Origin of the sequence: Acinetobacter sp. YH12152, assembly GCF_013418285.1 — a bacterium.
In the GTDB taxonomy this organism is placed as follows: domain Bacteria; phylum Pseudomonadota; class Gammaproteobacteria; order Pseudomonadales; family Moraxellaceae; genus Acinetobacter; species Acinetobacter amyesii.
In genome coordinates this window covers 1-57,671 of record NZ_VPCH01000005.1, presented here as the reverse complement: position 1 = coordinate 57,671, position 57,671 = coordinate 1, and the positions used below count along the sequence as shown (strand labels likewise).

The following is a 57,671-nucleotide window of genomic DNA, read 5'->3' as shown; positions in this document are numbered from 1 at the left end:
CGTATTCCAACCCCAGTCCAAATTCCAGAAACACTCAGTTTTTTACACGGATATCGTGATGATTTAATAGCTCAAACCGTCAGTCCACACACTCGAAATGCATATTTATCTGATTTAATTCAATGCAGTGAGTGTCATACGCATGTCATGACTGATTGGAGCAGTGACGACATTTCAGATGTCTTACTTAGCCTGACTAAACAAGGAAAAAGCCCTCGCTCGATCGCCCGCTCACTTTCTGCACTGCGTTCATTTTTCAAGTTCTTGCGTGAACAAAAAATACGCAGTGACAATCCTGTTGCAATCCATAAAACACCCAAATTGGGTCGTGCCCTACCAAAGGATTTATCTGAAGCAGATGTTGAAGCCCTGATTAATGCCCCAGACCTCAACACCGCATTGGGTCTACGTGATCGTGCCATGCTCGAAGTGCTGTATGCCTGTGGTTTACGTGTCTCTGAGTTATTAAATTTAAGATTAGAACTGATCAATCTTAAACAAGGCTATTTACGAATTACCGGTAAAGGCAATAAAGAACGCTTAGTCCCTTTAGGACAAATGGCGGTGGAATGGATCGAGAAGTATTTAGCTGAAGCACGTCCCGTCTTATACAAAAGCGCAACCGATGCTTTATTTCTCACTCAACTCGGTGGAATGATGAGTCGCCAAAACTTTTGGTACGCGATTAAACGCTATGCGCTCATTGCAGGCATTCAAGCCGAATTATCACCACATACCTTACGCCACGCCTTTGCCACGCATTTGCTCAACCACGGTGCCGACTTACGTGTCGTGCAGATGCTGCTCGGTCACAGTGACTTGTCTACCACTCAAATTTATACCCATGTCGCGCAGGTTCGTATGCAAAAATTACATGCAGACTATCATCCGAGAGCTTAACGGCAGGAAATATCAGACCAAGAAGTTCTATCGTGGCCGATATTTTTTGCTATGCTTACTCACCTGTTTGATAAAGCTAAAAGAAAAGGGTTGTTTATGTTATTTACCCGTTCAAAATTTTTTCTCGCATCGACACTTGTTGCCAGTATGGCGTTAGTGGCTTGTTCTAATTCAAATAATGATGAAAAGAAAGACGCGACATTAACGGCAAGTACGCCTGCAACTGGTGAAGCTTCGAATTTATCTGAACGTAATGCTCAGCAGCGTTTAATTGATACTTTGCAATCCAATCTGCAAAAAGCCAATATCAATGCCAAAGTCACTGGGGTGAAAGCGACTGAAGTTCCTAATTTGTTTTGGGTGAGTTTTGAAGGCATGCCTGCAGTCTATGCTACAGCTGATGGTAAATACATTTTCCAAGGCGACGTGGTTCGTTTGGGTGAAAAACAACTCTTTAATGTAGGCGATACGCTACAAGCAGACGCCAACAAAAAACTATTTGATCAATTAAAAACCGAAGACTTACTAATCTATAAAGCCAAAGGTAAAACCAAACACGTGGTTTATGTGTTTACCGATGTCAGCTGTCCTTATTGCCATAAGTTACATGAACAAATGGATGATATTAATGCCCGTGGCATTGAAGTCCGTTACATCGCTTGGCCACGTGGTGAACAACACATGCCAATGATGGAAACTATCTGGTGTAGCAAAGACCGTCGTGCCGCATTTGATAAAGCCATTGCCGGTGAGCAAATCGAGCCAGCATCATGTAAAAACCCAGTGCGCAGCATGTATGAAATGGGTCTAAATATTGGTGTGAATGGTACGCCAGCGATCTATAACGCAGAAGGCAAACACATCGGTGCTTACATGTCGGCTTCCGAACTTGAAAGTGCGCTTAAATAACTAATTTTTATAGGCTAAATGAATGTTTTTTATGGGTGGGAATAAAGTGATTTCTACCCTAGAGTCCGAACGTTTTTTTAGCTATGATCTAAACTCACTTAAAGCAATGATGAAATAAATGGAGTGTGACGTGAAACCAGTTCGTCTGGCAATCCTCGGTCTTGGTACTGTGGGTGGTGGTGCCCTTAAACTACTAAAAGAAAATGCTGCTGAGATTAAACGTCGCACCGGTCGTGAAATTGAAATTACCCATGTGGGTACGCGTCGCCCTCGTCCTGATTTAGAACTACCTGCTTCAGTGAAGCAAAGTGCTGATTTATTAGATATCGTCCGTCAACCCGATGTAGACGTTGTGGTTGAAGTTATGGGCGGCATTCACCCTGCGTATGAAGTAATTCGTGAAGCAATCGTTCATGGCAAACAAGTGGTTACAGCCAACAAAGCTTTATTAGCTGAACACGGCAATGAATTATTTAAATTGGCCGATGATCATCACGTTCAGATTGCTTATGAAGCAGCTGTCGCAGGCGGTATCCCAATTATTAAAGTCCTCCGTGAAGGTTTGGCAGCCAATAAAATTGACTGGCTTGCAGGTATTATTAACGGTACAGGTAACTTTATCCTGACTGAAATGCGTGAAAAAGGTCGTGCCTTTGCAGACGTTCTCAAAGAAGCGCAAGAACTCGGTTATGCCGAAGCAGATCCAACTTTCGACGTCGAAGGAATCGATGCAGCGCACAAGTTAACATTGCTGGCTTCTATTGCTTTTGGTATCCCACTCCAGTTTAACAAAGTCTTCACTGAAGGCATCAGCAAAGTCACTGCGCAAGATGTCAAATATGCAGAAGACCTTGGTTTCCGTATTAAACATTTAGGTATTGCACGTCGTGCTGCAACGGGTATTGAGCTTCGTGTTCATCCAACGCTGATCCCTGAAGACCAACTGATTGCCAATGTAAATGGCGTTAAAAATGCTGTATTGGTTCAAGCCAATGCTGTTGGTCCAACGCTTTACTATGGCGCAGGCGCAGGTGCAGGCCCGACAGCATCAGCGGTGGTTGCTGACGTTGTCGATATTGTCCGTGACATCTCATATACCGAAGATGGCGCTGGTACAATTCCACAGCTTGCTTTTGAAGCACTGACCGATTTACCAATTCTTCCACGTGAAGAAATGACCACAGGATACTACATCCGTATTAATGCCGAAGATCAAACTGGCGTTCTTGCTGATGTCACTACGATTTTAAGCCGTGCAGGAATCAGCATCGATGCGATCATGCAACAGCCGCGCTTAAAAGACCTTATTCCTATCGTGATTCTGACTGATCCAGTCAAAGAATCTAAAATGGATGAAGCCCTTCAACAAATTCAAGCATTGCCTGTCATTCATGGCGAAATTGTACGAATTCGTTTAGAATCGCTTGATAATTAATCGGGTCGAGGGGAATATTTCAGTTCCTCTCGCCAAGCTCTACACACAATTGGAACATCATCATGTCTAATGCCAATCGTTATACTGGTTTAGTTGACCGCTATCGCGACCGTTTACCCGTATCTGCAACTACTCGCGCAATTTCTTTGGGCGAAGGTAATACGCCACTGATTAAGCTTGAGAACATTCCACGCATTATTGGCAAAAATGTTGAAATTTATGTGAAGTACGAGGGCTTAAACCCGACTGGTTCATTTAAAGACCGTGGTATGACCATGGCCGTAACAAAAGCAGTGGAAGCAGGCTCAAAAGCGATTATTTGTGCCTCTACAGGTAATACATCTGCTGCCGCAGCGGCGTATGCTGCACGTGCGGGTATTAAAGCATTCGTGTTAATCCCAGAAGGCAAAATTGCCATGGGTAAAATGGCACAAGCGATGATGTATGGCGCGGTAACGATGCAAATCCACGGTAACTTCGATGACGGTATGCGTCTTGTAAAAGAAGTTGCGGATCAAGCACCAGTTACGATTGTAAACTCAATCAACCCATACCGTCTGCAAGGTCAAAAAACCATTGCTTACGAAATCGTGGATGAGTTAGGTCGTGCACCAGACTACCACTGCCTACCTGTAGGTAATGCGGGTAACATCACAGCACATTGGATGGGTTATACCGAAGCTGTGGCGAATCAGCCTAAAGAAGAATTTGTACAAGTAGTTTATGATCCTGAAACTGATCAATTCACAGGTCCAAAACCTGCGGGTCTACCAACAATGGTGGGTTACCAAGCTGCTGGCGCGGCACCATTCCTACGCGGCGCACCTGTAGAAAACCCTGAAACTGTAGCAACTGCGATCCGTATTGGTAATCCACAAAGCTGGAACCATGCTAAAGCCGTAGTCCGCGACTCAGAAGGTTGGTTTGACGAACTGCAAGATGCTGAAATCTTAGAAGCACAGCGTCTACTATCTATGTACGAAGGTGTATTCGTAGAACCTGCTTCTGCAGCTTCTATCGGTGGCGCGATTCGTGACATCAAAGCAGGTAAAATTGCTGAAGGTTCTGTGATCGTATGTACTGTAACAGGTAACGGTTTAAAAGATCCTGACACTGCCATCAAGCAATGCCAAGATGCCGTAATGTTGTCGATTGATGCAACTATGGATCAAGTTCGTGATTCAATTCTGTCAAATATGTAATTTATATGCTGACTGAATAAAAAAAGCCCTGCTCTTGCAGGGCTTTTTTTATATCTTGCATTCACTTCAGCATTTAAACGTTGAGTAAATCTAAATACTGAAAGAATGAAAAATCTGAAATCTTGTTAAATACGTTTTGGTAACTGGCTCGCCCAGTTCATTAAACGAGTCGCATCATTGGTTCGTGCCACTGAAGAATCCGCACCCAATAACACCACCACCGCTGGACGGTTATTCAGTGTGGTATGCATCACAACACAGCGCCCTGCTTCATTAATAAATCCTGTTTTTGAAATATTAATATTCCAACCACCATTACGCACTAAAGCATTAGTATTGTTTGATTTCAACACGCGGTAGCCCAAATTAAAGTCATAACTTGGTGTGGTTGAAAATTGACGAATCAAACCATACTGCGAAGCGGTATTCACCAAAATCCCCAAGTCACGTGCCGAAGCGACATTGCCTGGGTGCAAGCCAGTCGATTCCATATAATGAGTCGAGTTCATCCCTAATGAGCGTGCTTTCGCATTCATCGCTGAAATAAATGCAGAACGACCACCTGGATAAGTACGTGCTAATGCCGAAGCCGCTGGGTTTTCAGATTTCATCAAAGCAAATAGCAAAGCTTCTGCGCGGTTCATACTGTCGCCAGCACGCAGCGTTGAACTTGAGCTTTTACAGCCTGAACATGAGAAATCAGACTGTTGTAAGGTAATCTTTTCAGACATGTTTAATCGGGCATCTGAAATCACTACTGCTGTCATGAGTTTGGTAATTGATGCAATCGGTAAAGCGGTATTGCTATTTTTGCTATATAGCACTTCACCAGTTTGACCATCCATAACCAGTGCTGCACGCGCATTTACAGAGGGCTGTCCTGCGTATTGATTGGTATCAATAATACGGACCGTTTTCGATGGTGCTGTCTGTACCACACCGCCTGTACTACGTACAGAAGTAGTCACTTTCGTTGACCCTTGAGGAGATGGTTCTTCAGCGCTATAAGACACGTCACCGTTGAGTAACTGGTTTGCATCTTCAGATGACCAGCTAATATTTGACTGCTGATTTGCAGCACTATTCATCACAATTTCAGCAGAACTGAAACTGCTCATACTGAATAAAATTGACATGCCCAAAACGTGCATGAAGGATTTATTTAATTTTTTCACCATTGCTCACTCAACTCAGGATACTAAACATTTGCGCAAGACCAGCAATATGCCGTACATTGGTCACAACTACGAACATTTTTTGCTCACACATTGTGTATGAAGTTTTTCATTTCATATAAGAATAGGATTGCTAATTTTGTCGTTTCATTGCAAGCTTATTTTGCTTTATGTAACAAAAAAAACAGATTTTGATTTGAGGGAGAGTGTAGGTGATCACAGTTTTGGTGGTAGATGACCATGAATTAGTCCGTACTGGTATTTGCCGTATGCTCGAAGACCATGCAGATGTCCAAGTCATTGGACAAGCCGAATCGGGTGAAGATGCGATTACACTTGTTCGCCAACACCATCCAAATGTCGTTCTATTAGATGTCAATATGCCGGGGATCGGAGGTGTAGAAACCACACGTCGCCTACTTCAAACAGCGCCAGATACAAAAGTCCTCGCAGTCAGTGGACTTGCTGAAGAACCCTACCCGTCTTTATTGTTAAAAGCAGGTGCCAAAGGCTATATCACCAAAGGTGCACCAGTTACTGAAATGGTCCGTGCGATTAATAAAGTGATGCAAGGTGGCAAATATTTCAGTGCAGACATTGCGGAACAACTGGCTAGCTCATATTTGTCTGATACACAACAATCACCTTTTGACGCCCTGTCTGAGCGTGAAATGCAAGTTGCCATGATGGTGGTCAATTGTATTAGTGCACAAGAAATTTCCGATAAATTATTTGTTAGCGTTAAAACGGTGAATACCTACCGTTACCGCATTTTTGAAAAACTGAATATTGATAGTGATGTCAAACTAACTCACTTGGCGATTCGCTACGGGTTAATCAAACCTTAACACAACGTACATCCTGTTACTTATGACACAGCGTTCAATTCATAGTGAATTGAACCAGTATCATTTGGGCCTTTGGTACAGTGCTTATCGCTTTATCATCAGTGCCTGTCTGTTACTGGTCTTTTTACTGACCTACACTCAATTCAGTTCAGATTATGAATACCCACGTTTATACCTATATGTATTGACGATTTATTTGCTGTTTACCAGCATTCAATTCATGTCACTTGGACGTTTCAAAGTCCGGATCCCAAACCAGTTACTACTGTTATTCATTGTAGATGTCATTTCGCTGAGCTTACTGACCTTAGCCATCGATGGACCCAATTTACATTTGAGTTTGCTGTTTGTGATTACGATTTTTGCAGCATCCCTGTTATTAGATGCCCAAAAAGCTTTGGTCATCACCCTCATCGCTGTGATTTGCGTGGTGTATCAACTGTTTTTAGGTTCAATTCTTGAATTTACCTCACTCAAAAATTTAACCAACAGTGCGATTTTGGCTTTTTTATTTTGTGTGGTGTATGGCAGTGCGCAAATTGCCGTGAAACGTTTCCAATTACTAGAAAATCTGAATTTTTCGCAATCCTTAGAGCTCCATCGACTACAAAACATTAACCGCTATATCTTGGAGCAGATTGATACGGGCTATTTGGTGTTGGATGAAAACTGTCATGTGGTGCTGAGTAATCCTGCTGCTTGCCATTTACTCGGCATGCCAAATTCTTATCATCATGACCAATATCCGCTGTATACCACGCAGCCAGATTTATTTGAATTACTCAAATTTGAAGATTTAAAAAGCGGTGAAAAATTCCAATTTGAATCCCAACAAAGCCAATACCACATTCAGGTACTCGTACAAAAACTCGTTGTGCCGCATCAAATGCTGACCTTGCTGATTTTACAAGATGCACAAAAACTCAATCAGCAAGTGCAACAACTAAAATTAGCCGCTTTAGGGCAACTCTCCGCCAGTATTGCTCACGAAATTCGTAATCCTTTAGCGGCAATTGTGCATGCCAATGATTTATATCCGCAAAGTGATACCGAACAACAGCACATGTTGAATCATATGATTTCACGTCAAGCGGTGCGGATTGACCGGATTATTCAAGACACCCTAAATATGGTGCGCAATAAGGAAACCCATCCGACTCGTCTGAATCTAGAAAAATTTTTACCGTTGTTCCTGCAAGAAGATCTGGCAGATATTCAACAGAACATTCGGCTCAATGTACAAGCCAAAACTTTGATCGATTTTGATGAGGCACAGTTCAGACAAATTTTAATCAACCTAACTCGTAATGCGATTCGCCATAACAATCCGGACATGTCGTATATCGAAGTGGTGGCGCGTACGGATCAGAAAAAAGTCCAGATCGATGTCCGAGATTTCGGTCATGGGGTTGCTTTACAAAACCGCGCACAGTTATTTCAGCCATTTTTTAGTACCGAAATCACTGGAACTGGTTTAGGATTATATCTTGCTCATAGCTTCTGTGAAGCGAATCAAGCACAGCTTTCCTATGTAGAACAAAAACAGGGAGCTTGCTTTAGGATTGAGTGCTTACAAGCTGTTATTTAATTGTTTTTAGGGGGAAACTGTGGATTCACAACCACTGGTATTATTAGTTGATGACGAAGAAGACTTATGTATGCTAATGCAAATGTCTTTATCAAGGATGGGGGTTAAAACGCATGTTGCACATCGCCTCGACGAAGCTAAAAAAGCCTTGTCTACCTATAGCTACGATGCCTGCCTAACCGATCTCAACTTACCCGATGGTAATGGTCTACAGCTCTTAGATTGGATGAATGAACACTGTCCTACCCTGCCCGTTGCTGTGCTAACAGCCTATGGCAACATGGACATTGCCATTGCCGCATTAAAGGCGGGAGCATTCGATTTTGTCAGCAAACCGATCAATCCCAAACATCTTGAACAACTGCTACAAAAAGCCCTGAATAAGCCTTTGGCCGAAGACATTACTTCGCAAGATGCTTTAGAACATAAAATGTTGATTGGTGAATCACTCCCAATCCAGCAATTGCGTCGAACTCTAAAGAAAATTGCACGTTCACAAGCACCTGTTTTTATTACGGGTGAATCTGGTACGGGTAAAGAGGTCGTAGCCAATCTGGTTCACCGTTTAAGCAACCGTAATGAAGGGCCCTTTATTGCTATTAACTGTGGGGCAATTCCCACAGAGTTAATGGAAAGTGAACTTTTTGGCCATAAAAAAGGCAGCTTTAGTGGTGCCACCCAAGACAAACAAGGTTTGATTCAATCTGCACATGGTGGTAGCTTATTTCTGGACGAAATTGCCGAACTACCTTTAGCCATGCAAGTTAAACTGCTACGCGCAGTACAGGAAAAACGTATTCGTCCTGTAGGTTCAGACTGTGAAATTGATGTCGACTTCCGTGTGATCAGTGCCAGTCATCAGGACTTAGAAGCTCTCGTCCAACAAGGTCGCTTCCGCCAAGATTTATTCTTCCGCATCCATGTGATGGATTTAGTGTTGCCTGCCTTACGTGAACGTGGCGACGATATCCTCTTATTGGCTCAACATTTTATTCAAAAAATTAGCCATGAATGGGAAATTGCTACTAAGCCTCTAACTGAACGTGCGAAGAGTTTCCTGCTCAGCCAATATTATCCAGGTAATGTGCGTGAACTCCGCAATATTATCGAACGTGCCATGACCCTCTGCGATGATGAGCAAATTGATCTTCAACATCTGCAAAGTGCGCCATTAAGACAACCGAGTGCTCAGTTCAATTCCGCTCCAACAACGAATGAATCCGCTCAGCTTGCTGCAAACAGCAACGAACAGAGTGTGGTTCCTCGTAAACTACCTGAAGAAGGTTTAGAACTCTTTTTAGAAAATATCGAAAAAGAAGTGCTCATGAATGCGTTGAATCTCACCCATTGGAACCGAACCCTTGCCGCAAAAAAATTAGGCATGTCATTCCGTTCATTGCGCTATCGTTTGAAAAAATTCGGTTTAGATACCGAAGACGAAGAGTAAAAGCTTTCCAGCGTATTGCTGTTTATTTTTGATTCAGCAATAACTCTGCAACATGATCGACATAGTGATCTTCACGTGCATCATGTTGCAGCGGATAGTTATAGTCTGGCTGCACCCCAATTCCTTCAATCATTTTGCCATTCGGTGTCAGATATTGCGACACAGTCATTTGTAAAGCCGCACCATTACTCAATGGAAATAGTTTTTGAACCACACCTTTACCATAACTTTTCTCACCCGCTACCCATGCACGTTTATGCTCTTTTAATGCTGCGGTAAAGACCTCTGCGGCAGAAGCAGAACGATTATTGATTAAGATGCCGACTTTCATATTTTGAAATTCAAAACTTGGTAAAGCCTGAAATTGTTGGTCACCCTCAGATCGACTTCGAGTCGACACAATAATGCCCTGATTCAAAAATAAATCGGCAGACTCTACTGCTGCGGACAGTAACCCCCCAGGGTTATTTCTTAAATCAAACAATACCGCTTTGACACGCGAACCATGACTTTCAATCAAACGCTTTATTTCATTGGCTGTATCTTGTTGAAAAACTCTAACGTGTAAAACTAAAACCTGATTATTTAATAATTTAGATTCTATATCTGTTTCAACTTTAGTGTTTCTGACCAAATTGATCGGTTGACTTGCAGTTATCAACTGTAGATTCAGCGTCGAGCCGATACTGCCGGTAAGCAGGTGTCGTACTTGATCTTGATTGAGTTTTTTGAGTTCTTGATCATCAATTTTAAACACCGCAGCGCCATTTTTCAGACCTAGCTTTGCTGAATCGGCATCAGGCTTTAAATTGGTGATGACCCATTGCTGTAAACCTGCATCAAAACGCAAATTGAAATCGACACTCGCAATATCCCCTTCGGTGTATTGCAAAAGCTGCTTATAGTCTTCTGGTGAAAGATATCGTGAATAGCGGTCTAAACCACTGACCATACCTTTGATGGCTTGTTGGAATAATGCATCGTCATTTTTTTCAACTACATAGTTTTCTTTGACAATGCCATAGATTTGAACAAATTGTTGGATCGATTCGACAGGTACTTCGGCATAACTTTGTTCATAGCTGCCATCAAACTCATCGAAAGCCGACTTTGCTTTGTCGGCTCCCCATGTCGAATGACTAGAACACAGCAGCAAGGCTGTAAGGCTTACAACTGACGTCCAGTGTGCTTTAGTCATTCATGCTTCCTTACATTTTAAGATTCAAGAGTAATCAAGTTACGACCTTGCATTTCTGTTGGTACAGGAATGTGCATAAGAGTTAACAGTGTCGGCGCTACGTCAGCCAAAACACCACCTTCTGCAATTGTTGCATGGGTCGGACCAACATAGATAAACGGCACAAGTTCAGTGGTATGTTGAGTATGCACCTGACCACTTTGGTAATCCTGCATTTGCTCTACGTTACCATGATCGGCGGTCACTAACATGTGACCTTTATTTGCCATCACAGCTTCATACACACGACCTAGGCACGTGTCTACGGCTTCAACTGCTTTGACTGCTGCATCAAACACACCAGTATGGCCAACCATATCACCATTGGCATAGTTCACCACCAGTAAGTCGTACTCACCTGAATTAATTGCGGCAACCAACTCATCAGTGACTTCATAAGCACTCATTTCTGGTTTTAAGTCATAGGTCGCAACGTTTGGCGATGGAATCAAAATACGTTTTTCACCCGGATATTCATCTTCACGACCACCACTGAAGAAGAAGGTCACGTGTGCATATTTTTCAGTTTCAGCAATACGAAGTTGTGTTTTACCCAAATTAGACAGGTATTCACCAATCGAGTTATGCAACGCTTCTGGCATATAAGCCACAGGTGCATCAATTGTTGCTTGGTAACGTGTCAACATGACAAATTTTGATAAAGCGGGAACCACTTTACGTTCAAAACCTGCAAAATCTTTTTCCACAAAAGCTTTGGTAATTTCACGCGCACGGTCAGCACGGAAGTTCATAAAGACAACGCTATCACCATCTTGGATCGGTGCTAAATCACCAATACGCGTCGCTTTCACAAATTCATCTGATTCTTCAGCAGCATAAGCCTGCTCTAGACCTTCAACAGCAGTCGCTGCAGTGCGCACTGCTTCACCTTCAGTTAATAGGCGATAGGCTTGCTCAACACGATCCCAACGGTTGTCACGGTCCATCGCAAAGTAACGACCAATCATGGTAGCAATACGACCTTGACCCGGATACTGAGCAAACAGCGCATCTAATTTTTCAAGCGAAGGTTGTGCGCTTTTTGGTGGCGTATCACGACCATCAAGGAATGCATGAAGATACACTTTTGCACCACGTTTTAATGCCAATTCAGCCATCGCCACAATGTGATCTTCATGTGAATGCACACCACCTTCAGACAACAAGCCCATGATATGTACAGCACGGTTTGCAGCTTTGGCTTTTTCAACCGCATCGACTAATACGTCATGTTCAAAGAAGGCACCGGTACGAATATCTTTGGTAATACGAGTAAAGTCTTGATACAGCACACGTCCTGCACCAAGGTTCATGTGACCCACTTCAGAGTTACCCATTTGACCATCAGGTAAACCAACGTCTTCGCCAGAGCCTGAAATCAATCCATGCGGATGCTTTTCCTGCATTGCAGTCAAGTTAGGTCGTTTTGCTGCTAAAAAGGCATTGTCCTCGACCGCTTCGCGATGACCCACACCATCCATAATTACCAATACGTGTGGGATTTTGCCAGCAGTTGCATCCGTCATAATGAACACTCTTTCGTTTATAAATTAATCATACTATCTTACCGAATTTTCGGTGAAGACTCTATGTGACAACCATGGTTTATCTAGGTCATCAACATTGTTTTACTCAATCTTGCATGCACTTAACGTGCGCGGTGCAGCAGATAGCCACCCGCTACAAACATCAAAATAATTGGTATAAAGACGAACCATGCAGGCGATGGAGCGTACACCAAACTTGCATAACCCAAGAAATCTTGTAAGTAGTAAAAGCCCAGTCCAGCAAATAAGGCAATCACCAAGCGGAAACCCATCGACTGTTGACGTAAAGGTCCAAAAATAAATGAACACGCAATTACCACCAAGGCAATTAAAGCAAAGGGCGAACCAAACTTTTGCCAAAACGCCAATTGGTAAGTTTTCGGGACTTGGCTATATTCATGCATATAGCTCATAAAGCTCACCAATTGACTCGGTGATAAATCTTCAGGGTCAATGGTAACCATATGCACATATTTAGGTTGCAACGCCAATGAAAGCGGCTGTTCAGCATTTTGCTTCGCCACGGCATCACCCGTCGCTAATAGATCCACTTGGGTTGAATTTTGTAGCGACCAAGAACCATTTTTGACAAAATTCCCTTGCTCAGCATCCAAAGTGCCTCGCAAACGATATTTTTGATCAAAATCAATAACCTGAACATCTTTAATTTGACCTTGTGAATTGGCATAGTCAATATAAATAAAGCGTTGGCCTTCACGTGACCAATAGCCTTTGACTTCGCCCAGTTCAGCCGCAGTGCGGTGACTTTTGACGCTTTTGGCTTGTTCATTGGTATAGGGAATGACCCATTCGCTTAATGCAAAGGATAAAACCACCAAAATGAGTGCCGAACGAATCACCCAGCCCACAATCCGCCAAAGGCTGATACCGACCGAACGCATCACAATTAATTCACTATTTGAAGCTAGAGTTCCTAAACCCAGTACCGCGCCAATCAAGGCTGAAATCGGCAAAATTTCATATAAATAATTCGGTGAACTCCATAACACATACTGCAAAGCATTCCATGCGTTATAGCCTTCTTTCAGCGAGCCCAATTCACCTAAATAAGTAAAAAGCACTTGTAAGCCAGCCAATACCGCGGTCGCACCAAGCATGGCTAAAGCAGTAGTTTTGGTCACATGTTTTGCAACTATACGACGTGCCAACATTTTAAGACCTCACTCGCTGAATTTGTTTCTTAATTTTGGGCGCTAATTTTTGTTTACGCGAGAACAATGCCGCTGCAATGCCGTAAATTACCAAAACAAGTGGATAAGCCCAGATGCCCATTTCTTCTTTACTGATCCGCGTTTTGATCGCCATTAAAGCCACGATTAAACTGGCAAAAATAAGTAAGGCTGGGAACAGTTTTAGGTAACGCCCTTGACGAGGACTTACCTCAGACAAAGCAGTGGCAAGCAATAACGCCACCAAAATAGCGAACGGCACAAAGATTCGCCAACCAAGTTCACTGGCAACCACAGGATCATGACGGTTATCCCATAACTTCGAGGTTGGTAAAGCTTCTACTTCGGTACTTTCAAATTTTGCTTCTTTATCATTTTCTAAACGTAAACGATAACTTTGGAATTCAGCTTGAGAATAACGCGGTTGCCCCGGATAGATTTCGTAACGGCGGCCTTCAACTAAATCAACCACATTGGCATTGTCATCGGGCACTTCGACGCGGGTCGCTTCTTTTGCCAAAATAATGACATCAGGCTTGCCCTCTTTTTCTGCACGCTGATAGAAGAAAATATCTTTTAAGTTTTTACGGTCTTCTGACAAGTCCCCTGCATAAATGGTATAGGGCCCAGAGGAAATAAACTCTTTCGGTCGAACCAAGTCAAAGCCTGTTCGTACCGCTTGTGAAGTCGTTAATGCTTCAAACTGACGGATGCCCCAAGGCGACGCCCACAGCATCAAAAATGCTTGAACAGCCATAAAGACCACGGTCATCGGCACCAATAAACGTGACAATTGATTACGACTGACACCACTACCATTGAGCACAGCCATTTCATGATCGACATACAGACGACCAAAGACCAACATCAGACCAATAAAGAAACCGAGCGGAAGAATTAAGGTTAAAAATTCAGGCAAACGGTAGCCAATGATGCTAAATAAAATACTTGCATCTAAACGGCCCTGGGCCGCCACACCAAAGTACTTGATCAAACGACCACCCATCATGATCAAGGTCAATAAGGCAATCACAACCAGTGATGTCGACACCACTTGCTTGACCAGATAACGCCGAATAATCAAATTAATTCTTCCAAAAATAGGGCCAATAAAAACTAGCGTTAGTTTACCCGAATGTAGAAAATATAAAACCTATACCCTTGTTGCTCATTGAAACTCTATTCATATAAATGTTTCAATGGTTTAATGGTTTAATGGTTTAATGGTTTATAAATTTAAAAAGGCATAAATACCGCACATGAAACTTTCTATTAATACGTCATTCCAAGCGAATGCGTCCAGCCAATATTTGTTGATATTAGTAGATTCTGAGCACGTTACAAATGCAGCTACTTCATATCAAATCAATGATTTAGATAATTTAATTGAAGCGACTCAATTTAAAGCAGCACTCAATGAAAGCCTGCCTTTGGTGGCGAACATTGCCGCTTGTCGCAATAGCGCTCTTTTAGGCCTCGGCAAAGTTGCTGAATTACAGGTCAATAAATTTGCAAAAATTGCACAAACCATTATTAAAGCGTCACAAAAAAAATTCAAACAGATCAGTGTCGATATCTCTGCCCTACCACAAGAACAACATTATTTATTTGCACTTAGCCTGACGCAAGCGGCTTATGCCTTTGATGAATACAAGTCTAAGAAAAATGAATTTGTTTTGGAGCAGATCCATTTAATCGCTGCTGAAAGTCCATTAACCACTGCACAGCTTGACTTAATTTCTGCAGTTCAATCAGGTCAAAGTTTTACTCGTGACTTAGGTAACCGTCCGGGCAATATCTGTTTCCCTGAATATTTGGCCGAACAAGCTCAAGCACTTGCAGCTGAATTTCCGGATCAACTCAAAGTGACTGTACTCGATGAACAGCAAATGGCTGATCTCGGTATGGGTGCTTTCCTTGCTGTGAGCAAAGGTTCTGACCGTCCAGGCCGTATTATTACCATCGAATACCTTTCAAACCGTGAAGAAGCACCTGTGGTGCTTGTTGGTAAAGGCGTGACTTTTGATACGGGTGGTATCTCACTTAAACCGGGTGCGGGCATGGACGAAATGAAATTCGACATGTGCGGTTCTGCATCAGTTTTGGGTACCATCCGTGCGCTGTGTGAAGCGAAATTACCGATTCATGTGGTCGGCGCAATTGCTGCTGCAGAAAACATGCCGTCTGGTCATGCCACTCGCCCAGGTGATATCGTGACGACCATGAGCGGTCAAACCGTTGAAATTCTAAATACCGATGCCGAAGGTCGTTTGGTGCTGTGCGATACCTTGACCTATGTAAAACGCTTTAACCCTGCACTGGTAATTGATATTGCAACCCTCACAGGTGCATGTGTCGTAGCACTGGGTTCAGTCCTTACTGGTATGTTCACTCCTGATGATGAACTGGCGGCTGAATTGACTGCTGCGGGTCAACATAGCTTTGACCGCGTATGGCGCATGCCCGTAATTGAAGATTATCAAGAACAACTTGATTCTCCATTTGCAGATATTGCCAACATTGGTGGTCCAAAAGCAGGTTCTGTGACCGCTGCATGTTTCCTTCAACGCTTTACGCGTGAATATCGTTGGGCGCATTTAGACATTGCTGGTACTGCATGGAACTCAGGTGCAAATAAAGGCGCAACAGGTCGTCCTGTGCCATTATTAATGCAATTCTTAGCGAATCGTGCTCAAGCGAATGGCTAAAGTTAGCTTTTATTTATTTGAAAAAAGTCCTGAACGACAAGTCGAAAGCACTTGTCGTTTATGCCGTAAGATCCTGCGTCAGCCTGTACGTATTTGGCTACATTGTGCTGACCCAGACTTACAGCAACAACTTGATGAACGCCTGTGGAGTTTCGATCACACAGGTTTCATTCCCCATGGTATCGATCAAGCCGAGGCAACGGTCTGTATTTCTGCCCAATTGCCTGAGCAAGCCGACTGGATTGTGTTTAATTTTAACGATCAAGCACTTGAACAGTTCGTGAGTTTTAGTCACATTATCGAAATTATTGAAAATAACGAACCCGCTAAAATTATCGGGCGTGAAAAATATAAACAATATCGACGTTTGGGCGTTCAACCGCAGACCCATAAACTTTAACGTGATATTGGTTTTACCCTATTTGCAAGGAGGTGCACCATGGCATTGAATGTCGGTCCAGACTTTAAACAGCGCTGGTTAAAAGTACCTGAAGCTATTCGTCAGACCTTTATTGATGACCTTGGTCGCGTTTGCGATGTACTCAATCCCAGTACAGACATTCAACAATGGCTGGTCAATGACCAACAACAGCAGCAAGTGTCTTTTGACAAAATTGAGTCTGCCTATGCAGATTTGAAAGCACAGCTGATTGAAGATGCTCGCATTCGTAAACAATTGGCTTTAGAAAAAGCTTTAGAAGAAAAACGTGAAGCTGAACAAGCCTATGCAGAACAACTGAAACGTGACGAAGAGTTACGCTTTGCTGCACAAACGCAAGCGCTCACCATGATGCAGCATAATCTTGATCGTGAAGTACAACACTATGCCGCTCGCTATCATAAAAACCCTGAAACGGGTTTAGCGGGATTAAGCCAAAGCTTATCGGTTAGCGAAGGACAAATGTTGTCAGAACTTGAAAGTGTACGCGTGCGTTTGGAACTTGAGGCAGAAACGCAAATCGAAATAGCCGTCAGTGATTTCCGTGCAAAATTGAAAGCTGCTGCACAAGAAGAAATTGACTATATCTTAGAAAACTCCAATTTTTCGACAGAATCTACATCGTCCCAAGCATCTTAAGCCGTCCATCGAAATCTGGTCACTGTCATTAAACTGACATGTATTTGCAACATGATGTTCATATGGCTGAAGCATTGTCCCTCAAAACACAATGCTTCAGGCATCCTAAAGATATAATCATGCATCCAGATGGGAATTCAATATGGACATCATTCACCAGATTACCCAGAAAATATCCTCTCTATCTGCTGGAGAACAATGGGACATTCGTGCCAAAGATCTTTGGCTGAGTCATTCAGACTTTCATAGTATTTCGGTGTATCTCAGCCGTGAATCAGAAAAAGGTGGTTTTAGCATTCAGCAACTGCCCCGCAGCTCGATTTTTCAAACCCTTGATGTGGTGACCGTTACAAAACACTAAGTTGTCATCGACTCCATAAAAAAAGCCCACAACAGTGGGCTTTTTCTCAGTCTAAGTTTGGCTTAGACCAAATCTGCAACTGCAGAAACGGTATGTCCTAGGAAATAACCAATACCAAGTAATAATCCAATCCAGATGAAACCACCCAGCACGTTATAGAACATAAATGTACCGAGGCTCATGCGCGCAGACCCAGCGGCAAAAGGCGCAAAAGAACGTACAAAAGGTACAAAGCGTGCGACTAAAATCGTTTTACCGCCATGCTTCATAAAATATTTATTGGTTTTGACCATATATTCGGGCTTAAAGTAACGTGTGTGCTTATTAAAGTACTTAATGCCTAACACGCTGCCCGTATAGTAATTGACGCAGTAGCCCAAGACCGATGCGACAAATAACATCAGCCCCATGGTGTGTAAATGCACCACTTCCGTCGTTGAACATAATGCGCCGATGGCAAGCAACAGGCTGTCTCCCGGCAGGAAGAACATAAATACTGAACCCGTTTCTGAAAATATCACCAGAAATAAAATGGCATAAATCCACACACCATAATTTTCCAATAACATGGGTAACCACTGTTCCAGATTCAGTAAGAAATCAATCATTATCACCTGTCTGATTATTCATCATATATGTCATTCCGCGACGCATTATCACCAAAAATAAAAAAACAGTCTAATTTTTCAATCAGACTGTTTGGTTTTCTTCGGTATCAACTTATTTCAAGAAGCCATTTTCAGCGAGAAAATCTAAGCTAATTTTTGATTGCTCTGTGGTCTCAGCGGCTTTATCACCAAGCAATAAACGCTCAATATAACGTGCTAAAACATCCACTTCCAAGTTCACTTTAGCCCCAGCCTTCCACGTACCGATATTGGTTCGTTCAGCCGTGTGCGGAATTAAATTTAAGCTCAGCACATTACCTCGTAAATGGTTAATCGTCAGGCTAATACCATCCACGGTCACAGAGCCTTTTTCCGCTAAATAGCGTGCAATTTCTTTCGGTGCGGTCACTTCAAAATAAATAGAACGCGCATCTGAACGAACTTGAGTGATTTCACCCACTGCATCGACATGACCACTGACAATATGTCCACCAAAACGCGTAGTCGGCAACATGGCTTTTTCCACATTCACCGCCTGCCCTGCTTTCCAGTGTTCCAAGGTGGTACGATTTAAACTTTCACGTGATACATCGGCTGCATACCAATTACTGCCAAAGTCGATCACGGTTAAGCAAATGCCATTGGTGGCAATAGAATCCCCCAAATGCACATCCGACATGTCTAAATCTGTCTGGATACGCAAGCGGACATCGCCACCCACGTTTTGAATGCTTTCAACTTTACCTAGACTTTCAATAATGCCTGTAAACATGTTCAATCCCTGAAAAATATGGGGCGATGATTTTTACCACAAATCAAGTTGCGTGCTCACGCCAGAGGTATCGACACCACCTAATTCTGCAAAATGGTGCAATTGACTCAACAACTGACGGATTGGTGGACCTGATTTGGCATGCGTATCCGTGATGACAATAAACTCTAGTACGCGTGCACGTTCAGACTGACGCTGCTTACTCACGCGGTAACGTGGTACATCTTGCGTCAATAAGCTTACTCTGCCACGTTTTAAATTGGCTTGTAACAAATCTGTGGCGCTGATATTACCATCGGTTGAATAGCTCGTCAGGATGTAACGTGCATTGATGGTTTCTAATAATTTTTCATAAGCTTCTTTCGCATGCTTCGAAGAATTATATGGACTTGGACGTTCTTTACGCCATGCACGGTCGATTCCGCTCTTAAAGCCTTTGGTATCTGGCGTTGGTAAATCCACCTGATCCCATAACGTTAAGGCATTCAACACATGGTAGTTACTGCTATAAGCATGTTGGTTATATGGTGGATCGAGATAAGCCACATCTACTTCAAAGCCGCTCATTTGATTGGCCAAATGCTGTGCGTCGACACACCACATTTCCGCGGCGGGTTTTTTCGGATCACCAATTTCACAAAAACGACTTGGAGTCAGCCATAACAATGAGCCGATACGATCTAAGGCCGCTTGGGTTTTACCGCCCCAACCATGATGGAAACTTTTAAATACACCGCTGGTATTGCTGACAAAACTTGCTGAATACAATAACGGTGCCAACAAAGCACTCATTTCCACATCATCAATTGCGCCTTGAGCTTGCCAAGTTGCAATTTGCTGACGAATCGCATCGATGCGCATGCCGTTACGACGTTTAAAGAATAAACGGTCACGTGCAGGATCGTAGATTTCATCATTACGTGGACACAAGTTATGGGTCACCCAACCTTTAACTTCTGGCAAACGGTTCAGATAATCAATCGCTTTCTGATAGCCACCCAACTCTTTAAACGCAGGTGCTTCAACGCAAGAGAGAATCGCGCTGTTCAAGGCATGGCTGTAGGGTTCCCAGTCATTGGCAATAACACGATAGCCGTTTTGACGTGCCAACCGTGACACCACACCCGAACCTGCAAAAAAGTCAGCAAATATCGGCGCACGACCATCTTCGCGTTTTAAGGTTCCCGTTTGCTCAAGTGCTTCTAAAATCAGATGTAATAGACGGCGTTTGTTTCCTAAATAAGGAACCAACTGATGGAAAAGATATTCGTCTGTGGTACGAGCCGCATGACGACGTTTGTGATAAACCGTAGACTCTGAATTCATAGCGTCTCTTGAGAAGGGATTAACCTTAAGCGAATGTCATCACCCAATTGAGTGACATCTTTCAGCTTAAATCGAAGCTGCTCTGCCATGCGGTCAAATTCCGCATTAAACATTGCACGTGCTGACTGACCCAACAAGGTCGGTGCAACATAACTGATCATTTCATCGATCAAATGTTCTTGTAAGAAAGCGGTCGAAAGTGTCGCACCGGCTTCCACAAGGACATCATAAATTTGAAACTGTTGAACGCATGCTGCTAACAGATCGGCCAAAGGCTGAATTTCAAATTGTACCACGCCCAAGTCAGCAAGTTCCTGACGATATGGCCCCATGACCATCACGGTTTCAGGTTGCTGCAATATTTTTGCGCTTAATGGCAAGCGGCCTTGACGATCTAGCACGATACGTTTCGGCTGAACCACGTTACGCATGTCAACAGCGTCATCGAGCTGACGTACGTTGAGTAAGCAATCGTCGGCTAATACCGTTTCAATCCCAGTGATTACGGCACCTGATATCGCACGCCAATGCTGTACATCTTGTCGCGCCATTGCACCGGTAATCCATTTAGACTCACCCGAGGCCATCGCTGTGCGTCCATCAAGGCTCGATGCAACTTTGAGACGGACATAAGGCATGCCCGTCGCCATGGCTTTTAAAAAGCCCAAGTTCAATTGATGCGCTTCTGCTTCACAAATACCCGTAATCACTTCAATGCCAGCATCATGTAGGATTTGTACACCTTTACCCGCAACCAATGGATTCGGATCGGGACAGGCCACAACGACTTGAGCAACACCTGCTTCCACCAAGCCTTTGGCACAAGGTGGCGTACGCCCATAGTGTGCGCAAGGCTCCAACGTCACATAAGCGGTTGCGCCACGTGCGGCCTCACCTGCATCACGCATTGCAAAGACTTCTGCATGCGGTTGACCCGCTTTGGGATGGAAGCCTTCACCAACCAATTGACCGTCTTTGACAATCACACAGCCCACATTGGGATTGGGACGAGTGCTGTATTGCCCCTGCTGTGCCAATGCAATTGCACGCCGCATCCACTGTTGATGCTGCTGCAACGTCACTTGATCTAACTCAGACATGTAATCACTCATGATAAAAATGGAAGCAGATGTACATTAGTGCTCACGCTGCTGCATTTGTTCAATTTGACGACGAAAAGCTTCTACATCTTGGAAGTCTTGGTACACAGAAGCAAAACGTACATAAGCCACATGATCTAAAGCAAACAATGACTGCATGACAATTTCACCAATGGTGCGTGATTTCACGTCACGTTCACCCAAACGGCGAATTTGCAATTGAATATCACTGAGTACCGTTTCAATTTGCTCTTGCGTTACTGGACGCTTTTGCAAGGCATGCATGAGCGAGCGGCGGAGCTTGGCTTCATCAAAAGGTTCACTCTTTGAATCAGACTTGATGACACGCGGCATCACCACTTCATAGCTTTCAAAAGTTGTAAAACGTTCACCGCAACTAATACATTCACGGCGGCGGCGTATCTGACAGCCTTCAGCAGCAAGACGTGAGTCAATCACTTTACTGTCTTCAGCGTTGCAAAATGGACAATGCATAGCGGTTAAATTGAACAAATCCGAATGGATTTAGAGTGTAGCAAAAATTTTGAAATTTGTAGAGCTTTACGCTAGATATGGAAAAAAAACAGCCCTTTCGGGCTGTTTTACACAATATATTGATTTACTGTGATCTTATTATTCTACACGTTCACCATGTTGACTTAAGTCTAGACCCATACGTTCGTCATCAGCTTCAACACGGATGCCAATCACCAGATCAATCACTTTCAAGATAATGAATGTCATCACTGCTGAGTAAGCAATAGTCGCTAGTACACCTTCGACTTGAACCCATAATTGATGCATTAAGTTACTCGGTGCATTGTCACCCATGATGAATTCGCTGGCAAAGAATGCTGTAAGGATCGCACCCACGATACCACCGACACCATGTAGACCAAACGCATCCAAAGAGTCATCCGCTTTCAAGGCACGTTTCAGCGCAGTAATACCCCAGAAGCAAACCACACCACCAATCAGACCCATCGCTAAAGCGCCGCCAACTGTTACGAAACCTGCCGCAGGTGTAATCACCACAAGACCTGCTACTGCACCAGAAGCACCGCCCAAGACAGACGCTTTACCACGAACCACTTTTTCAGTAATTAACCATGCCACTGCTGCTGCTGCTGCTGCAACTTGTGTTACCACCAATGCATAACCAGCGGAACCATTTGCACCTAGTGCAGAACCACCGTTGAAACCGAACCAACCTACCCATACAAGGCTTGCACCGATGACAGTTAGCGTTAGATTATGTGGTGCCATAGATTCACGGCCAAGCCCCATACGTTTACCAAGCATGTACGCTGCAACGAGACCCGCAACACCCGAGTTGATGTGAACTACTGTACCACCCGCAAAATCAAGCGCACCGTCGTTACCTAACCAACCACCGCCCCATACCCAGTGAGTAATTGGTGCATAAACCACGACACTCCAAATTGCGATGAACGCAACAAAAGCACCGAATTTCATACGTTCTGCAATCGAACCACTAATAATGGCAACGGTAATAATGGCAAATGTCATTTGGAAAATAACAAAAAGAATCTCTGGAATCGTACCCGTCAACGCTTCTGTAGTGATACCCGACAACATAAATTTGTCTAAGCTACCGATAAAGGCATTGCCTTCACCAAATGCTAAGGTATAACCCACAATCACCCACGTTAAACTCACGACACCCGCAGCAACAAAACTGTGTGCCATGGTGCTGAGTACATTTTTCTTACGGACCATACCGCCGTAAAACAATGCTAAACCGGGAATTGTCATGAGTAAAACAAGTGCAGTGGACACTAAAATCCATGCTGTATCACCTGTATCGAGCTTAGGTTCTTCTTCTGTAGGTGCTGGTTCTGCAGGTGCTGGCGCTGCTTCAACTGGAACTGCAGCTTCTGTTGTATTTAGCGTTGTTGTATTTGCAGTATCAACTACTGTGACTTCTTCTGTAGGTGCTGTTGCGCTTTCTTCAGCCCACGCAACAGAACCACCTAAAAGTGCACTGGACAAGCCGAGTGCAATTAGCATTTTTTTCATTCGTATCCCCCGACCTGATTTTCTGAGTTATTAGCTACTCAGCAAACTTCATGCCAATTTTTTAAACGGCATCTGCACCTGTTTCACCAGTACGGATACGGATGACTTGTTCCAGATTGCTTACAAAAATTTTACCGTCGCCAATTTTTCCTGTGCTTGCAACACGAGTAATTGATTCAATTACGGTATCGACCATTTCATCACTGATTGCGATTTCGATTTTTACTTTTGGTAAGAAATCAACCACATATTCAGCACCACGATAAAGTTCAGTGTGACCTTTCTGGCGACCGAAGCCTTTAACTTCAGTGACAGTGATCCCTTGAACACCATTTTCAGAGAGTGCTTCACGCACGTCATCTAATTTAAAAGGTTTTACAATTGCAGTTACGAGCTTCATGTTTTGTTTTCCTTCGGCTTATTTCACCTGTAAGGTTTTATGTTCAATTTTCATGCCAATATGACTACAGTCGGGGGAAAATAGTCAGCCCAGCATGAGATTTCTTTATAACCTATTTTATACGGATAATCTTGCGTATGCTTATAAAAATAGACGTTTTTACTAGAAGAATTACGATTTTACTGATCGATTAAACGCATATTTAAATAAAAGCACTATGGTCATGAATGTGGCGATGTTAAACTGCTGCCACCAATTCACTGAGGATGGTCAAAACAATGATTGAAACCTTATTACAAGCGATATTAGAACAAATCGATCAGCCGAAAAAAGATGTCGAACATAACCTGCGTAGCTTACTCAATGAAGCTGTAAGCAAAATGGATCTCGTGTCGAAAGAAGAAATCGAACGCCAACGTACTGCACTGAATAATGCCAATTTACGTTTAAATGAATTGTTGAAACACGTCGAAGAACTCGAACAAAAAATTCAGAACAAAAAATAAGCACCTTTTTAGTGCAACAAAAGACGCATAACGATTAAAAATAATGCACCATAACGGAACAATAATATGTCTTTTGCCAAAATCTATACTCGGGGTTTGCTCGGCTTAAATGCACCCCAAATTGAAGTTGAAGTTCATGTCAGCCAAGGCCTACCGTCATTGACCATTGTGGGCCTACCTGAGGCCGCCGTCCGTGAAAGTAAAGACCGTGTCCGCTCTGCGATTATTAATAGCGGCTTTCAGTTTCCGACCAAACGTCTGACCATTAATCTAGCACCCGCAGATTTACCCAAAGATGGTTCACGTTTAGATCTCGCCATTGCTTTAGGGATTCTGATCGCGTCGGGACAACTTCCTGAAAATGCAGCAGATGGTTTTGAATTTATTGGAGAATTGGCACTTGATGGTTATTTACGACCTGTCAGTGGCATCTTAAGTATAGCCATTGCCTGTCAGCATATCGGGCATCATCTGATTCTACCGGCACTCAATGCCGATGAAGCGGCGCAACTGCCGGAGTTCCAAGTCTTTCCTGCACAGCATCTTAAGGATGTATGTGAACATTTAAGTCGTTCAGCCTTAATCAGTAGCCACCCTTCAACATCGTCAGCCAATCAACACAGTTACCCTTTTGATTTATCTGATGTGAAAGGTCAACTGAGACCACGTCGTGCTTTAGAAATTGCGGCGGCTGGCGGTCATTCCCTGCTATTTCGTGGCCCTCCAGGCACAGGTAAAACTCTACTCGCCTCGCGTTTAGCCAGCATTCTTCCGCCCTTAGATATGCAAGAAAATTTGCAAGTCGCGAGTATTTATTCCATTGCAGGTGCAAATCATCATTTTGGGCAGCGTCCATTTCGTGCGCCGCACCATACCGCATCTGCGATTGCCCTCGTCGGAGGCGGATCAAATCCTAAACCGGGTGAAATCACCTTGGCACATTTAGGAGTTTTATTTTTAGATGAGCTGCCTGAATTTGATCGAAAGGTGTTGGAGGTGTTACGGCAACCACTCGAATCCAAGGAAATTGTGATTTCACGGGCTTCTCGTCAAATCACCTTCCCTGCAAATTTTCAATTGATCGCAGCAATGAATCCTTGCCCATGTGGCTATGCCTTCAACCAAGACAGCCGCTGTCAATGTAGTGCTGAAAGTATTAAACGCTATCAAAACCGTATTTCAGGTCCATTATTAGATCGTATTGATTTACATATAGATGTCCCGCCACTGGCAGCGCATGAATTACAAAGTTCGCAAGAGGTTGAAAACTCAAGTACGGTTAGGCATCGTGTCATTCGTGCCTATGAGTTACAAATAGATCGCCAGCAAAAATCCAATATGGCACTGACGCCGACGCAATTGGAGCAACAAGCAGTTTTGGATGCTACTGCACAGAATATTTTACAGTTAGCCCAGCAGAGAATGAATTTATCTGCGCGTGCCTATCATCGGGTGTTACGTGTTGCCAGAACCATTGCCGACTTGGCTCAAAGTGAACACATTAAAGCTCAACACGTTTCTGAAGCGCTGTCCTATCGAAGCCAACTCAATGCTTAAAAAAATGGCGACCTAAGGTCGCCATTTTTAATGCTCTTTAAAATTAGAATTCGTATTTCAAACCAAATACGACTTTATTCTTTTGTTTTTCATCCGCACGGTCATAACCACCAACTGTGTAATTCATGCTTGCGGTAACACCTGTATCTGCTAAAGGCTTGCTTAGACCAATATCAAAGTGACGGAAACCAAAGCTTTCTGTTGTTCCTAAATCTTTTTCAAAATCACCTGAATCTTGATATGCATATAAACCAAGCGCGGTATCTAGACTGAAGTCTTTAGGAAGTGCATAGCTATATGATGCTTTGATATAAGTATCACCTGCATTACCCCATGAAACATCTTCAAGCAAAGTTTGCGCTGTTAAGCCAAAATCTTTATAGCTTAGCCCAAGCATTGTTTCTAAACCGTTTGCATCACTTGTATCAATATCATAGTAATAGTAGTAAGTTAGACCTGCTGTGTAACCAAGATCATCATTAATTGAACCGTTATAGCCCGCATAAAAATCATTTTCAAAACCATTCGGTAGGTCATCAACATAGTTTAATGTTGAACCCCACCAACCTGCATAGAAGCCTGATGCATGGCTATAATCCAAACCACCTTGGATTGTCACATCTTTATTTTCAGGCACATTGGTAATACCACGTAAATTATAGCTAGACAGTACGCCGATATTTCCAGATACAGAATGCTCAGAAGCAGGTGCTTCAGCAAAAGTAAACGTCGATGCTGCTCCTAGTACAGCGATTGATAAAGCTTTAAGTACAAATTTCATGGTTTGTTCCCCCACATCGTGCGACGACGTATTTTTTGGTTATTTCGTTGAACTCAATGAGGTATTAGCAAGCGCTGTGCCATGTTTAAAAATAAGCGCATATTTTTTTTATAAAAGTCACCATTTTGGTTTATGAAAAACCAATATATTACTGTTTTTATTTATTATTTTTTAATTATCCTATTTGGCCTTTTTTCTCTTTAATTTATTTTAGAATGCAGATTTTCATCTATTTAGATTATTTAAATCTTCGGGTTGATAGATGTAACAGGACTTTAAAAATGCGCTTTTTTGAGTATATTTTTTCAACACCGATCTCAAAAATGCATAAAAAAAGTGCACAATCACCATTATGCACTTTCAAGAATATGACTGAATACGATCAACTCGTTAATGTTAGAAAGAATAGGTCAATCCAACCACAACGTTATCGTCTAATTGCTCGCCTTCACGATCTTTACCGCCCCATACATAGTCAGCAGCAATTTCAAATCCAGTATCAGCAATCGATTTACTCAAGCCTAAACGTGCTTCAGTGAACACCACATCTTCTGTGGTTGTTAATAGGCTGTCATCACGACTGTCATTAAAAACAGAAACACCAAGCGATGAATTTAATGAAACATCATAAGGTAATGCATAGCTATAAGCAGCATTCAGATATACATCTCCTGCATTGCCATAATTAACATCAGACAACAATACAGCCATGCTTGCAGTTAAATCTTTATAACTTATGTCCTGAATAAATTCGACGCCCGTTGTGCGACGCTTTTCAGAGCGGTCATCGTTATAAACTGAACCGCCACCTTGATAGACATAGGCCATCACTTGTGACTTATAGCTCCAATCTTCATTCAGTTCACGTCCATATCCGACATAGAAATCATGTTCAAAACCATGTGACTGACTATCGTCCGTAGGGTCATAGTTGAGTGTAGAACCCCAATAACCCGCGAACAGCCCACTGTTGTGTGCATATTCAAGTCCGGCTTGTAATGCTGCTTGATCATTTTCTTCACTCGCACGGTATACATATTTGTTTACCACGCCCAAACTTCCAGACCAATTCTCTTGTGCAGTTGTGGCTTGTTCAGTTTGTTCTGCAAATGCAGGGACTGTACCTAGGGTCACTAAAATACTTAGAATTGCTTTTTTATAAAATTGAATCATGTTTAGTCCCCACATCGGATCGATCGTGGATTGGGTTGAGTAAAATTTAGCGCCGATTTTAATCGATTTTACGCCACTGTATAGCCCCTTTTTTCTTATTTTGATCAATTAAATCATTTAAAAACAAAGGTAAGATTATATATAACAGTAAAAACTAAGCTTTTGATTCATAAAATATCTTTTATCGTGTTCCAGTCTTTAACAATGATTTAATGCTTTCATTAATATGTATTTATCACGATTATTATCATCTTTTATTGAGCTAGATTTTAAGGAAAACATTTCTGACGACTTCGCTAAAAGTCATTCTCTATTTACTAAAAATACGCCAACAGTGCTTACTTAGCCTGAACATTGATGCCATGCACCTCAGCAGTTTTTATACTTTTTGATCAAAATACCAATTTAATTTCAGCACAAATTATCGCGAAGAGTAATGATAAATCAGCAAGTTAAATGAGAGTTTTTACCATTTTTTATATTTTTTTATGATAAGCAATGAATAAACTTCTCTTTAGCTTAATATATATTCAATTTAAATAAACTATTTGTTAAACAACAATAACATACGAAATATTTGCTTATTCCAGATTAACCGATGATCTGAATGTTTTCTAACTTTAGTGTAATAAGCGCATTAAAAATAGTGATTTTTTTAAGAAAAAATATACAATCGCACTACATATTAACCAAATTTGCATGAGGCTCTCTCCCAATGCTTAAAGCTCAACAACTAACACTTGCAGTATTAGTAAACGCTGCTCTTATTTCTACTGCTTTTGCTAGCGAACAAAGTGAATCTAAAGGCTTTGTGGAAGATGCCGAAGGCTCTGTATTGTTCCGTACAGGTTATTTACATCGTGATAAAAAAAATGGCGTAGATGATACTAGCTCTTTTGCGCAAACTGCTATCGTAAATCTTGATTCAGGTTTTACCAAAGGTACTGTTGGTTTTGCAGCGGGTATCATAGGCGATGCATCAATCAAACTTGGTGAAAATGCCCATACCGATAACGATATGATTCCAACGCATGGTGGCAAAGATGCGAATGGTAAAGTTGATGCTTATGATCACTGGGCTCGTGGTGGTGCATACGTAAAAGCACGTATTTCAAATACGACTGCAACTTACGGTACACAACTTCTCGACATCCCTGTATTAGCAAGTAATACTGCACGACTAGTACCTGAATACTACACAGGTGTTTTGGTTGAAAGTAATGAGATTAATAATCTTAACCTGATCGCTGGTAAATTCACTGAAAATCAATTATCAAATCAAATTAATTCTGATGGTGCTAAGTTAGACCGCGCAATTGTTTGGGGTGCAAAATATAAAGCAAATGATCAATTAAATCTTGCTTACTATGGTACAGATATTAAAGATCGTTTAGATCGTCATTATATCAATGCCAATTTTACTCAAGGTTTAGCTGATAAAAGCTCGTTGACTTATGATTTAAGCGCATATCACACAAAATGGGATAAAGATGCTAATCAATACTTATATTCTCAAATTGGTGAAAGCAACGACTCATTCGATAACTCAATCGCTGCCCTTTCTACAACATATAATCGTGGTCCACACAATGTCATGGTTGCTTACCAACAAAACTTTGGTAATACCGGTTACGACTATGGCTTAGGTACAAACGTTGGTGATGGTAAACAATCTATTTACATGCCAAACTCATATCTATCTGACTTTATTGGTAATGATGAAAAGTCTGTACAACTTCAATATACCTATGACTTTGGCGCATTAAATGTTCCAGGCCTATCTTGGACTTCAGCATTTGTTTACGGTTGGGATATTAAAGCCACTGATAATGCCGGTACAATGATTAGCGACAATGAAGAAGAACACGAATTCTTTAACCAAGTGAAATATACCGTTCAATCTGGTTTTGCCAAAGATGCAAGCTTACGCCTTCGTCATTCTTACTACCGTGCTAGTAATAACTACCAAAACAACTATATTGGTGATACCAATGAATGGCGTATTTGGTTAGACATCCCTGTGAAATTATTTTAATTTCGCAGCTACTCTAAGATAGCGAAAAAAAACCTGCACACTGTGCAGGTTTTTTTTATGAGCATCGTTTTCATATAAAAACGATGCTCAGCTTAAAACAATATTATTTGTTCGCAGCTTTGTAAGCTTCAATTGAGCTAAGTACTTCTTGTTTCGCAACATCAGCACCTTCCCAACCACTTAACTTAACCCATTTACCAGGTTCTAAGTCTTTGTAGTGTTGGAAGAAATGTTCAATTTGATTGATCAATAATGCAGGAAGATCGGTATATTCTTGAACATCTTTATAAAGCGGAGTCAATTTGTCGTGTGGAACCGCAACGAGTTTTGCGTCAACACCACCATCATCTTCCATGTTCAATTTACCAACAGGACGGCAACGAATTACAGAACCTGGTTCTACTGGATGCGGAGTTACCACAAGTACGTCTAGTGGGTCACCATCCAAAGATAATGTATTTGGAACATAACCATAGTTCGCTGGGTAGAACATTGCAGTACCCATGAAACGGTCTACAAATAACGCATCAGAATCTTTATCGATTTCGTATTTGATTGGTGCTGCATTTGCAGGAATTTCAATAATGACATAGATGTCGTTTGGTGCATCTTTACCCGCTGGGATATTGCTGTAGCTCATAGCATCACTCTTTAAACAAGTTAAATCTTTTAATCCGGCACAATTATAACGGTTTTATCGCTTTTTTTGTGATTTTAGCGATCATGCTGATAATTTAATCATCAAGCAGAACATTTAGCTTAATTTAATGACCAATAACATCAGGCAAATCGGGCATAACATCGACAAGGTCCAAATGATTGAACGTAAAGTTGCCCAATTGGCTAAATAACATAGCCCATAAATAACGCGTAAAACGAGATAGGCTATCCCAAAGGTCATGATGTATTGTTGATGAATCACCATGTATTCGGCCATTAGAATAGCCGCAATAAATAAAGGTAAACTTTCAAAACTATTTTGCTGCACTGCATGTGCGCGGCTCGCCAACCCTGTAGAGCGCGCTAAAACTTCACGTGGATTTTGATTATCACTCGATTTAAAACCTGCAGCTCGCTTCGCAATAAATGTAAATACATATGGCAGTAAACAAGCGGCCAAAATGAGATAGATGATCCCACTGATGCTGTGCATGTGTTTTTTCTCAGGAAGATTTTATGGCTGCTATAATACCATGGCATTTCGTGAATAATTTTTGTTAAATATAGTGTTTTTATAATCGGCAGATGAAAGGATCCTCTATGAGCACTTCTGATCAAGATCAATTATTTGAAGTTCTTGAAGAGCAAAAACGCCATCAGCTTCGCGTCGATCGTGCCTTAAAAATCGTCATCCCTGTGACTGCATTTTTACTTGCTGTGATCTGCGCCAACTTAAATGTCTGGTCGACTGTTTTCAGCTTTGTCATCATGTGGGTTGCATTCTATGCAGTTTCCATCAAGCAACTTCCCCTTTGGCATTGGGTCATTGTCATTGCACTGTATTGTTTAGTCGACAATATTTTAACCTATGGCAGCTATAACCAATCCGGCTTTAGTCGTCAGTTCGGTGCGATGTTTATTTTCTTAGGTGTTTTTGGAGTAGGACGTCGCTACTTTGATCGCTGGTCGATGAATAAAGGCAAGCTTTAATGATCTAAATTAAAAGCGATAAAAAAAGCGCCCGAAGGCGCTTTTTTTATGCATTATATTATGCTGTTTTACGCAAATCTTTACGTAGAATCTTACCAACATTCGATTTTGGTAATTCATCCATAAATTCAACATAACGTGGGCGTTTATAGCCAGTTAAGTTTTCTTTTGCGAATGCCAAAACTTCTTCAGTCGTTAAAGATGGATCTTTTTTCACAACGAATAATTTAGGTACTTCACCTGATTTTTCATCAGGAACACCAATCGCAGCAACTTCTAGCACTTTTGGATGTTTTGCAACAACTTCTTCAATTTCAGAAGGATAAACGTTGAAGCCAGACACCAAAATCATGTCTTTTTTACGGTCTACAATCTTCACATAACCGCGTGGATCCATGACACCAATGTCACCTGTACGGAAGAAACCGTCCGCCGTCATTACTTTGGCAGTTTCATCTGGACGGTTCCAATAGCCTTTCATGACTTGAGGACCACGAATCGAAATTTCACCTTGCTCACCTTGAGCAACTTCATTGCCATCATCATCTAAAATAGCAACTTCAGTTAGTGGCAATGGAATACCAATCGTACCGCTGAATTCCATTGATGCTGGAGGGTTTGCGGTTGCAACAGGTGAAGTTTCTGATAAACCATAACCTTCGATAATATTGGTACCTGTAACTTTCTTCCACGCTTCTGCAGTCGAAGGAAGCACTGCCATACCACCACCCATCGCCATTTTTAGCTTACTGTGGTCAAGTTGCTTGAACTCTTCATTGTTCACCAAAGCATTGAACAATGTGTTCACTGCTGGGAAGAATGAAGGTTGGTATTTACGTAATTCTTTCATTACCGCAGGTAGGTCACGCGGGTTAGGAATCAATACGTTTGCCTGACCTTTGTACATACCGTAAAGTGCACACACCATAAATGCAAAGATGTGATACAGCGGTAATGCACAGAAGATACGATCATCTGGCTGACCATCTTTCTGACCAAATTTACTTTGGAAAATACCATCACACTGCAACATATTTGACACAAGGTTACGATGGGTCAATTCTGCGCCTTTAGATACGCCAGTTGTACCACCGGTATACTGAAGTACAGCAGTATCACTTAAAGTTAAGTTTGGACGTTTGTAATTGTTTGCACTCACTTTAGACATTGCTGCATTAAAGCGAATATGACCTGGAATGTTCCAAGCTGGAATTTGTTTACGTACTGAACGTAATACAAAGTTAACCAATGTACCTTTCAGCGTACCAAGCATGTCACCCACAGATGCCACGATCACATGTTTTACTGGGGTTTTACCAATAATCGCTTGGTAAACAGATGCAAAGTTTTCAATAATAACTAGAGCTTCTGTTCCAGAGTCATTCAATTGATGCTCAAGTTCACGAGAGGTATACAGTGGATTCACGTTGACCAATACCAGGCCAGCGCGGAATACACCCAATGCGACAACAGGATATTGAAGAACGTTCGGCATCATGACTGCAACGCGTGAACCTTTAGCCAAACCTAAGCTTTGCAAATAAGTTGCAAATTTACGGCTAGCTTCATCAAGTTCTTTAAAAGTTAAGACTTTATCCATGAAGATAAAGGCATCTCTTGAGCCAAACTTCTGAAAATTACGCTCAAAAATATCGACCAATGAGGTATTTTCTGCGGGTAATTCTACAGTTTCTGGAATCCCTGTCTTTTGGTATTCAGCGAACCAAATCTTTTCCATAACGCCCAATTCTCCTGTCGTAATCCTTAATAATCCAACTGTTTTTTTTCAATATTAAGCGGTCATTATTTAACTTGTTTGTGCTTAATATTGCATCCATTTCACGAATAACAGCATATATAACGTATTTCGTTCCATGGATGCTAGTATTATCTTTGAATGAACAGTTTATTTGCTTTTTGATATCCACGTGGTAACAACACGCCTTTCGATGCACGTTTACCCACATATTTTTGCAGATCGTCGCCTTTAAGCTTTAATTGTTGATTTCCTGCAAGCACTTGAATTATTTCATCTAAATTCAAAGTTGTCATGGATACTATTTGATCTTTTGCTTCAAGTTGTATCAATTTATTACCTTTACCCTTATTCAATACTGGTAATTCATCAAGTTCAACCAACAGCAAACGCCCTGCAGAACTGAGGAGTGCAAGATGTGTTGCATTCTCAATCGCCGTTAAATTCATGACCGCCGCGCCTTCAGATAAGGTAAGGAAGGCTTTACCTGCTTTTGCATTGGTATCGAGGTTTTTGGCTTGGGTTTTAAAGCCATAGCCTTTACTACTCATCGCCAAGACTTCTGTTTCATCTTCAGCAATAAATACTTGTTTAAAGCCGACACCACTTGCAGGTGCAAGTTTAGAACTCAGAGGCTCACCTAAACCACGCGCGGATGGTAAAGTATTGATGCCCAAAGCATAGCTACGACCGGCATCATCTAAGACATAAACGCGTTGATTTGATTTACCTTGCGCATGGCTGAGATATTGGTCACCTGCACGGAAATTTAAGTTCTCAGCATCGACTTCATGACCTTTCGCCGAGCGAATCCAACCCGCTTCAGACAACACCACAGTCACAGGATCTGCAGGAAGCATATCTTGTTCATTAATCGCATGGGCTTCTGCACGTTTCACAATTGGAGAACGGCGGTCATCACCAAATTTCTTCGCATCTTCTTTAAGTTCATTAATGATCAATGCTTTTAATGACTCAGGGTTCGCCAATTGTTCACGAATAATGGCTGCTTTGGCTTCCAATTCTTCTTGTTCACGGCGCATTTCCATTTCTTCAAGTTTTGCCAAATGACGTAACTTGAGTTCTAAAATGGCTTCGGCTTGAATTTCATCGATATTAAAATGCGTCATTAACACAGGTTTAGGCTGATCTTCTTCTCGAATAATTCGAATCACTTCATCAATATTCAGATAGGCAATAATCAAGCCTGCAAGTATATGTAACCGTTTTTCAATTTTATTCAGATGATAAGTCAAACGACGTGTCACGGTATTTTTACGGATTTCGATCCATTCCAACAAAATACGGCGGATCGATTTCACTTGCGGACGACCGTCAGCGCCAATCATGTTCATATTGACACGATAGCTCGACTCTAAGTCAGTGGTTGCAAATAGATGACTCATCACCGATTCAGCATCAATACGGTTTGAGCGCAGGACAATCACTAAACGTGTTGGGTTTTTATGATCTGACTCATCACGTAAGTCCGTGACCAATGGCAACTTCTTCGCCTGCATTTGATCTGCAATCTGCGTGATCACTTTCGAACCTGAAACCTGATACGGTAACTCCGTAATCACGATTTCATTTTTCTCAATGCTGTACACAGCACGAGTTCGATAACTTCCGCGACCCGTGGTTTGAATTTTAAGTAATTCTTCTGGAGAGGTAATAATTTCCGCACGTGTCGGCAAATCAGGCGCAGGAATATATTCTGCGACTTTCTCATCGGTTAAATTTGGATTGCGAATTAAGGCGATGGTGCCCTTCACCACTTCACGTAAGTTATGCGGTGGGATATCGGTTGCCATACCCACAGCAATGCCCGTTGTGCCGTTGAGTAAAATATTTGGAACACGTGCCGGTAAATTCACTGGCTCTTTCATCGAACCATCAAAGTTATCCTGCCAATCACAAGTCCCTTGCCCTAACTCTGACAGTAATAAATCACTATACGCAGACAGTTTTGCTTCGGTATATCGCATCGCTGCGAAGGATTTCGGATCATCTGGTGAGCCCCAGTTTCCCTGACCTTCAATAAATGGATAGCGATAACTAAACGGCTGCGCCATGAGGACCATGGCTTCATAACAAGCTAAGTCACCGTGAGGATGGTATTTACCCAGTACATCACCAACCGTACGTGCAGATTTTTTTGGCTTACCCGTTGGCTTTAACCCGAGCTCGCTCATCGCATAGACGATACGACGCTGAACGGGTTTTAGACCATCACTGATATGTGGCAATGCACGATCCATAATCACGTACATGGCGTAGTTGAGATATGCTTGTTCGGTAAATTCTGCTACGGAACGGTTTTCTGTCGCATGATGCGCAAGGCTTGTCATAACAACCTGTAATCCTAAATTGTTCGTTCTTTATTGGGTTCTTATGCTATGTCGCAGGTGTCCCCTATACAAGGGGATGATCTAACACTCTGCGACAAATTGTGTCTTATGGCGTAAAAATATCCATTTTATTCACCATGATCAACTAAAAATTCAACAGTCTCTATAGACCAATGGATTCTAAAGTTTTGCCTTTGGTTTCCTCACCTAAAACCAAAATCACCACGGCAACTGCAATTAAGACTGCTGTAAACATCATAAAGACATAGCTAAAACCATGATCCATATCCATCATATGTGTCACGGCAAAAGGCGCGGCAATGCCCCCGATCCGACCAATGGCACCCGCCCAGCCCGAACCAAAGGCACGAATATTGGCCGGATATTGTTCTGGTGTATAGGTATAAAGTACGCCCCAAGCACCGAGATTAAAGAAAGACATTAAACAGCCCCAAATCACAATCTCTGTCACACTGCCAGACTGACCGAAGAAATATGCCGAAATGGCACACATCCCAATGAAGCCCGCCAAAGTAGCTTTACGACCCAATTTTTCGACCAACCATGCCGCTGCAATATAACCCGGCAATTGTGCCAAAATCATGACCAAGACATATTCAAAGGATTGAACAATGGTGTAGCCTTCTTTGACCAATAAACTTGGTAACCACGTAAAAATACCGTAGTAAGAAAAAACGATACCGAACCAAATGAGCCAAAGCATTAAAGTACGACGTGCAAAAATGCCTGACCAAAGCTGTGAAAAACTGATGTTGTGCTTTTCTGCAACCGGTTTGACCTCAAAAATTTCAACAACTTGCACACCACATTTGGCTTCAATCTTTTTCACCAATGCGTGTGCTTCATCAAAACGTCCACGGTTAATCAAATAAGGCACCGATTCGGGCACCATTTTCCAAATCACGATCGCATATAACGCAGGAATACCGCCAATCAAGAACGCTGCATGCCAGCCAAAATCAGGAATAATAAAGCGTGAGACCAATGCAGCAACCAACCAGCCCAGTCCCCAAAAACTTTCTAGTAAGACAATAAAACGGCCACGCACATGCGCTGGAATATATTCACTGACCAAAGTCACCGCGACTGGGAGTTGTCCACCTAAACCTAAGCCGACAATAAAACGAAATACCAACAACCAAGTTAGATTAGGTGCAAACGCACATGCAGCGGTGGCTAAGCTATAAATCACCAATGTCCATGCAAAGACTGTTTTTCGGCCGAAGCGATCTGCCAGTCCTCCAGAAAACACCGCGCCGATCGCCATCCCAACAAAACCAATCGAAACCACCCAACTTTTATCATTTGGCGTCATGGCCCAATCTTCAGCCATTTTCGCTAAGATAAAGGAAATGAGTCCCGTATCCATGGCATCAAACATCCAGCCAAGGCCAATAACCCAAAGTAAAGTGTAGTGAAACTTACCGATGGGTAAGCGTTGTATACGTGAGACTAAGTCCATAACAAGATCTCTGAACTGGTGGAAGGATGAACACTGCTTTCCCAACAGGATGTATGATTTTGCGTTTTTTAGTATAGATCCATGCAAAAGACCGACCATTGATCCGCCTTTTCAGCATTTTAATGTGATGTTATAGCAACGCGGCTATGACAAATCTTTTGAAGATACTGACTGATCATCATCATCTTTATAAATAAATTTAGGCATTTCTAAGCCAAAGTAAATGGCGATCAGACGTAAGGTGAAACCGAAAATGAGCGTCGCAATGACGGTCAATTCTAGCGATAAGCCAATCTCAATGCAGAGCCAATAACAAATCACGGACACAAAAGAAATACTGGCATAAAGTTCACGACGGAACACCAGCGGGACATCGTTACACAGGATGTCTCGTAAAATACCGCCAGAGACACCAGTTAGTACCCCTGCTACCGCAGAAACCACAAAACCATGTCCCATTTCTAAAGCGATTTGACAGCCAATAATGGTAAAACCAATGAGACCCAAGGCATCGAGAACCAAGAAGATATTACGAAGATGACGCATCCACTTTGCAATCAGGATGGTGACAAATGCAGCAAAGCAGGTCAGCATGAGATATTCGGGATGCTTAACCCACGTCAGTGGATAGTGCCCAAGTAGCACATCACGAACCGAACCGCCCCCCAGTGCCGTGACACAGGCAATCAATGTTACCCCAAACCAGTCCATACTCCGCCGACCCGCAGACAATGCACCTGTCATTGCTTCTGCCGTGATTGCGATAATATAAATAACGGTAAGTAACATCGCCCTTCTTCCACTGAGGGTTGAGATGCGCGCTATTCTAAGCTAAATCTGCTCAAATGTTATAAAAATTGCGCACAACATTGTTTAAATTTTCGTCCAGAACCACAAATACACGGCTGCTTCATGGTGATTTGCATCTCTGTGGTCGGATCAAGGAAATACCAGCGTTGCTCGAACTTCACAAAGTGTGAAATTTCATGATGTACCTGCGCTTGCTGCCCATCGTGATAATGGGCTTTAAATTCAACTTGAGCATGGTTTTTATCGAGTTTTTCTTGGGCTTGGACAACCTCAAGCTTTAACCACTGATTGGCCTGACTCCACGCTGCAATGGCACTGACATCTAAGGCTTGCTGCTGTCCAAGCGCAGTTGTTTGTACAATATAATCAATCTCATGCTGTGCAAAAGCACTATAACGTGAACGCATCAACTGCTCTGCGCTCTGTGCATTTTCACGCCCCGCATGTAAGGGCTGACAACAGTTGGCATACTCACCTTTGCCACATGGACATTGGACTTGTGACATGTTTGTTTCCATAAAAAATAGCCTGACAATGCAGGCTATTTTAACGGATCTTTCCACACAATTTTCATCAGTAGATCCGTATCGATTCAAATAAAAGAATGATACACGGTAAGGTCATCCGCAAGTGTTTGAGACAGGACTACTTCTAATCAAAAATGTTTTTGCAATGCTTTGAATAATTTGACGGTAGTGAACGAGTTTTGCGGATGACAATGGTTTTGGGTACTTTTGCCGAAACAAAAGTACCTCCAGCCGAAGGCTAATCCCTTTATTTAAACCCTAGATGTAAGACTCCGTCGAATAGACTTAAAAATCATTTTAAAAATGCGTAATTACTTTTACGTGCGTAACATCAGTGATCTATATAGATTACCCCCCGATACGCAACTTAATCTTCAGTTGGCATGGGAATGACATGCACTTTTTCGATCTTATGACCATCCATCGTAACCACTTCAAAAATGTGTTCATCCGCTTTGAATTTTTCACCATTGGCTGGTAAACGACCCAAATGGAATAAGATATATCCGGACAATGTCGAATACTGTTCAGCATCATCCACCAAATCACGACCCAACAATAAAGACACATGACGAATGTCGGTTGAGCCATCGAGTAACAATGAACCATCATCGAGACTTTCTGCTGCCGTCTCAGGTTCATCTTCATCGGGGAACTCACCAGCAATCGCTTCTAAGACATCAATCGGTGTAGCAATCCCTTCAATTGAACCGTATTCGTTCAACACTAAGGCCATTTGTAACGGCGCTTGACGCAGTTGCTCCATCACCATCAAGACTTGTGCATTTTCATGCACCACCACTGGCTCACGGAGATGTTTTTCGAAATCGAGTACGCCCGTTTCAATATAGTCATTCATGACTTTATGAGTCAGTACCGCACCCGCAATATTGTCAAGCTCACCATGTGCCACAATTAAACGTGAATGCGTGGTACTGAGTAATTGAGCACGAATCGCCTCAGGTTCTTCATCTAAATCAATCCATTCCAGTTCAGGACGAGGTGTCATCACGGACTTTACTGGACGCTCAGATAAACCCAGTACCCCTTGTACCATGACACTGTGGTAAACCCCATTGTCTTCATCAAAGACTTCATCAGCAAAAGCACGTGTTGCAAGCACATCTTCATTTTCATTTTGATTGTCTGCAACATTTTTCCCACCGAGCATACGCATCACTGCTGAGGCTGTGCGATAACGTAAGTCTGTGGTTGTCACCATTTTTTCCTGATTATGACGCATGGTTTGGTTCAAAAACTCAATCAGTACGGAGAAACCAATGGCTGCATATAAGTAGCCTTTTGGAATATGGAAACCAAAGCCTTCGACTAAGAGCGAGAAACCGATCATCATCAAGAAACACAGGCACAGAATCACTACCGTTGGATGACGGTTCACGAAGTTCATCAGCGGCTTAGATGCCCACAGCATGATGCCGACAGCAATAATGACCGCAATCATCATGACCGACAGGTGTTTCACCATCCCGACAGCGGTAATCACACTATCGAGTGAGAACACGGCATCGAGCACCACAATCTGCACAATCACCATCCAAAACGTCGCATGCACAGGATTTTCTTCCTTTAGCATCGGCTTGTTTTCAAGACGTTCACGCAGTTCCATGGTGCCTTTAAATAGCAAGAACACCCCACCAAACAGTAAGATTAGGTCTCGACCGGAAAATGGATGGTCGAAAATATGGAACAGTGGATTGGTTAGGGTCACCACCCATGCAATTGAGGCCAGTAAGACCAATCGCATACACAGTGCAAGCAATAAGCCGACAATCCGTGCAGTATTACGCTGTTCTGGCGGTAATTTTTCCGCAAGAATCGCAATAAAAACCAAGTTATCGATACCTAAAACTATCTCAAGCACCACCAGTGTCAATAAACCCACCCATGCAGAAGGATCGGACATCCATTCAAAGATCATGGTTGTATCTCCTGAATGTTATTCACACGTAGATCATGCTGATTTGAAAATGAAATGCATTGGACATGCGCAAACGCTTTTAATGGCGTTCTTTCTAATATTTTGATGTGTGCTGAGTGACAACAACCACTACCCATGACGGTTCTTTAGCTTAAAATGAAGTTTTAAGTATAGCAAGTTAAGGTAAAAATTCACCCTTTTTTACCAAAGTACAATCTCTGTATGGAAGAATTTAAACCCAGTGATGACATTAAATTGTCATATTTAGCTGCCAATGTAGTGTCATAAAAAATAACATGCTAAGGTAAAATTAAAACGTAATGAATAGCGGATTAAAAATGACAGAAAAACGTGGTAATCCTTCTCCTGCTACAACACAACCTTTAATCGCACTGTATTGCGGCTCCCGCTCTGGGAACAATCCAATTTATCAAGAAAAAGCCATCGCGTTGGCGCAAGGCTTGGCTGAACATGGTTTTGGTCTGGTCTATGGTGGCGCCAGTATTGGCCTAATGGGGCAAGTCGCTGATGCTGTGGTCGAACATGGCGGCGAAGCCGTGGGTGTGATTCCTGAGTTTATGTTGGATTATGAAATTGCACATAATCATTTGACTGAACTACACGTCGTGCGCAGTATGCATGAGCGTAAAGCCATGATGGCAGAACGTGCCAGTGCCTTTGTTGCCCTGCCCGGTGGTCTCGGTACATTCGAAGAAATTTTAGAAATCGCCACTTGGGGACAGTTGAATCAACACCAAAAGCCGATGATGCTTTATAACGTCAATGGCTTCTATGATGCACTGATTGCACAATTAGACCATGCGGTCGCTGAAGGTTTCTTGCCGCCGCAGCATCGTGCCAAACTGATCGTATGTAATTCTTCGAAGCAGATCTTTAGTGCACTAAAAAATTTAGATTGCCCAAAAAATTTCGTGGTCTAACTGTATTTTAGATGTCAAAAAGGGGAATAAATCATTCCCCTTTTTTATTACTCGATGTCCTACTTCAAATCTATATCGTGCCGACTTAACCCGACACCACACGATAGAACCATGGCAAGGTTGTCGCTAAGAAAATACTCATCAACAAACCAAGCATCAATTTCATCGCATCTTTGCTGACATTTCGTGAAGTTCGATATTTATTCACTTCATGTAAATGCATGGACATGGCAAATTCACGTCCTGCGAGTAAGCCCAAGAACACCCAAGTGGTACTCATTGGAATATTACTCCACTCTTTGAACACCAATAAAATCAAGGCATACATAAAGTCGATAATGGTTGCCGAGCGGATATCAGCCACACCTGTTTTGGTGTCGATAATGCCCTGAATCGCCCCACCACGTTGGTACAAAATGATCCCAAGCAGTACGATAAACACCACAATTGCAAAAATCAGGAACTCCAGCGGCACCTGACGAGGGACGTAGACAAAAATATTGGCCAAATCCTGAATCAGCCACTGACTCCATAAAAATGCCGTCGAAACCCACTGTAGTCCCACCCAAATATTCGAGGGGGTTTCATCACGTGTTTTACTGAAATAAACCGAGATGCCTTTAATCACAAAACGATAAACAATAATCGCGACAACAAAAGCTACCGCATAACCCATCATCGACTTAGTTAACATCGAGCCGAGACTACTCGGAGAGAAGATCGTCAACACTAAGAATGTGGTGCTGACCGGTATCCCGTAGCGAGTCAAAATGATCAGTAAGATCGGTGGCACAATATAGAGCCACGTGACCCCTTCTGCGGGAAATGGAATCGTTTCTAAACGACCATAAGATGCATCCCCCACGCCAGAACTGTACCAACCATAAACCAATACAATGGCTAGAATACTGCTGACATAGATCCACAACAGCCACCAAGGGCGATGCGCATTGGATGAAATAAAGGTTCCCAATGTCTGTGGCACATCATTACCGACAATAGAATAGGCCGCGAGACAGAAGCCTATGACCATCAGAATTTCGATTGTCATGAAAACAAAACACCTTTGCCATAAAGAAAAAGCCCTCCAATAAATGAAGGACTTGAGCGCATTATGACAGTTTATCTGGCGTTCATACAATTTTGTACCGTGTTTTTCTCGCCACTAAAATAAAAAATTTAAATAAAACAAAAATTTAAAATTTAATTATTTCAATTTAATCTGATAAATCGCAGTGCTACCGTTCACTTCATTTCCAACCACCAACAAAGGTTGGGCATTGGGCGAATCCTTGGCCGCAATAAAAATCAGACCTTCAGGTCCTAAATCGCCCTGCTTAGTTATATCGGTTTGCGCAATATCCCGTGTATTAAAATACTGAACAAATTTCGCCTGTTGCGGCTGTGTGATGTCATACACCATGATCCCGCTAGCCCGCTCTAGTCCGATAAAAGCATAGGTTTTTTGGCCAATTTTACCCAGTGTGATGCCTTCAGGCTCTGGGCCTTTATTGTCACTGCGGTCATCAAATTTAAAGGCTTCATGATTACTATTAAATTGGGCTGGGAACAATTCAGCAATTTTGCGTTCAAACTCACTGCCCGAATCCCAAACAATTTTTCGACTGATTGGATCGACAATACTGAACGAGCGCCCACCATAGGTATACAATTTGTCATAAACCAACTTACCGTCTTCCAATACAGGTTTTCCGGCAGTATCACGTTTAAAACCTTGCGTCCAACTGATGGTTAAACGGCCAATCTGTGCATCTTTGATCAAGTTATCCGCACAAATTTCTGTCGGCGCTGTGGTGGTACAAGCTTTAAAGACGCTCGGATCGAGTTTTGCACCAACGACACCAGGCACCAAATGACGTAAATGGGCTGCATAATCCCCTTTTGCATCAAAACCGGCTTTTTTAAACAGATGCTTAACTCGAATTTCTTCGGTATAGCCTTGGCTTAAATCATCGCCCGTAAAATACTGCGTTTCGTCTTTTAACCACTCTCGGGCATCGCCTTCATTGGCAGTGACCAAATAACTTTTTCCATCCGCTTGATAATGTGCAATGGCATCAGGCATATACATACCATACAGCTCAGGCCATGCCTGAATATTGATCATCCCTGCATCTTTTGCACAGCTCTCGACCTGACGGCCTACGCTGTCCGTCGCACCAACCACACAATCACGATCACTGCCATCGAGTGCATTTTCAGGCAAGCTGTGATCTTTATAGCCCATCGGAAAGATATCAATAAATTCCGCTTTCACTAGATCGAGCACGGCAATCGCATTGTTCTCTTGTAAGCTCACCCATGCCGTTTGACCATCTTGGCTCACCGCAATGTACTCAGGTTCTAGGTCTTGAGCCACACTCGTGGTTTGTACACCTTGCGTCTTCACATCGGCATATTGTGCGGTGTCGGGTCCAAAAATGCGAACGCCAGCATCAATTAGCTCTTGTTTACGAGCATTCCACGCACGGAAATCCACCAATTTCGCCGTTGGCTTTTCAATCTGAGTTAGATCAATAATACTGACTGAACCTTCAGGGTCGACTGCATAACCTTCATTTGGTTCGCCTTCATTAGCGACCAATACTTTTTTGCCATCTGGGCTAAAGGTCAGCATGTCTGGCAAAGCCCCAACTTCGACCTGACTGATAAAACTTAAATCTTGTGCTTTAAAAAAGGCCACGATGCCCGGCTGCGTTTTATCGGCCGCTTGCACCGCGAGTGCCACGATGCCATTGTGTACAGCAACGCTATTCACTTCAGAATCGGCCAAATATTTTTTAGCATCTAAAGATTGTAAATATGTAGGCTGTGCTGGTTGTTTTAAATCCAGTACATCAACCACACCAGCTTTGGCATTGACCACAAATACGCGCTGACTTTGAGCATCATAAGCAGGAATTTCTGCTGCACTCGCGCCAAAAATACCCGATTCATAACGCCCAATCTGTTCCAACGCGATAGTGTTTGGCGTGACTTCTTCGACCACTGGAGGAGGTGTTTGCACTTGCGCATCATCATTGCTGTCATTACACGCCACTAGCCCCACAGACAACATGGCACACATCAGCGCCGAAATTTGTAGTTTCATGTTTTCATTCGTCTTTTATTAAAATATGACCAATTTATAAACATTAGGTTGCATAGAGATGAAACTTTCATTGCATTTTTCTTGCAATTTTTTGGCTCAATTATGCAAAGCTTTTACTACATCCGAATGGCAATATTCATTTAAACTGTTTAAAAATCTCAGCTTTATTGACTTATGAATAGCACGCCAACGCATCAGGCTTTACAACCCGAATTTAGACTTCTTGTGCTATTGGTCTCTATTGGCTTTTTTATGCAAGGGCTGGATACGACCATCGTCAATACAGCAATCCCAGCGATGGCAAGAAGTTTGGGCGAAGACCCGCTACAAATGCATAGTGTGGTCGTGGCCTATGTCTTGTCCGTTGCGGCGTGTATTCCTTTAAGTGGTTGGTTGGCCGATCGTTTTGGTGTACGAAATACGTATTTCACAGCCATTATTATTTTTACGTTAGCATCGCTAGGCTGCGGCATGGCCAATAGCCTGAATGAGCTGCTGGTTTATCGGGTAATTCAAGGCATAGGTGGCGCATTACTGCTACCTGTTGGGCGTTTGGCAATGCTCAAAGTGATTCCTCGGACACAGTTTTTATCGGCTATGAGTCTGATGAGCCTTGCCGGTTTGATGGGCCCCTTAATTGGCCCTACCCTTGGCGGTTGGATGGTGGAAGTCGCAACATGGCATTGGATCTTTTTAATAAACATTCCAATGGGGCTGTTAGGGGTTCTTATTACCTTTAAAGCCATGCCCAATGTGACCGAACCGAGCGTACAACGCTTCGACTTTATGGGTTTTTTCTTATTGGTCGTCGCCATGGTGGGTTTATCGTTAGGCATTGAAAACTTTGCCAGCCCGCATCTGCCGCTATGGTGGAGCCTGCTTTTGGTCGCTGCAGGCATCATCGCCAGTTTGATCTATGCCTTTCATGCACATACCCACGCCAATGCGCTGTTTCGCAGTAAATTATTTCAAAATCGGATCTATGCCATCGGCATTATCGGCAACTTCTTTGCCCGCCTTGGCGGCAATGCCATGCCATTTTTGATTCCCTTAATGCTACAAGTGGCTTTTGGCTTTGAGCCATTTATCACAGGGTTATTGATGATACCGACTGTACTCGGCTCATTGGCATCTAAACCGATTATTCGTCAAATTATTCAACGCTTTGGCTATCGCAAAGTGTTATTGGTAAATACCTTCTTGGTCGGCGCTTGTATTTGCAGTTTTGCGCTCTCTACGGCTGAGACCCCCACGTGGTTACGTGCCTTACACTTTTTTATTTTTGGTATTTTAAATTCGCTGCAATTCGTTTCGATGAATACCTTAACCCTCAAAGATTTACCCCAACAAGATGCCAGCAGTGGCAACAGTTTCTTGTCGATGATTATGATGGTGTCGATGAGTATCGGTGTGGCTTTGGCTGGGACTTTAGTCAACGTGTTTACGGCCTATTATGGTGCTGCACAAATCGAAACAGCATTCCATAGCACCTTGATTTTACTCGGCTGTATTAACCTGATTACCGCAGCGATTTTTTGGCAGATTCCTAAACATGTGGATGTCTAAATCCGTGTCATCGGGCAAATCTATGACAGATCAGCCATTAAAGGGTTATGATAAAAGAGATACTTGGATACATTTTCATGCCTAAAAAAGCCAAATCACGTACCACAAAAAGTTCACTCAAAAAATACAGCCCGATTATTGCACTCAGCGCTATCAGCGGCGTCTTGGTGGTGGCAGGACTGGGTTATTTAGCCGTTATGCCGCATCGCCCTGCATCTGCAGAAGAATATCCAGTCAAAGGTTTTGATGTTTCCCATCATCAAAAAGATATTCAATGGTCAAAAATTTCACCTAAAAAATACCAATTCGTTTATCTCAAAGCCACAGAAGGTGGTGATTTTAAAGATCGGAAATTTCAAGATAACTGGCTGCAAGCGCGGGAAAACGGCTTTTTAGTTGGGGCCTATCATTTTTACCGTCTGTGCCGTGATGGCAGGATTCAGGCAGAAAATTTTATTGCTTCCGTGCCGAAAAAAGCCGATGCCCTTCCCCCAGTGATTGATTTGGAATATGACACCAACTGCATTAACACCTACAGCAAAGAGCAGTTACTCAAAGAAATCACTTATATGCATGATCGCTTGCACCACCATTATGGCAAACAACCGATTTTTTATACCTCGAAGTCTTTTTATAATATTGTCTTAGCTGGCGAGTTTAAACAGACGCCGCTGTGGGTCCGTGAGTATAAAGGCCCACCCGATCTAAAAAACAATCCGAAATGGCTGATTTGGCAACATACCAATCAAGGACAAATTCAAGGCATCTCGACCAGCGTCGATTTAAATGTATTTTCAGGTGATGATAAGGCTTGGACTGATTTTTTAGACAAAAATGGCGTTTCCCCGATCAAACCCCGTTGATTTATTCACCGACTCAGGACAACATCGAACAAAATAATCCATGAAAACTGAGTCGCAGGATGCGTATTTTAAAAATTTTTCTTATTATATTTTCAGTCTTTATGATCCTCGCCATCGGGATATTGGCATATTTGATCCAACCTTCAGGGACCTTGGCAGCGTTTAAAACGTGGCATTATCAACTTCCCACACAAAGCACTACAGATACTCGCTCAGCGGCGCCCTATCACGTGAAGTTCTTTGGTGTTTCGACCTTACTTTTTGACGATGGCCAAGAGCAACTCCTCATCGACGGCTTCTTTAGTCGACCTTCACTCAGTCGGACCATATTCACTCAGATTCAAAGTGATCAGCCTTTATTAAAAAGCTATATCGACCAATACGACTTAAAACGTACACGTGCTATTTTCGTGACTCATTCACATTATGATCATGCGCTCGATATTCCAATGTTGGCCCACCAGCTCCCTAAAGCCATGATTGTCGGCTCTAAAAGTACCTTAAATATTGCACGGGCGATGCCAATCGCTGAATCACAATTACACGAAGTTCAAGCTTGGCAACCGATGCAAATCGGTAAATTCACCATTACTGCCATCCCCTCGCAACATACTCCGCCAACGGCCGTTAATGATGATTTGGGAGAAGAAATTTCGCAGCCACTGCAACTCCCTGCACATTTTAGTGCGTTTAAAGAAGGTGGATCGTATGATTATCTCATCCAACATGGGCCGCATTACAGTTTAGTCAAAGCCAGTACTGGTGCTGTGCCCAAACAGTTGCAAAAACTAAAAGTCGATACTTTATTTTTAGGCATTGCCCAACTTTCCAAGCAAACGGCAGCGTTTCAACAGCAATATTTCAAAGAAACCTTAGCGATTCTTCAACCCAGTACCGTGATTCCAATTCATTGGGATAATTTTTTCAAACCACTGAATCCAGAGCTCAAATTTTTGCCCCGCTTTGCCGATGACACCCCTCAAAGCCTAAATCTATTAATACAGTCGGCAGCAACTCAAAACACCAAGGTGGTTTTACTCAGTCAACCTGTGTCGTTCGAGTTAAAAAATTGAGGAAAGCGATGGATTGACTGTGCGATACTGATATTCAATTTTTAGGCACTGATCTAACTAGGCATGAGGAAAATCATACATATCGACATGGATGCATTTTTTGCATCTGTAGAGCTGCGGGAACGTCCAGAACTCAAGCAGCTTCCTGTTGTTGTGTCTTCACATCACCCTCGTGCAGTCATCTGTGCCGCATCCTATCCTGCACGTGAGTTTGGTTTACGCTCTGCGATGTCGATGGCACAGGCCCGTAAACTCTGCCCACAGGTCGTGGTGATCGAACCTAATTTTGAAAAATATCGTGCTGTTTCGGCGCAAATTCATGCCATTTTTCAACGCTATACGTCGCTGATTGAGCCACTTTCTTTAGACGAAGCTTATTTGGACGTCACAGAAAATTTACAACACATTCCGAGCGCCACCGAAGTCGCTATGCGAATTCAGGCAGAGATTTTACAAAGCACTGGTTTAACTGCCTCCGCAGGTGTCGCGCCCAATAAATTTTTGGCTAAAGTCGCTTCTGATTGGAACAAACCCAATGGCATTTGTATTATCAAACCTTCACAAGTTCTGCATTTCATCCATGACTTGGCACTGAAAAAAATTCCTGGTGTGGGAAAAGTCACTCAAGAAAAATTAAAAGCCATGCAACTCAATACATTGGGTGATTTACAACAAATTGAAGAAGCCGTTCTGATTCATCATTTCGGTAAATATGGCCGACAACTCTATCTGTATGCACAAGGGATTGATGAACGACCGGTCCAATCTAGCCGTGAACGTCAACAGATCTCCAAAGAAACCACTTTTGATGATGATCTCACCCTGAGCCAATGTCGGCCCTATTGGCCCAAACTGATTGACCAAGTTTGGTCTAGTTTAGAAAAAAAGCAGTTAAGCGCACGTGGTGTATCGGCCAAATTAAAACTGAAGAATTTCCAAGTGCTACAGCACAGTAAGAGTTTTAAAACGTCACTGAATCATCGTGAAGACCTTGCGCAGGTGTTACAGCAATTACTGCATGAAATGCATATTTCTGAGGAAGATCAATTTCGCCTGATTGGCGTAGGGGTCTATCAATTAAGTGCGCAAAACCAAGAAGCACAACTTTCGCTGCTCTAAAAACTTCAAGAAGATCGTATTTGCTTAAGATTTAGGCAGAAGAACAAAATTAAAGCAATTAGCTATTCACAAAGCCTAAAATTAGAGTACTCTATCAGCGCACTACATTATCCGTGTATGCGCTGAGATGCTGAAAATCACCTTTACTTTCAGCATGCTGTCCTGTGATTGGCGTGACGATCAAATCCGAATATTACAGGGCAACTCTGTTGTCAATCATGGAATACCCCGCTGTATGCCTTCTGAAAAATCTGCTCCAAATCCTCAAAATATTTCACAAAATCAAGAACAACGCGCTCGTAAAGCCGCATTAAGTAGCTTCATTGGTGCCGTAGTCGATTGGTACGATTTTTTACTTTATGGCATTGTTGCCGCACTCATTTTCAAAGATCAGTTTTTCCCCAGTATTGGCAACAATATGGGCACACTTGCCGCCTTGGCGACCTTTGGCGTTGGCTTCTTGTTCCGCCCCTTAGGCGGCATTGTGTTTGGACATTTTGGTGACAAGCTGGGTCGTAAGAAAATGTTGGTGCTCACCGTCATCCTGATGGGTATTTCGACGGTCGGCATTGGTTTATTACCCAATTTTGCGGCCATCGGTTGGTGGGCCCCGATCCTGCTCGTGACACTTCGAGCAATACAGGGTTTTGCGGTTGGTGGAGAATGGGGCGGCGCTGCCCTGATGGCTGTAGAAAATGCCCCGAAAGGCAAAAAAGCCTTTTACAGCAGTGGTGTACAAATTGGCTATGGCGTAGGACTTGTTCTTGCAACAGGCGCTGTGTCTTTGATTATTGCCACTTTGGGCGAAGATGCTTTTGCTGATTGGGCATGGCGAATTCCCTTTATTGCCAGTATTATCTTGCTGGCTATCGCGATGTGGATTCGACGTGATCAAGACGAATCACAAGAATTCGTCGACAATGTGGTCAAAGCTCAACAAACGCTACAAAAATTACCGATTCTGCAAGCGATTAGCCAACACCCAAAAGCCTTTTTCTACATTATTGCGCTGCGCCTGACCGAGTTACTCACCATGTATTTGGTGACGAACTTTGCACTGAATTATTCCACCGCTCAATTGGGCATGGACAAACAGTTCTTCCTCAATATCACCTTAATGGTTGGTGCCATTAGCTGCTTCAGCATTCCCCTCTTTGCGTGGCTAGCAGATCGATTTGATCATCGTAAAATGTGTGTTCTGGGTGGATTGATTGGTGCGCTTTCTGCCTTTCCATTCTTCATGGCCCTTGATGCTCAAAATACTTGGCTGATTATTGTCGGTGCAATTTTCCTTGCCAATATTGCCCATGATATGGTGGTGAGTGTACACCAGCCGATTTTTACCTCCTTGTTTGGTACCGCCTATCGCTACAGTGGCGCAGGTGTCGGCTATCAAGTGGCCAGTATTATCGGTGGTGGCTTTACCCCAATGATTGCAGCAGCTTTGGTGATTTGGGGTGATGGTTCATGGCATTATGTGGCAATTTACCTTGCTGTCGGCTGTTTATTGACGGCCTTAGTTGCAGCTACAATGCCTAAAACTCAAGATTAAGTGACCTTTTTGCTTTCAGGATATTCCGCATGACCATCCAACGCCTGCATGTTTCAAAACGCTTCTCCGAAATCGCTATTTCCGGTCAATTGATCCATTTGGCAGGTCAATTGGCAACAGACCTTGATTTAGACATCAAAGGACAAACACAGCAAACATTTGAGATCATTGATCAATTTCTTGCAGATGCCGGCACAGATAAAAGCCAGATTATGTCAGTGACCATTTATCTGAAAGATATTGAACAGGATTATGCCGCATTCAATGAGGTATGGGATGCGTGGGTGTCAGACATTGAAGCATTACCCAGAACTTGTGTTGAAGCCAAATTATACGACCCGCGTGTACTGGTAGAATTAACCGTCGTAGCCGTTAAGCCTGAATAATCATTAAGCCTAAATAACCATTAAAAAAAAGCATGTCTAAAGACACGCTTTTTTTTGCAAAAGGCTTTGCTCTTTGAATCCCTAAGATCCAATAATTTTGATCTTTTTACGTTCCAAATCTGAATATAAATGATATTTTTTCAAATCATTAACCGGTACAAATGGCGCTTGTACACGCTGCTCATTTAAGAAATCTTCGCGTAATTGAACGTACTCAGGCACATCATCATAACGAATGACACGATAGCCTGCCAAAGCGAGCAAAGCATCTTGATATTGCGACTGCTGCATCCGTTTGAGTACCATTGGATCATCTAAAGCGACGATCGCTAAGATTTGGTGCTGTTCATCGAGGACGACAAAGTCCGCCACCATATTTCGATACTTGTTCCGCGTCCGATAATATTTCGTGGTCAACAGTGCATCAAAAGACACATGCGCAAGGATTGTATGCTTAGGCAAAATTTCTTTTAAACGCGTGTAGGTTAATTGCTCATTAATGTTGAAAATAGCACGTTGTTTCAATGCGCTATCTTGTTGCTTAGAATCACCTTCTAAACTTTTCCAAGCCATTATGAGCACACAGAAGAGTAAAATACTCCCTATTACTATGTATATAGTCATCTCATAATCCTTTATATTTCTTATATTTTTGGTTTTTGACATACTTCTTATGAATACGAAGTATACAACCAGTATTATTTTTTTAATGTCCTATTAAAAAAAATAACTCTAACTTTCACACAATACGTATTTAAACTGACAAAAAGTTGCAAACTTAAAGCGTCAAACATCACATGCCACTTCGTTCAGAGTAATAGCATCCATTGCTATATATTGATACTTTAGATCATTCGCTAAAACGACAGCAAGTGCATTTCCTCTCACTGTCTGACAATTCCGATAAGCTGTCAAATTTTGCTCGTATTTCATTGAGATAACCGACGCACATATGGCATTGAGCTTGTAACAACATATAAAAATGCAAACTGTCTGATGCTGCCGAGCATATCAGCCATAAAAAAAGACACCGAAGTGTCTTTTTTTATTTCATCATTTTAAGCGCGTGATTTAGGCTTCGATTTTCCTTTGGGTTTCGAACCGCCAAAAGGTTTTTTCGCTTCACCCGTTTCACGCGGCGGCAGACCAGTATGCTGCGTCAAAATTTGACCACGCTCAGGACGCTTCTTGGTATTTGAAGGACGCGATTGAGCAGCCTTCGTCCGATTACCTTGTTCGCCTGTACGTTTTTGTGAATCACCCGCAATGCTTGAGTTCTTTTTACGTGCAGATTGGTATTGGCCCTCAGCACTACCCGCAGGCTGATACGTCGGAATCAAATGCTGTTTTGAGTTCCCGATCAGATCCTGACGCCCCATTTCTTTGAGCGCTTCACGTAGCAATGGCCAGTTGTTTGGATCATGATAACGCAAGAAGGCTTTATGCAAACGGCGGCGTTTTTCACCTTTCACGATATCGACATTTTCGGTATAACGCGCCACTTTAGCCAGCGGGTTTTTACCGGTGTAATACATGGTCGTTGCAGTCGCCATTGGTGATGGATAGAAGGTTTGCACCTGATCGGCACGGAAACCATTCTTCTTCAGCCAAATCGCTAAGTTCATCATGTCATAGTCCGTCGTACCCGGATGCGCTGCAATAAAGTAAGGAATGAGATACTGCTCTTTCCCTGCTTCCTTACTGAAACGATCAAACATTTGTTTGAAACGGTCATAGGTCCCGATCCCCGGTTTCATCATCTTCGATAATGGACCTTTTTCGGTATGTTCAGGCGCAATCTTCAAGTAACCGCCGACGTGATGTGTCACCAATTCTTTGACATATTCTGGGTTTAACACCGCAAGGTCATAGCGTAAACCAGAACCGATCAGAATCTTTTTAATCCCCGGCAATGAACGTGCTTTACGGTATAACTGCGTTAAAGGTGCATGATCGGTATGTAAGTTTTGACATACACCCGGGAATACACACGACGGCTTACGACAGTTCTTTTCAATCTCAGGATCTTTACATGCCAAACGGTACATATTGGCCGTTGGGCCGCCTAAGTCAGAAATGATCCCGGTAAAGCCCGGTGCGGTATCACGAATTTTTTCAACTTCACGCAAAATCGATTCTTCAGAACGGTTTTGAATGATACGCCCTTCATGCTCTGTAATTGAGCAGAAGGTACAGCCGCCAAAACAGCCGCGCATGATGTTCACGGAGAACTTAATCATGTCAAAGGCAGGAAAACGCGCTTCACCATACGCAGGATGCGGCAGACGTGCATACGGCAAGTCAAACACATAATCCATTTCTTCTGTAGTCAATGGAATCGGCGGTGCATTCAGCCAAACATCACGTTCACCATGCTTTTGCACCATCGCGCGCGCATTGCCCGGATTGGTTTCCAAATGCAAAATACGGTTGGCATGTGCATACAGTACAGGATCATTCGCCACATCTTCATAGGCAGGTAAACGAATCACCGCCAATTCACGCGGCGGCAATTTATGCTTAATGGCTTTTGATGCAGGCTGCAGCTGCACGATTTGCGTATCGGCGTCTAAGTTATCACCTTCACGAACAATCGGATTTGCTACCGCTTCTTTTTGGAAGCCTTGATATTGCGTAACGCTGTCTTTGCCTTTTTCGATTTCACAGCCTTCAAGGTCTTCAGTCATCACGTACGGGTTAATGATCGGATCGACACGGCCAATCGCATCGACATCATTTGATGCGATTTCAATAAACTTCGCTTTTGAAGCCCGGTTATTTTTATTCACAATAAATGCAGTACCGCGGACATCCGTAATCTCTTGGATTTTTTCACCGCGAGCCAAACGATGCATGATTTCCGTGATTGAACGTTCACCATTACCATACATCAATAGATCGGCTTTCGAGTCCATCAATACTGAACGGCGGACTTTATCTGACCAATAATCATAATGTGCAATACGGCGCAGCGAGGCTTCAATACCGCCCAATAATACAGGCACATCTGGATAAGCTTCACGCACACGTTGGCAGTACACGGTTGCTGCACGGTCTGGGCGTTTATTCGGTTGATTATCAGGAGAATAGGCATCATCTGAACGGATTTTACGGTCAGCTGTATAACGGTTGATCATCGAATCCATGTTGCCGGCAGTCACGCCCCAAGCAATATTCGGTTTACCCAATACACGGAACGCTTCTACATTGGTCCAGTCTGGCTGAGCAATAATACCGACACGGAAGCCTTGCGCTTCTAAAGTACGACCAATAATGCCTGAGCAGAATGATGGATGGTCAATATAGGCATCACCACAGACCAAAATAAAGTCACAACTGTCCCAACCGAGTTGATCCATTTCTTCGCGTGACATCGGCAAAAATGGCGCAGGGTCAAAACATGACGCCCAATATTTGTCGTAATCAAACAACGCTTTTGGCGCAGTCTGCATAGTATAAGCAGTAGACATGGCTAGCAATTCTCGGCTGGCAGATGGAATGATCTAAAAAAAGATCAAAGAAGATGAAAGCCGATCATTTTACCATGAATTCCATTCATCATGCTTGATTATAATTTATACAATAGCTACAGAATCATTGAATTGTTTTATATAGACATCAGATGTAATAGTGCTGTAGCACGACTATAAAACAAGATTTAAATAAATCATTTGTAACTTTGCTTTAGTTTAAATCAACCTAGAATGTGCCATGAGTTATCGCATTTTATTCAACATTAAAGCCTGCGCCTGTTGAAATTTGATGTGCATTTCAGGTAAATATTTTTCAATATAAATCTTACGCTTATCTATACTGTCTTGAGTCATCAATGGTTTTACATCAAGCATTTGACGGCGTGTCGTTTCCTGCTGATATTTTTGCCAAAAACTCAATGCTGCATTTGGGTCAAAGCCCGCTTTCGACATAAGATCAAGTGCGAGAACATCAGCTTCTAGTTCAAATTTTGAAACTTTAGGCAGAAAAACCGCTTGCCCAGTCACACTACTGGCAGCCGTTGCAAGCGCGCCGATACCCGCAGTCGAAGAAATCATCGCCACCTGACTAGCAAACAGCAAAGAAATCTTTTCACGATGATGATCACGCAATGCATGTGCCATTTCATGCGCCATCACAAATGCCAATTCATCTTCAGTCAGCTTTAAACTCCAATACAAACCCGTGTTAATGACAATTTTCCCACTTGGAAAACCATGTGCATTTAAATCTTTATTGAGATTCCCACTGACTTGCCAATCCCATTGACTCGAACCTTGACGGTAAAACTCCGCATTTTTTTTGAGTTTATTTAAAACCTGATCCAATTTCGGATCAATGATCAAAAGTTGTTTGTCTTTAGACTGATGAATAAATTGTTGATAAGATCTGTCCGCCTGTTTAGTTAATAATTTTTGAGGAACGATAAAAAACTGTTTACGTTCTGCACCAGCTGTCCCTAAATTCGTGGTACTTACACAAGCTGAAATTAAGATAAAAAATAAAGCCATCATTAAAATAGTTATATTTTTCATAATCGCCTTAATTTTAATACCAATATTGATCTATATATAATTCCAACTAAAAATAAATGCAAAAAAATACGAACAATACGTATAAATGTTAAATATCAACAACTTGAAAATATATTAGATTTTAAAAATGATAACCAAAAATATTTTATTTATTATATTGTGATGTATTTCATTATTATGAGGCACCTTTTAAAAGAAATATTAGACCAAAGTTGTATAATCATAAAAATAGTAAATTCAGCCATTTTTATAGTGTTATTTATATTAAAAAATAGATGTAAAACGAATATTAAATAATAGCTTATTCACATATTTCTATTTTAATTTATTCAAATGTATTGCTAAAAATAAACCGATCATCAAGATAACAGCAATAAAGCTCGTCAACCCAATCCAACCAGACATCTCCCAAACCAAACCACTACTACTACCCAAAATACTAGAACCTAAGTAATAGCAAAATAAATATAAAGATGAACCTACGGCACGGTATTGCAGGGATTGAACTGATACCCAACTACTTGCCGTGGAATGCGCTGCAAAAAAAGCAAAAGTGAATACAATCAGCCCCAAAATGACTGACCAAAATGCCGGAATGAGCATGATCAACAGCCCGAACAACATCATGATCAGCATCGAAGGTAAAACTTTTACCCGGCCAAAGCGTTTCCCCCAACTTGCAGCCCGAGGTGAACTATATATTCCTGCCAAATATGCTATGGAGATTAGTCCAATCCATGTTTGAGAAAGTTGATAAGGTTCTTCTAATAGGTGGTAGCTCATATAGTTAAATATAGAGACAAAACATCCCATGAGGATAAAGCCTTGAAGGAATAAAATTCTCAGCTTTGGATCTGCTAAATTTTTAACGAAAGATTCATAAAATCGGTTGAAACGAATGGGATAAGCTTGAAAATGTTGAGATGCTGGAAGTAATAAAAAGAATGCTGTGGCTATACATAGGTTAATGATGCCGATAATCATCATGGCATTTTGCCAACTAATATAATCAATCAATACCCCGGCAATGAGACGACCACCCATTCCTCCAATCGCAGTACCCGATATATACAGGCCCATTGCAAAGCCTATATCTTTTTGCTCAATTTCTTCACCTATATAAGTCATTGCAACTGCAGCAACACCGCTAACACTTAATCCGATCAGCACGCGATTCAATAAAAATATTTCCCAAAGTGGAAATATAGAACTAATGATTGAAAGTGACGCTGCCAAAAATAAAGCGGTGACCATCACAGGCTTACGACCCGATCTGAAATCAAACCAGTGAATAGCAGCCCAATCGCTAAGGCAATGGTAGAAAAAGATAAAGGAAAGCTGCTATGTGTCGGACTGACATGAAAGAAATTCGCAAAGATGGGCATCATCGGTTGTACACAATACAACGATGAAAAAATTGCGAAGCCTGCTAAAAATAAAGAAAATAAAATGGCAAGAAATGGCCGTGTGCCATATTCAATATAAGGAGAATTTGAGGCTAAATCAGACATGAGCTTTCCATCAATGACACGGATAGTATACGCCTTTCAGTCTTTAATTTATAAATCACATGAAATGAATGATGAATTCTTTCTTTTTTTCTCATTACTTCTTTTTCTTTTCCTCACACATAAAAAAACACCCCCTGAGATATCAGGGGGTGTTTCGAATAATGAGCTGGCGATGACTTACTCTCACATGGGTAACCCCACACTACCATCAGCGCTAAGAGGTTTCACTTCTGAGTTCGGGAAGGGATCAGGTGGTTCACTCTTGCTATTGTCGCCAGCACAACTGTTATGACTTTGCATTTGGTCTTATCTTTTCAGTGCCGTTGCTTGGTCAAATGAGTTATTAACAGAAGTACTTGAGTTAATTTAATGTGTTCAATTTTACTTAGCTTTTCAACTAAATCAAGTTTGATTGATTATATGTGAATCAATTGATGCTTTACATACAACTGTTTGGGTGTTGTATAGTCAAGCCTCACGAGCAATTAGTATTGGTCAGCTTCATGCGTCACCGCACTTCCACATCCAACCTATCAACGTCGTAGTCTTCAACGGCTCTTTAGTGGACATAAAGTCCAAG

The 57,671-nt window shown here is 42.3% G+C and carries 49 protein-coding genes, 2 rRNA genes and 1 pseudogene (1 of these 52 running past the window's edge); 22 read left to right on the top strand and 30 right to left on the bottom strand.

Going from position 1 to position 57,671, the window contains the following annotated elements; all coding sequences use genetic code 11:
- The 4 genes from xerD to thrC form a co-directional block, all read left to right on the top strand.
- Positions 1–900, top strand: the 3' portion of a protein-coding gene (xerD, locus tag FTU83_RS03080) for a site-specific tyrosine recombinase XerD (protein WP_180010677.1). Its footprint begins 18 nt before the window's first position; only the last 900 of its 918 coding nucleotides appear in the window; its start codon lies off the left edge, out of view; it ends in the stop codon at positions 898–900.
- 96 nt (positions 901–996) lie between these two features.
- Positions 997–1,809 carry a DsbC family protein gene (locus tag FTU83_RS03075; RefSeq protein WP_180105636.1) on the top strand — a complete coding sequence of 271 codons (813 nt, stop codon included), beginning with the start codon at positions 997–999 and terminating at the stop codon, positions 1,807–1,809.
- Positions 1,810–1,939: 130 nt separating this feature from the next.
- Positions 1,940–3,244 (top strand): homoserine dehydrogenase, encoded by a 1,305-nt coding sequence (locus FTU83_RS03070; RefSeq protein ID WP_180008061.1) that lies wholly within the window; start codon positions 1,940–1,942, stop codon positions 3,242–3,244.
- 62 nt (positions 3,245–3,306) lie between these two features.
- A complete protein-coding gene (gene thrC / locus FTU83_RS03065; protein WP_078189447.1) occupies positions 3,307–4,446 on the top strand; it encodes a threonine synthase in 1,140 nt (379 codons plus the stop codon).
- Positions 4,447–4,571: 125 nt separating this feature from the next.
- On the opposite strand, the gene FTU83_RS03060 is transcribed toward thrC, so the two are convergent.
- Entirely contained in the window at positions 4,572–5,621 is a 1,050-nt protein-coding gene (locus FTU83_RS03060; RefSeq protein WP_180004717.1) for a serine hydrolase, read from the bottom strand.
- A 212-nt stretch (positions 5,622–5,833) separates the two neighbouring features.
- On the opposite strand from FTU83_RS03060, the gene FTU83_RS03055 reads away from it, so the two are divergent.
- Genes FTU83_RS03055 through FTU83_RS03045 form a run of 3 tightly spaced genes read left to right on the top strand, consistent with a single transcriptional unit; the run spans position 5,834 to position 9,504 of the window.
- Entirely contained in the window at positions 5,834–6,469 is a 636-nt protein-coding gene (locus FTU83_RS03055) for a response regulator (protein WP_078189449.1), read from the top strand.
- A 22-nt stretch (positions 6,470–6,491) separates the two neighbouring features.
- Entirely contained in the window at positions 6,492–8,057 is a 1,566-nt protein-coding gene (locus FTU83_RS03050) for a PAS domain-containing sensor histidine kinase (protein WP_180105635.1), read from the top strand.
- A 19-nt stretch (positions 8,058–8,076) separates the two neighbouring features.
- Positions 8,077–9,504 (top strand): sigma-54 dependent transcriptional regulator, encoded by a 1,428-nt coding sequence (locus FTU83_RS03045; RefSeq protein WP_180105634.1) that lies wholly within the window; start codon positions 8,077–8,079, stop codon positions 9,502–9,504.
- A 22-nt stretch (positions 9,505–9,526) separates the two neighbouring features.
- Here FTU83_RS03045 and FTU83_RS03040 read toward each other — a convergent pair whose 3' ends face one another.
- The 4 genes from FTU83_RS03040 to lptF all read right to left on the bottom strand — a co-directional run bounded on the left by FTU83_RS03040 (position 9,527) and on the right by lptF (position 14,562).
- Positions 9,527–10,702, bottom strand: a complete 1,176-nt coding sequence (locus FTU83_RS03040) for a S41 family peptidase (RefSeq protein WP_180088849.1) — start codon at positions 10,700–10,702, stop codon at positions 9,527–9,529.
- Between the two features lie 17 nt (positions 10,703–10,719).
- Positions 10,720–12,267 (bottom strand): 2,3-bisphosphoglycerate-independent phosphoglycerate mutase, encoded by a 1,548-nt coding sequence (gene gpmI / locus FTU83_RS03035; protein ID WP_180088848.1) that lies wholly within the window; start codon positions 12,265–12,267, stop codon positions 10,720–10,722.
- Positions 12,268–12,389: 122 nt separating this feature from the next.
- The gene (gene lptG / locus FTU83_RS03030; RefSeq protein ID WP_180010687.1) at positions 12,390–13,460 is read right to left on the bottom strand and encodes an LPS export ABC transporter permease LptG; all 1,071 of its coding nucleotides are present in this window, start codon (positions 13,458–13,460) and stop codon (positions 12,390–12,392) included.
- Position 13,461: 1 nt separating this feature from the next.
- Entirely contained in the window at positions 13,462–14,562 is a 1,101-nt protein-coding gene (gene lptF / locus FTU83_RS03025) for an LPS export ABC transporter permease LptF (RefSeq protein WP_180004700.1), read from the bottom strand.
- A 175-nt stretch (positions 14,563–14,737) separates the two neighbouring features.
- Between lptF and FTU83_RS03020 the strand changes: the two genes are divergently transcribed.
- The 4 genes from FTU83_RS03020 to FTU83_RS03005 all read left to right on the top strand — a co-directional run bounded on the left by FTU83_RS03020 (position 14,738) and on the right by FTU83_RS03005 (position 17,625).
- Entirely contained in the window at positions 14,738–16,186 is a 1,449-nt protein-coding gene (locus FTU83_RS03020; protein WP_078189456.1) for a leucyl aminopeptidase, read from the top strand.
- Positions 16,179–16,586 carry a DNA polymerase III subunit chi gene (locus FTU83_RS03015; protein WP_180105633.1) on the top strand — a complete coding sequence of 136 codons (408 nt, stop codon included), beginning with the start codon at positions 16,179–16,181 and terminating at the stop codon, positions 16,584–16,586. The genes FTU83_RS03020 and FTU83_RS03015 overlap by 8 nt, the downstream gene beginning before the upstream one ends.
- A gap of 39 nt (positions 16,587–16,625) precedes the next feature.
- Positions 16,626–17,264 (top strand): hypothetical protein, encoded by a 639-nt coding sequence (locus FTU83_RS03010; protein ID WP_180049871.1) that lies wholly within the window; start codon positions 16,626–16,628, stop codon positions 17,262–17,264.
- Positions 17,265–17,406: 142 nt separating this feature from the next.
- Positions 17,407–17,625, top strand: a complete 219-nt coding sequence (locus FTU83_RS03005; protein ID WP_180035948.1) for a hypothetical protein — start codon at positions 17,407–17,409, stop codon at positions 17,623–17,625.
- A 62-nt stretch (positions 17,626–17,687) separates the two neighbouring features.
- On the opposite strand, the gene FTU83_RS03000 is transcribed toward FTU83_RS03005, so the two are convergent.
- The 7 genes from FTU83_RS03000 to glnK form a co-directional block, all read right to left on the bottom strand.
- Positions 17,688–18,233, bottom strand: a complete 546-nt coding sequence (locus FTU83_RS03000) for a VTT domain-containing protein (RefSeq protein ID WP_078189460.1) — start codon at positions 18,231–18,233, stop codon at positions 17,688–17,690.
- Between the two features lie 112 nt (positions 18,234–18,345).
- The gene (locus FTU83_RS02995; RefSeq protein WP_180008069.1) at positions 18,346–19,005 is read right to left on the bottom strand and encodes a riboflavin synthase; all 660 of its coding nucleotides are present in this window, start codon (positions 19,003–19,005) and stop codon (positions 18,346–18,348) included.
- A gap of 33 nt (positions 19,006–19,038) precedes the next feature.
- Positions 19,039–20,331 carry a DNA adenine methylase gene (locus FTU83_RS02990; protein WP_078189462.1) on the bottom strand — a complete coding sequence of 431 codons (1,293 nt, stop codon included), beginning with the start codon at positions 20,329–20,331 and terminating at the stop codon, positions 19,039–19,041.
- Positions 20,328–21,431, bottom strand: a complete 1,104-nt coding sequence (gene ribD / locus FTU83_RS02985) for a bifunctional diaminohydroxyphosphoribosylaminopyrimidine deaminase/5-amino-6-(5-phosphoribosylamino)uracil reductase RibD (RefSeq protein ID WP_180105632.1) — start codon at positions 21,429–21,431, stop codon at positions 20,328–20,330. Before ribD ends, FTU83_RS02990 begins: the two co-directional genes overlap by 4 nt.
- Positions 21,432–21,467: 36 nt before the next feature.
- Positions 21,468–21,926: a transcriptional regulator NrdR gene (gene nrdR / locus FTU83_RS02980; protein ID WP_067763170.1), complete on the bottom strand. Its 459-nt coding sequence runs from the start codon at positions 21,924–21,926 to the stop codon at positions 21,468–21,470.
- A gap of 138 nt (positions 21,927–22,064) precedes the next feature.
- Positions 22,065–23,471, bottom strand: coding sequence for an ammonium transporter (locus tag FTU83_RS02975; RefSeq protein WP_180008071.1), 1,407 nt, complete (start codon positions 23,469–23,471; stop codon positions 22,065–22,067).
- 61 nt (positions 23,472–23,532) lie between these two features.
- A complete protein-coding gene (gene glnK / locus FTU83_RS02970) occupies positions 23,533–23,871 on the bottom strand; it encodes a P-II family nitrogen regulator (RefSeq protein WP_067763174.1) in 339 nt (112 codons plus the stop codon).
- Positions 23,872–24,149: 278 nt separating this feature from the next.
- Here glnK and FTU83_RS02965 point away from each other — a divergent pair, with 278 nt between their 5' ends.
- Together FTU83_RS02965 and FTU83_RS02960 are read left to right on the top strand one after the other, a co-directional pair.
- Positions 24,150–24,377, top strand: coding sequence for an accessory factor UbiK family protein (locus tag FTU83_RS02965; protein WP_078189551.1), 228 nt, complete (start codon positions 24,150–24,152; stop codon positions 24,375–24,377).
- Between the two features lie 66 nt (positions 24,378–24,443).
- The gene (locus tag FTU83_RS02960) at positions 24,444–25,934 is read left to right on the top strand and encodes a YifB family Mg chelatase-like AAA ATPase (RefSeq protein WP_180105631.1); all 1,491 of its coding nucleotides are present in this window, start codon (positions 24,444–24,446) and stop codon (positions 25,932–25,934) included.
- 43 nt (positions 25,935–25,977) lie between these two features.
- On the opposite strand, the gene FTU83_RS02955 is transcribed toward FTU83_RS02960, so the two are convergent.
- Both FTU83_RS02955 and FTU83_RS02950 read right to left on the bottom strand, forming a co-directional pair.
- The gene (locus FTU83_RS02955; protein WP_180105630.1) at positions 25,978–26,715 is read right to left on the bottom strand and encodes a TorF family putative porin; all 738 of its coding nucleotides are present in this window, start codon (positions 26,713–26,715) and stop codon (positions 25,978–25,980) included.
- 396 nt (positions 26,716–27,111) lie between these two features.
- A complete protein-coding gene (locus FTU83_RS02950) occupies positions 27,112–27,888 on the bottom strand; it encodes a TorF family putative porin (protein ID WP_180105629.1) in 777 nt (258 codons plus the stop codon).
- 715 nt (positions 27,889–28,603) lie between these two features.
- Here FTU83_RS02950 and FTU83_RS02945 point away from each other — a divergent pair.
- A complete protein-coding gene (locus FTU83_RS02945; protein WP_180105628.1) occupies positions 28,604–29,923 on the top strand; it encodes an OprD family outer membrane porin in 1,320 nt (439 codons plus the stop codon).
- 103 nt (positions 29,924–30,026) lie between these two features.
- Here FTU83_RS02945 and ppa read toward each other — a convergent pair whose 3' ends face one another.
- Together ppa and FTU83_RS02935 are read right to left on the bottom strand one after the other, a co-directional pair.
- Positions 30,027–30,563: an inorganic diphosphatase gene (gene ppa / locus FTU83_RS02940; protein WP_078189469.1), complete on the bottom strand. Its 537-nt coding sequence runs from the start codon at positions 30,561–30,563 to the stop codon at positions 30,027–30,029.
- A 114-nt stretch (positions 30,564–30,677) separates the two neighbouring features.
- Positions 30,678–31,076 carry an MAPEG family protein gene (locus tag FTU83_RS02935; RefSeq protein WP_078189470.1) on the bottom strand — a complete coding sequence of 133 codons (399 nt, stop codon included), beginning with the start codon at positions 31,074–31,076 and terminating at the stop codon, positions 30,678–30,680.
- 107 nt (positions 31,077–31,183) lie between these two features.
- Here FTU83_RS02935 and FTU83_RS02930 point away from each other — a divergent pair, with 107 nt between their 5' ends.
- Positions 31,184–31,573, top strand: coding sequence for a hypothetical protein (locus FTU83_RS02930; RefSeq protein WP_168378240.1), 390 nt, complete (start codon positions 31,184–31,186; stop codon positions 31,571–31,573).
- Positions 31,574–31,631: 58 nt separating this feature from the next.
- Here the strand turns inward: FTU83_RS02930 and FTU83_RS02925 are convergent, their stop codons facing one another.
- From FTU83_RS02925 to FTU83_RS02900, 6 genes are all read right to left on the bottom strand, one after another.
- Positions 31,632–33,311 (bottom strand): long-chain-fatty-acid--CoA ligase, encoded by a 1,680-nt coding sequence (locus FTU83_RS02925; protein ID WP_168378241.1) that lies wholly within the window; start codon positions 33,309–33,311, stop codon positions 31,632–31,634.
- A gap of 149 nt (positions 33,312–33,460) precedes the next feature.
- Entirely contained in the window at positions 33,461–35,680 is a 2,220-nt protein-coding gene (parC, locus tag FTU83_RS02920) for a DNA topoisomerase IV subunit A (RefSeq protein WP_180105627.1), read from the bottom strand.
- A gap of 163 nt (positions 35,681–35,843) precedes the next feature.
- Complete coding sequence (locus FTU83_RS02915; protein WP_168378243.1) at positions 35,844–37,163, bottom strand: MFS transporter; 1,320 nt, start codon at positions 37,161–37,163, stop codon at positions 35,844–35,846.
- 144 nt (positions 37,164–37,307) lie between these two features.
- Positions 37,308–37,952, bottom strand: coding sequence for a trimeric intracellular cation channel family protein (locus FTU83_RS02910; RefSeq protein WP_078189475.1), 645 nt, complete (start codon positions 37,950–37,952; stop codon positions 37,308–37,310).
- A 59-nt stretch (positions 37,953–38,011) separates the two neighbouring features.
- Complete coding sequence (locus tag FTU83_RS02905) at positions 38,012–38,479, bottom strand: YchJ family protein (RefSeq protein ID WP_168378244.1); 468 nt, start codon at positions 38,477–38,479, stop codon at positions 38,012–38,014.
- Between the two features lie 388 nt (positions 38,480–38,867).
- Entirely contained in the window at positions 38,868–40,439 is a 1,572-nt protein-coding gene (locus FTU83_RS02900) for a TerC family protein (protein WP_180105626.1), read from the bottom strand.
- Positions 40,440–40,759: 320 nt separating this feature from the next.
- Here FTU83_RS02900 and FTU83_RS02895 point away from each other — a divergent pair, with 320 nt between their 5' ends.
- Positions 40,760–41,380 (top strand): TIGR00730 family Rossman fold protein, encoded by a 621-nt coding sequence (locus FTU83_RS02895; RefSeq protein ID WP_078189478.1) that lies wholly within the window; start codon positions 40,760–40,762, stop codon positions 41,378–41,380.
- 85 nt (positions 41,381–41,465) lie between these two features.
- On the opposite strand, the gene FTU83_RS02890 is transcribed toward FTU83_RS02895, so the two are convergent.
- A complete protein-coding gene (locus tag FTU83_RS02890) occupies positions 41,466–42,431 on the bottom strand; it encodes a hypothetical protein (protein WP_078189479.1) in 966 nt (321 codons plus the stop codon).
- Positions 42,432–42,587: 156 nt separating this feature from the next.
- Positions 42,588–44,492, bottom strand: a complete 1,905-nt coding sequence (locus FTU83_RS02885) for a choice-of-anchor I family protein (RefSeq protein WP_180105625.1) — start codon at positions 44,490–44,492, stop codon at positions 42,588–42,590.
- Between the two features lie 174 nt (positions 44,493–44,666).
- Here FTU83_RS02885 and mdtD point away from each other — a divergent pair, with 174 nt between their 5' ends.
- The 6 genes from mdtD to FTU83_RS02855 all read left to right on the top strand — a co-directional run bounded on the left by mdtD (position 44,667) and on the right by FTU83_RS02855 (position 51,051).
- The gene (mdtD, locus tag FTU83_RS02880) at positions 44,667–46,058 is read left to right on the top strand and encodes a multidrug transporter subunit MdtD (RefSeq protein ID WP_168378247.1); all 1,392 of its coding nucleotides are present in this window, start codon (positions 44,667–44,669) and stop codon (positions 46,056–46,058) included.
- A 77-nt stretch (positions 46,059–46,135) separates the two neighbouring features.
- The gene (locus tag FTU83_RS02875; protein ID WP_180105624.1) at positions 46,136–46,921 is read left to right on the top strand and encodes a GH25 family lysozyme; all 786 of its coding nucleotides are present in this window, start codon (positions 46,136–46,138) and stop codon (positions 46,919–46,921) included.
- A gap of 59 nt (positions 46,922–46,980) precedes the next feature.
- Positions 46,981–47,994: an MBL fold metallo-hydrolase gene (locus FTU83_RS02870; protein ID WP_180105623.1), complete on the top strand. Its 1,014-nt coding sequence runs from the start codon at positions 46,981–46,983 to the stop codon at positions 47,992–47,994.
- 63 nt (positions 47,995–48,057) lie between these two features.
- Positions 48,058–49,113 (top strand): DNA polymerase IV, encoded by a 1,056-nt coding sequence (gene dinB, locus FTU83_RS02865; RefSeq protein ID WP_180105622.1) that lies wholly within the window; start codon positions 48,058–48,060, stop codon positions 49,111–49,113.
- Between the two features lie 235 nt (positions 49,114–49,348).
- Positions 49,349–50,665, top strand: a complete 1,317-nt coding sequence (gene shiA, locus FTU83_RS02860; RefSeq protein WP_180105651.1) for a shikimate transporter — start codon at positions 49,349–49,351, stop codon at positions 50,663–50,665.
- A 29-nt stretch (positions 50,666–50,694) separates the two neighbouring features.
- The gene (locus tag FTU83_RS02855; protein WP_180005213.1) at positions 50,695–51,051 is read left to right on the top strand and encodes a RidA family protein; all 357 of its coding nucleotides are present in this window, start codon (positions 50,695–50,697) and stop codon (positions 51,049–51,051) included.
- An 81-nt stretch (positions 51,052–51,132) separates the two neighbouring features.
- Here the strand turns inward: FTU83_RS02855 and FTU83_RS02850 are convergent, their stop codons facing one another.
- The 6 genes and pseudogenes from FTU83_RS02850 to FTU83_RS02825 all read right to left on the bottom strand — a co-directional run.
- Positions 51,133–51,675, bottom strand: coding sequence for a DUF2726 domain-containing protein (locus FTU83_RS02850; RefSeq protein ID WP_078189487.1), 543 nt, complete (start codon positions 51,673–51,675; stop codon positions 51,133–51,135).
- Positions 51,676–52,109: 434 nt separating this feature from the next.
- Positions 52,110–54,521: a YgiQ family radical SAM protein gene (locus tag FTU83_RS02845; RefSeq protein ID WP_180105621.1), complete on the bottom strand. Its 2,412-nt coding sequence runs from the start codon at positions 54,519–54,521 to the stop codon at positions 52,110–52,112.
- A gap of 246 nt (positions 54,522–54,767) precedes the next feature.
- Positions 54,768–55,580 carry a M48 family metallopeptidase gene (locus FTU83_RS02840; RefSeq protein ID WP_180105620.1) on the bottom strand — a complete coding sequence of 271 codons (813 nt, stop codon included), beginning with the start codon at positions 55,578–55,580 and terminating at the stop codon, positions 54,768–54,770.
- Between the two features lie 315 nt (positions 55,581–55,895).
- Positions 55,896–57,091, bottom strand: a pseudogene (locus FTU83_RS02835) (MFS transporter).
- A 164-nt stretch (positions 57,092–57,255) separates the two neighbouring features.
- A 5S ribosomal RNA gene (rrf, locus tag FTU83_RS02830) occupies positions 57,256–57,370 on the bottom strand.
- A gap of 185 nt (positions 57,371–57,555) precedes the next feature.
- Positions 57,556–57,671: ribosomal RNA gene (locus tag FTU83_RS02825) — 23S ribosomal RNA — on the bottom strand; the annotation flags it as partial.

Coding starts and splice junctions, on each gene's coding strand:
- FTU83_RS03075 (WP_180105636.1), top strand. CDS start 997: ATGTTATTTACCCGTTCAAAATTTTTTCTCGCATCGACACTTGTTGCC.
- thrC (WP_078189447.1), top strand. CDS start 3,307: ATGTCTAATGCCAATCGTTATACTGGTTTAGTTGACCGCTATCGCGAC.
- FTU83_RS03050 (WP_180105635.1), top strand. CDS start 6,492: ATGACACAGCGTTCAATTCATAGTGAATTGAACCAGTATCATTTGGGC.
- FTU83_RS03040 (WP_180088849.1), bottom strand. CDS start 10,702: ATGACTAAAGCACACTGGACGTCAGTTGTAAGCCTTACAGCCTTGCTG.
- gpmI (WP_180088848.1), bottom strand. CDS start 12,267: ATGACGGATGCAACTGCTGGCAAAATCCCACACGTATTGGTAATTATG.
- lptG (WP_180010687.1), bottom strand. CDS start 13,460: ATGTTGGCACGTCGTATAGTTGCAAAACATGTGACCAAAACTACTGCT.
- FTU83_RS03020 (WP_078189456.1), top strand. CDS start 14,738: ATGAAACTTTCTATTAATACGTCATTCCAAGCGAATGCGTCCAGCCAA.
- FTU83_RS03015 (WP_180105633.1), top strand. CDS start 16,179: ATGGCTAAAGTTAGCTTTTATTTATTTGAAAAAAGTCCTGAACGACAA.
- FTU83_RS03010 (WP_180049871.1), top strand. CDS start 16,626: ATGGCATTGAATGTCGGTCCAGACTTTAAACAGCGCTGGTTAAAAGTA.
- FTU83_RS03005 (WP_180035948.1), top strand. CDS start 17,407: ATGGACATCATTCACCAGATTACCCAGAAAATATCCTCTCTATCTGCT.
- FTU83_RS03000 (WP_078189460.1), bottom strand. CDS start 18,233: ATGATTGATTTCTTACTGAATCTGGAACAGTGGTTACCCATGTTATTG.
- FTU83_RS02995 (WP_180008069.1), bottom strand. CDS start 19,005: ATGTTTACAGGCATTATTGAAAGTCTAGGTAAAGTTGAAAGCATTCAA.
- FTU83_RS02990 (WP_078189462.1), bottom strand. CDS start 20,331: ATGAATTCAGAGTCTACGGTTTATCACAAACGTCGTCATGCGGCTCGT.
- ribD (WP_180105632.1), bottom strand. CDS start 21,431: ATGTCTGAGTTAGATCAAGTGACGTTGCAGCAGCATCAACAGTGGATG.
- nrdR (WP_067763170.1), bottom strand. CDS start 21,926: ATGCATTGTCCATTTTGCAACGCTGAAGACAGTAAAGTGATTGACTCA.
- FTU83_RS02975 (WP_180008071.1), bottom strand. CDS start 23,471: ATGAAAAAAATGCTAATTGCACTCGGCTTGTCCAGTGCACTTTTAGGT.
- glnK (WP_067763174.1), bottom strand. CDS start 23,871: ATGAAGCTCGTAACTGCAATTGTAAAACCTTTTAAATTAGATGACGTG.
- FTU83_RS02965 (WP_078189551.1), top strand. CDS start 24,150: ATGATTGAAACCTTATTACAAGCGATATTAGAACAAATCGATCAGCCG.
- FTU83_RS02960 (WP_180105631.1), top strand. CDS start 24,444: ATGTCTTTTGCCAAAATCTATACTCGGGGTTTGCTCGGCTTAAATGCA.
- FTU83_RS02955 (WP_180105630.1), bottom strand. CDS start 26,715: ATGAAATTTGTACTTAAAGCTTTATCAATCGCTGTACTAGGAGCAGCA.
- FTU83_RS02950 (WP_180105629.1), bottom strand. CDS start 27,888: ATGATTCAATTTTATAAAAAAGCAATTCTAAGTATTTTAGTGACCCTA.
- FTU83_RS02945 (WP_180105628.1), top strand. CDS start 28,604: ATGCTTAAAGCTCAACAACTAACACTTGCAGTATTAGTAAACGCTGCT.
- ppa (WP_078189469.1), bottom strand. CDS start 30,563: ATGAGCTACAGCAATATCCCAGCGGGTAAAGATGCACCAAACGACATC.
- FTU83_RS02935 (WP_078189470.1), bottom strand. CDS start 31,076: ATGCACAGCATCAGTGGGATCATCTATCTCATTTTGGCCGCTTGTTTA.
- FTU83_RS02930 (WP_168378240.1), top strand. CDS start 31,184: ATGAGCACTTCTGATCAAGATCAATTATTTGAAGTTCTTGAAGAGCAA.
- FTU83_RS02925 (WP_168378241.1), bottom strand. CDS start 33,311: ATGGAAAAGATTTGGTTCGCTGAATACCAAAAGACAGGGATTCCAGAA.
- parC (WP_180105627.1), bottom strand. CDS start 35,680: ATGACAAGCCTTGCGCATCATGCGACAGAAAACCGTTCCGTAGCAGAA.
- FTU83_RS02915 (WP_168378243.1), bottom strand. CDS start 37,163: ATGGACTTAGTCTCACGTATACAACGCTTACCCATCGGTAAGTTTCAC.
- FTU83_RS02910 (WP_078189475.1), bottom strand. CDS start 37,952: ATGTTACTTACCGTTATTTATATTATCGCAATCACGGCAGAAGCAATG.
- FTU83_RS02905 (WP_168378244.1), bottom strand. CDS start 38,479: ATGTCACAAGTCCAATGTCCATGTGGCAAAGGTGAGTATGCCAACTGT.
- FTU83_RS02900 (WP_180105626.1), bottom strand. CDS start 40,439: ATGATCTTTGAATGGATGTCCGATCCTTCTGCATGGGTGGGTTTATTG.
- FTU83_RS02895 (WP_078189478.1), top strand. CDS start 40,760: ATGAATAGCGGATTAAAAATGACAGAAAAACGTGGTAATCCTTCTCCT.
- FTU83_RS02890 (WP_078189479.1), bottom strand. CDS start 42,431: ATGACAATCGAAATTCTGATGGTCATAGGCTTCTGTCTCGCGGCCTAT.
- FTU83_RS02885 (WP_180105625.1), bottom strand. CDS start 44,492: ATGAAACTACAAATTTCGGCGCTGATGTGTGCCATGTTGTCTGTGGGG.
- mdtD (WP_168378247.1), top strand. CDS start 44,667: ATGAATAGCACGCCAACGCATCAGGCTTTACAACCCGAATTTAGACTT.
- FTU83_RS02875 (WP_180105624.1), top strand. CDS start 46,136: ATGCCTAAAAAAGCCAAATCACGTACCACAAAAAGTTCACTCAAAAAA.
- FTU83_RS02870 (WP_180105623.1), top strand. CDS start 46,981: ATGCGTATTTTAAAAATTTTTCTTATTATATTTTCAGTCTTTATGATC.
- dinB (WP_180105622.1), top strand. CDS start 48,058: ATGAGGAAAATCATACATATCGACATGGATGCATTTTTTGCATCTGTA.
- shiA (WP_180105651.1), top strand. CDS start 49,349: ATGCCTTCTGAAAAATCTGCTCCAAATCCTCAAAATATTTCACAAAAT.
- FTU83_RS02855 (WP_180005213.1), top strand. CDS start 50,695: ATGACCATCCAACGCCTGCATGTTTCAAAACGCTTCTCCGAAATCGCT.
- FTU83_RS02850 (WP_078189487.1), bottom strand. CDS start 51,675: ATGACTATATACATAGTAATAGGGAGTATTTTACTCTTCTGTGTGCTC.
- FTU83_RS02845 (WP_180105621.1), bottom strand. CDS start 54,521: ATGTCTACTGCTTATACTATGCAGACTGCGCCAAAAGCGTTGTTTGAT.
- FTU83_RS02840 (WP_180105620.1), bottom strand. CDS start 55,580: ATGAAAAATATAACTATTTTAATGATGGCTTTATTTTTTATCTTAATT.